General features: G+C 70.3%; 48 protein-coding genes, 4 tRNA genes, 1 other RNA gene and 2 pseudogenes (1 of these 55 cut by a window edge). 20 read left to right on the top strand and 35 right to left on the bottom strand.

Translation table 11 applies throughout. The annotated features are described in order from the left end of the window. The 3 genes from purF to ACZ52C_RS12900 all read right to left on the bottom strand — a co-directional run. Positions 1 to 880 carry the 5' portion of an amidophosphoribosyltransferase gene (gene purF / locus ACZ52C_RS12910; RefSeq protein WP_469074726.1) on the bottom strand. 647 nt of this gene lie to the left of the window's left edge, so only the first 880 of its 1527 coding nucleotides appear in the window; it begins with the start codon at positions 878 to 880; the stop codon falls past the left edge of the window. An 84-nt stretch (positions 881 to 964) separates the two neighbouring features. Beyond that, positions 965 to 1819 carry an META domain-containing protein gene (locus tag ACZ52C_RS12905; RefSeq protein ID WP_469074725.1) on the bottom strand — a complete coding sequence of 285 codons (855 nt, stop codon included), beginning with the start codon at positions 1817 to 1819 and terminating at the stop codon, positions 965 to 967. Between the two features lie 18 nt (positions 1820 to 1837). Then, complete coding sequence (locus tag ACZ52C_RS12900; RefSeq protein ID WP_469074724.1) at positions 1838 to 2635, bottom strand: maleylpyruvate isomerase family mycothiol-dependent enzyme; 798 nt, start codon at positions 2633 to 2635, stop codon at positions 1838 to 1840. Positions 2636 to 2767: 132 nt separating this feature from the next. On the opposite strand from ACZ52C_RS12900, the gene ACZ52C_RS12895 reads away from it, so the two are divergent. After that, positions 2768 to 3343 (top strand): Uma2 family endonuclease, encoded by a 576-nt coding sequence (locus ACZ52C_RS12895; protein WP_469074723.1) that lies wholly within the window; start codon positions 2768 to 2770, stop codon positions 3341 to 3343. Between the two features lie 63 nt (positions 3344 to 3406). On the opposite strand, the gene purL is transcribed toward ACZ52C_RS12895, so the two are convergent. Genes purL through purS form a run of 3 tightly spaced genes read right to left on the bottom strand, consistent with a single transcriptional unit; the run spans position 3407 to position 6602 of the window. Next, the gene (gene purL / locus ACZ52C_RS12890; protein ID WP_469074722.1) at positions 3407 to 5665 is read right to left on the bottom strand and encodes a phosphoribosylformylglycinamidine synthase subunit PurL; all 2259 of its coding nucleotides are present in this window, start codon (positions 5663 to 5665) and stop codon (positions 3407 to 3409) included. After that, entirely contained in the window at positions 5662 to 6342 is a 681-nt protein-coding gene (purQ, locus tag ACZ52C_RS12885) for a phosphoribosylformylglycinamidine synthase subunit PurQ (protein ID WP_469074721.1), read from the bottom strand. The genes purL and purQ overlap by 4 nt, the downstream gene beginning before the upstream one ends. Beyond that, positions 6339 to 6602, bottom strand: coding sequence for a phosphoribosylformylglycinamidine synthase subunit PurS (gene purS / locus ACZ52C_RS12880; protein WP_033526749.1), 264 nt, complete (start codon positions 6600 to 6602; stop codon positions 6339 to 6341). The genes purQ and purS overlap by 4 nt, the downstream gene beginning before the upstream one ends. A gap of 341 nt (positions 6603 to 6943) precedes the next feature. Between purS and ACZ52C_RS12875 the strand changes: the two genes are divergently transcribed. The 8 genes and pseudogenes from ACZ52C_RS12875 (at position 6944) to ACZ52C_RS12840 (ending at position 11992) form a co-directional block, all read left to right on the top strand. Continuing rightward, positions 6944 to 7261, top strand: coding sequence for a histone-like nucleoid-structuring protein Lsr2 (locus ACZ52C_RS12875; RefSeq protein ID WP_045562551.1), 318 nt, complete (start codon positions 6944 to 6946; stop codon positions 7259 to 7261). A 158-nt stretch (positions 7262 to 7419) separates the two neighbouring features. Further along, positions 7420 to 7491, top strand: a tRNA-Gly gene (locus tag ACZ52C_RS12870). Positions 7492 to 7571: 80 nt separating this feature from the next. Further along, positions 7572 to 7644: transfer RNA gene (locus ACZ52C_RS12865), tRNA-Gly, on the top strand. A gap of 200 nt (positions 7645 to 7844) precedes the next feature. Beyond that, positions 7845 to 8822 (top strand): annotated as a pseudogene (locus ACZ52C_RS12860) (ABC transporter ATP-binding protein); the annotation flags it as partial. Positions 8823 to 9043: 221 nt separating this feature from the next. Continuing rightward, positions 9044 to 9886 carry an ABC transporter permease gene (locus ACZ52C_RS12855; protein ID WP_469074720.1) on the top strand — a complete coding sequence of 281 codons (843 nt, stop codon included), beginning with the start codon at positions 9044 to 9046 and terminating at the stop codon, positions 9884 to 9886. A gap of 13 nt (positions 9887 to 9899) precedes the next feature. Next, positions 9900 to 11267 carry a sensor histidine kinase gene (locus ACZ52C_RS12850; RefSeq protein ID WP_469074719.1) on the top strand — a complete coding sequence of 456 codons (1368 nt, stop codon included), beginning with the start codon at positions 9900 to 9902 and terminating at the stop codon, positions 11265 to 11267. Continuing rightward, entirely contained in the window at positions 11264 to 11896 is a 633-nt protein-coding gene (locus ACZ52C_RS12845; protein ID WP_469074718.1) for a response regulator, read from the top strand. Before ACZ52C_RS12850 ends, ACZ52C_RS12845 begins: the two co-directional genes overlap by 4 nt. A gap of 23 nt (positions 11897 to 11919) precedes the next feature. Continuing rightward, positions 11920 to 11992, top strand: a tRNA-Gly gene (locus ACZ52C_RS12840). A gap of 64 nt (positions 11993 to 12056) precedes the next feature. Here the strand turns inward: ACZ52C_RS12840 and ACZ52C_RS12835 are convergent. From ACZ52C_RS12835 to ffs, 6 genes are all read right to left on the bottom strand, one after another. Continuing rightward, positions 12057 to 12956, bottom strand: coding sequence for a phosphoribosylaminoimidazolesuccinocarboxamide synthase (locus tag ACZ52C_RS12835; protein ID WP_469074717.1), 900 nt, complete (start codon positions 12954 to 12956; stop codon positions 12057 to 12059). Positions 12957 to 13064: 108 nt separating this feature from the next. After that, positions 13065 to 14588: a N,N-dimethylformamidase beta subunit family domain-containing protein gene (locus ACZ52C_RS12830; protein WP_469074716.1), complete on the bottom strand. Its 1524-nt coding sequence runs from the start codon at positions 14586 to 14588 to the stop codon at positions 13065 to 13067. Positions 14589 to 14964: 376 nt separating this feature from the next. Continuing rightward, positions 14965 to 17157 (bottom strand): hypothetical protein, encoded by a 2193-nt coding sequence (locus tag ACZ52C_RS12825; RefSeq protein ID WP_469074811.1) that lies wholly within the window; start codon positions 17155 to 17157, stop codon positions 14965 to 14967. A gap of 576 nt (positions 17158 to 17733) precedes the next feature. After that, positions 17734 to 18987 (bottom strand): phosphoribosylamine--glycine ligase, encoded by a 1254-nt coding sequence (purD, locus tag ACZ52C_RS12820; RefSeq protein ID WP_469074715.1) that lies wholly within the window; start codon positions 18985 to 18987, stop codon positions 17734 to 17736. A 199-nt stretch (positions 18988 to 19186) separates the two neighbouring features. Next, entirely contained in the window at positions 19187 to 21715 is a 2529-nt protein-coding gene (locus ACZ52C_RS12815; protein ID WP_469074714.1) for a DNA polymerase III subunit gamma and tau, read from the bottom strand. Between the two features lie 45 nt (positions 21716 to 21760). After that, positions 21761 to 21857: signal recognition particle sRNA small type (ffs, locus tag ACZ52C_RS12810), an RNA gene on the bottom strand. Positions 21858 to 21987: 130 nt separating this feature from the next. On the opposite strand from ffs, the gene ACZ52C_RS12805 reads away from it, so the two are divergent. Then, positions 21988 to 22075, top strand: a tRNA-Ser gene (locus ACZ52C_RS12805). A gap of 79 nt (positions 22076 to 22154) precedes the next feature. Here ACZ52C_RS12805 and ACZ52C_RS12800 read toward each other — a convergent pair. The 14 genes from ACZ52C_RS12800 to ACZ52C_RS12735 form a co-directional block, all read right to left on the bottom strand. Further along, positions 22155 to 23414 carry a tyrosine-type recombinase/integrase gene (locus ACZ52C_RS12800; protein WP_469074713.1) on the bottom strand — a complete coding sequence of 420 codons (1260 nt, stop codon included), beginning with the start codon at positions 23412 to 23414 and terminating at the stop codon, positions 22155 to 22157. 8 nt (positions 23415 to 23422) lie between these two features. Then, a complete protein-coding gene (locus ACZ52C_RS12795; protein WP_469074712.1) occupies positions 23423 to 23689 on the bottom strand; it encodes a helix-turn-helix domain-containing protein in 267 nt (88 codons plus the stop codon). 179 nt (positions 23690 to 23868) lie between these two features. Beyond that, the gene (locus ACZ52C_RS12790) at positions 23869 to 25062 is read right to left on the bottom strand and encodes a DUF3631 domain-containing protein (protein WP_469074711.1); all 1194 of its coding nucleotides are present in this window, start codon (positions 25060 to 25062) and stop codon (positions 23869 to 23871) included. 196 nt (positions 25063 to 25258) lie between these two features. Continuing rightward, positions 25259 to 26197, bottom strand: a complete 939-nt coding sequence (locus ACZ52C_RS12785) for a bifunctional DNA primase/polymerase (RefSeq protein WP_469074710.1) — start codon at positions 26195 to 26197, stop codon at positions 25259 to 25261. After that, positions 26194 to 27093: a deazapurine DNA modification protein DpdA family protein gene (locus ACZ52C_RS12780; protein WP_469074709.1), complete on the bottom strand. Its 900-nt coding sequence runs from the start codon at positions 27091 to 27093 to the stop codon at positions 26194 to 26196. The genes ACZ52C_RS12785 and ACZ52C_RS12780 overlap by 4 nt, the downstream gene beginning before the upstream one ends. Before the next feature lie 89 nt (positions 27094 to 27182). After that, on the bottom strand, positions 27183 to 27638 hold the full coding sequence (gene ssb, locus ACZ52C_RS12775; RefSeq protein WP_469074708.1) for a single-stranded DNA-binding protein: 456 nt from the start codon (positions 27636 to 27638) through the stop codon (positions 27183 to 27185). 25 nt (positions 27639 to 27663) lie between these two features. Then, positions 27664 to 28095 carry a hypothetical protein gene (locus tag ACZ52C_RS12770; protein ID WP_469074707.1) on the bottom strand — a complete coding sequence of 144 codons (432 nt, stop codon included), beginning with the start codon at positions 28093 to 28095 and terminating at the stop codon, positions 27664 to 27666. A 288-nt stretch (positions 28096 to 28383) separates the two neighbouring features. Then, entirely contained in the window at positions 28384 to 30432 is a 2049-nt protein-coding gene (gene traB, locus ACZ52C_RS12765; protein ID WP_469074706.1) for a plasmid transfer protein TraB, read from the bottom strand. Between the two features lie 21 nt (positions 30433 to 30453). Further along, positions 30454 to 31044, bottom strand: a complete 591-nt coding sequence (gene traA / locus ACZ52C_RS12760) for a plasmid transfer protein TraA (protein ID WP_469074705.1) — start codon at positions 31042 to 31044, stop codon at positions 30454 to 30456. Next, positions 31044 to 31559 carry a hypothetical protein gene (locus ACZ52C_RS12755; protein WP_469074704.1) on the bottom strand — a complete coding sequence of 172 codons (516 nt, stop codon included), beginning with the start codon at positions 31557 to 31559 and terminating at the stop codon, positions 31044 to 31046. Before ACZ52C_RS12755 ends, traA begins: the two co-directional genes overlap by 1 nt. 28 nt (positions 31560 to 31587) lie before the next feature. Beyond that, on the bottom strand, positions 31588 to 31971 hold the full coding sequence (locus ACZ52C_RS12750) for an RRQRL motif-containing zinc-binding protein (protein ID WP_469074703.1): 384 nt from the start codon (positions 31969 to 31971) through the stop codon (positions 31588 to 31590). A 16-nt stretch (positions 31972 to 31987) separates the two neighbouring features. After that, on the bottom strand, positions 31988 to 32878 hold the full coding sequence (locus tag ACZ52C_RS12745) for a DUF2637 domain-containing protein (protein ID WP_469074702.1): 891 nt from the start codon (positions 32876 to 32878) through the stop codon (positions 31988 to 31990). Beyond that, entirely contained in the window at positions 32875 to 33207 is a 333-nt protein-coding gene (locus tag ACZ52C_RS12740; protein ID WP_469074701.1) for a hypothetical protein, read from the bottom strand. The genes ACZ52C_RS12745 and ACZ52C_RS12740 overlap by 4 nt, the downstream gene beginning before the upstream one ends. After that, entirely contained in the window at positions 33204 to 33467 is a 264-nt protein-coding gene (locus ACZ52C_RS12735; RefSeq protein ID WP_469074700.1) for a DUF6284 family protein, read from the bottom strand. The genes ACZ52C_RS12740 and ACZ52C_RS12735 overlap by 4 nt, the downstream gene beginning before the upstream one ends. A gap of 618 nt (positions 33468 to 34085) precedes the next feature. Between ACZ52C_RS12735 and ACZ52C_RS12730 the strand changes: the two genes are divergently transcribed. Together ACZ52C_RS12730 and ACZ52C_RS12725 are read left to right on the top strand one after the other, a co-directional pair. Beyond that, positions 34086 to 34844, top strand: a complete 759-nt coding sequence (locus ACZ52C_RS12730) for a GntR family transcriptional regulator (protein WP_469074699.1) — start codon at positions 34086 to 34088, stop codon at positions 34842 to 34844. Beyond that, positions 34841 to 35518 carry a P-loop nucleotide/nucleoside kinase family protein gene (locus ACZ52C_RS12725; RefSeq protein WP_469074698.1) on the top strand — a complete coding sequence of 226 codons (678 nt, stop codon included), beginning with the start codon at positions 34841 to 34843 and terminating at the stop codon, positions 35516 to 35518. Before ACZ52C_RS12730 ends, ACZ52C_RS12725 begins: the two co-directional genes overlap by 4 nt. 638 nt (positions 35519 to 36156) lie before the next feature. Here ACZ52C_RS12725 and ACZ52C_RS12720 read toward each other — a convergent pair. From ACZ52C_RS12720 to ACZ52C_RS12710, 3 genes are all read right to left on the bottom strand, one after another. Continuing rightward, entirely contained in the window at positions 36157 to 37245 is a 1089-nt protein-coding gene (locus ACZ52C_RS12720; RefSeq protein WP_469074697.1) for a hypothetical protein, read from the bottom strand. A 154-nt stretch (positions 37246 to 37399) separates the two neighbouring features. After that, positions 37400 to 37921, bottom strand: coding sequence for a DUF4365 domain-containing protein (locus ACZ52C_RS12715; protein WP_469074696.1), 522 nt, complete (start codon positions 37919 to 37921; stop codon positions 37400 to 37402). A 544-nt stretch (positions 37922 to 38465) separates the two neighbouring features. After that, positions 38466 to 39542, bottom strand: a complete 1077-nt coding sequence (locus ACZ52C_RS12710) for an MrcB family domain-containing protein (RefSeq protein WP_469074695.1) — start codon at positions 39540 to 39542, stop codon at positions 38466 to 38468. Positions 39543 to 41218: 1676 nt separating this feature from the next. Between ACZ52C_RS12710 and ACZ52C_RS12705 the strand changes: the two genes are divergently transcribed. After that, positions 41219 to 41335: an IS1096 element passenger TnpR family protein gene (locus tag ACZ52C_RS12705; protein ID WP_469074810.1), complete on the top strand. Its 117-nt coding sequence runs from the start codon at positions 41219 to 41221 to the stop codon at positions 41333 to 41335. Positions 41336 to 41550: 215 nt separating this feature from the next. Here ACZ52C_RS12705 and ACZ52C_RS12700 read toward each other — a convergent pair whose 3' ends face one another. Both ACZ52C_RS12700 and ACZ52C_RS12695 read right to left on the bottom strand, forming a co-directional pair. Further along, entirely contained in the window at positions 41551 to 41961 is a 411-nt protein-coding gene (locus tag ACZ52C_RS12700; protein WP_033526688.1) for a roadblock/LC7 domain-containing protein, read from the bottom strand. Continuing rightward, positions 41958 to 43931: a sensor histidine kinase gene (locus ACZ52C_RS12695; protein WP_469074694.1), complete on the bottom strand. Its 1974-nt coding sequence runs from the start codon at positions 43929 to 43931 to the stop codon at positions 41958 to 41960. Before ACZ52C_RS12695 ends, ACZ52C_RS12700 begins: the two co-directional genes overlap by 4 nt. A 413-nt stretch (positions 43932 to 44344) precedes the next feature. On the opposite strand from ACZ52C_RS12695, the gene ACZ52C_RS12690 reads away from it, so the two are divergent. The 4 genes from ACZ52C_RS12690 to ACZ52C_RS12675 all read left to right on the top strand — a co-directional run bounded on the left by ACZ52C_RS12690 (position 44345) and on the right by ACZ52C_RS12675 (position 50585). Further along, positions 44345 to 44614 carry a CopG family transcriptional regulator gene (locus ACZ52C_RS12690; RefSeq protein ID WP_469074809.1) on the top strand — a complete coding sequence of 90 codons (270 nt, stop codon included), beginning with the start codon at positions 44345 to 44347 and terminating at the stop codon, positions 44612 to 44614. Between the two features lie 148 nt (positions 44615 to 44762). After that, positions 44763 to 45035 (top strand): hypothetical protein, encoded by a 273-nt coding sequence (locus tag ACZ52C_RS12685; protein WP_469074693.1) that lies wholly within the window; start codon positions 44763 to 44765, stop codon positions 45033 to 45035. A gap of 642 nt (positions 45036 to 45677) precedes the next feature. Continuing rightward, positions 45678 to 49550, top strand: a complete 3873-nt coding sequence (locus ACZ52C_RS12680; RefSeq protein ID WP_469074692.1) for an nSTAND1 domain-containing NTPase — start codon at positions 45678 to 45680, stop codon at positions 49548 to 49550. 177 nt (positions 49551 to 49727) lie between these two features. Continuing rightward, the gene (locus ACZ52C_RS12675) at positions 49728 to 50585 is read left to right on the top strand and encodes a hypothetical protein (protein WP_469074691.1); all 858 of its coding nucleotides are present in this window, start codon (positions 49728 to 49730) and stop codon (positions 50583 to 50585) included. Between the two features lie 63 nt (positions 50586 to 50648). On the opposite strand, the gene gap is transcribed toward ACZ52C_RS12675, so the two are convergent. The 3 genes from gap to ACZ52C_RS12660 form a co-directional block, all read right to left on the bottom strand. Continuing rightward, positions 50649 to 51659 (bottom strand): type I glyceraldehyde-3-phosphate dehydrogenase, encoded by a 1011-nt coding sequence (gene gap / locus ACZ52C_RS12670; protein ID WP_469074690.1) that lies wholly within the window; start codon positions 51657 to 51659, stop codon positions 50649 to 50651. 104 nt (positions 51660 to 51763) lie between these two features. Next, positions 51764 to 52723, bottom strand: a complete 960-nt coding sequence (locus ACZ52C_RS12665; protein ID WP_469074689.1) for a GlxA family transcriptional regulator — start codon at positions 52721 to 52723, stop codon at positions 51764 to 51766. Between the two features lie 55 nt (positions 52724 to 52778). Beyond that, the gene (locus ACZ52C_RS12660) at positions 52779 to 53222 is read right to left on the bottom strand and encodes a hypothetical protein (RefSeq protein WP_469074688.1); all 444 of its coding nucleotides are present in this window, start codon (positions 53220 to 53222) and stop codon (positions 52779 to 52781) included. Positions 53223 to 53519: 297 nt separating this feature from the next. On the opposite strand from ACZ52C_RS12660, the gene ACZ52C_RS12655 reads away from it, so the two are divergent. Both ACZ52C_RS12655 and ACZ52C_RS12650 read left to right on the top strand, forming a co-directional pair. Further along, the gene (locus tag ACZ52C_RS12655; protein WP_469074687.1) at positions 53520 to 54005 is read left to right on the top strand and encodes a cation:proton antiporter regulatory subunit; all 486 of its coding nucleotides are present in this window, start codon (positions 53520 to 53522) and stop codon (positions 54003 to 54005) included. 97 nt (positions 54006 to 54102) lie between these two features. Next, on the top strand, positions 54103 to 55341 hold the full coding sequence (locus tag ACZ52C_RS12650) for a cation:proton antiporter (protein WP_469074808.1): 1239 nt from the start codon (positions 54103 to 54105) through the stop codon (positions 55339 to 55341). Here the strand turns inward: ACZ52C_RS12650 and ACZ52C_RS12645 are convergent. Beyond that, positions 55283 to 55765: pseudogene (locus ACZ52C_RS12645) on the bottom strand (IS701 family transposase); the annotation flags it as partial. The gene ACZ52C_RS12650 and the pseudogene ACZ52C_RS12645 sit on opposite strands and share 59 nt — an antisense overlap. 1089 nt (positions 55766 to 56854) lie before the next feature. Between ACZ52C_RS12645 and ACZ52C_RS12640 the strand changes: the two are divergent. Continuing rightward, a partial coding sequence (locus tag ACZ52C_RS12640; RefSeq protein WP_469074686.1) for a pentapeptide repeat-containing protein occupies positions 56855 to 57671 on the top strand: 817 nt, incomplete at its 3' end.

Raw genomic sequence — 57671 nt, 5'->3', positions numbered from 1 at the left:
TCTCGACCCGGGAGAGGTACACGTTCCGACCGGCGATGTCGGTGTCCGGACGGGCCAGGTACACATACTCGAAGACACAGCCCTTGGGCTTCGCGTCCGCGAATCGCGAGGTACGGAGACCGTTCTCGTCGATGGCGACGAACTCGCCCGGCTCGATCTCGCGGACGTAGCTCGCGCCGCAGATGTCGAGGGCGGCGGACTCGGAGGCGACCACCCAGCCGCGCTCCAGCCGACCGAGGACCAGCGGACGGATGCCCTGCGGGTCACGGGCGGCGTAGAGGGTGTGCTCGTCCATGAAGACGAGGGAGAAGGCACCGCGCACCTTCGGGAGGACCGTGTGGGCGGCCTCCTCGATGGTCAGCGGCTTGCCGTCCTCGTCGACCTGGGCCGCGAGGAGCGCGGTGAGCAGGTCGGTGTCGTTGGTGGCGGCCACGCGCTGGCTGCGGCCCTCCTGCTTGGGCAGGTCGGCGACCATCTCGGCGAGCTGGGCGGTGTTGACCAGGTTGCCGTTGTGGCCGAGCGCGATGGAGCCGTGCGCGGTGGCACGGAACGTCGGCTGGGCGTTCTCCCACACGGAGGCGCCGGTGGTCGAGTAGCGGGCGTGACCGACCGCGATATGACCCTGGAGGGAACCGAGCGAGGTCTCGTCGAAGACCTGGGACACGAGGCCCATGTCCTTGAAGACGAGGATCTGGGAGCCGTTGCTGACCGCGATACCCGCGGATTCCTGGCCCCGATGCTGGAGGGCGTAGAGCCCGAAGTACGTGAGCTTGGCGACCTCTTCACCCGGGGCCCAGACACCGAAAACGCCGCAGGCGTCCTGGGGGCCTTTCTCGCCGGGGAGAAGGTCGTGGTTGAGTCGTCCGTCACCACGTGGCACGCCACCGAGTGTAGGCGAGATCGCGCACCGGTCCGAATCCGGTGATCTCGCCCGCCCCGGTTCCCGACTGCGGGCCGCCGCACGTCACTTGTCGGCGACGGCTCCGACACCCGCGTTGTTTTCGCTGGTCAGCGTGATACTGCGGTGATCGATCCGATACTTCACCGTGCCCTTGAAGAGCTCCAGGAGACCGCGCTCGGCGGCCATGAGTGAGTCGGAGCACATCTTGCGGGTGGTCCGCGGATTGCCGAGGGTGATCTCGTCCTCGCTCACCGTGGCCTTCGCGGAGATGTCGTTGCAGCCGACGCTTCCGCTCAGGGTGCCCGCCTCCTTGTCGAGGGTGAACCAGGCCTTGCCCCGGGCGGCCTCGGGGAGCGAGGTGGCCACGTCCTGGTCCATGAGGGAGTCGATCCGCCACCTGGTGCCGTACAGCTCCGCGGGCTTCTCCTCGGACAGCTCGACGCTGTCGCCGTCGCCGGTGGTGAGGGTGAGCTTGCCGTCGCCGGTCGTCTCGGCCGTGAACTTCTCGGCGTCCAGGGTGCGGGCGAAGCTCTTCTCGAACTTCATCGGGGCGTCGCCACAGGCCATCTCGGTGGACCGGGCGGTCTCGAAGTCGATGCCGTCGCCCTTGAAGGCGGCGGTGGAGCCGAAGGTGTTGCAGCCGTAGTTGCCGTCGACGTCACCGTTGTCGGCGATCTTCAGATAGGCGCTGTCGGGGGCCCGTTCGGTCTTCCCGCCCACGGTCAGGCTGTCGACCTTCCAGCGGACGCCGGTGACCGAGGACTTCGTGGCGGCCGAGCCGACGTTGCCGCTGCCGGAGTCGCCGGCCGACTCGGTGCCGCAGGCCGCGAGCAGCGGGAGCGGGAGCAGTGCCAGGGCGGTGAGGGTCAGTCGCTTGTCCATGGCGGTGGGACGGGTGGGGTGCGTGGGTGGTTCCACCGGGTTTCGTGGCCGGGATCAGCGCATCAGGGGCAGCAGCCCGCTCAGGTCCGCCCGCTCGCCGCTCGCGCTGACCTCGGCCGCGTCCAGGGCGGCCGCCCACTCCGCACGGCCGGTCGCCAGCCGGATCCAGGTCAGCGGATCGGTCTCGACCACGTTCGGCGGGGTGCCCCGGGTGTGCCGGGGCCCCTCCACGCACTGCACGACGGCGTACGGCGGGATCCGCACCTCCGTCGAGCCGCCGGGCGCCCGGGCGGCGAGGGTGTCGGCGAGGACCCGGACGCAGGTGGCGAGGGCGGTCCGGTCGACGGGGACGTCGAGGCCGGGGACCGCGGCGTTCAGGTCGTCGGTGTGGACGACCAGCTCGATCGTGCGGGTGACCAGGTAGTCGTCGAGCAGCATGCCGCCGGCCCGGGTGTCGATGACCCGGCCCGGCGGGGCTGCTTCGAGCGCGTCGGTGATCCGCCGCTCCACGTCCGCGTAGAGCGGGGCGAGGTCGGGGTGGGCCTCGGCCAGGTGGTGGCTGCCCTCGGCGATGGCGGACGCGTGGACGGCGGTCGCGGAGGCGTAGTCGAGGGGGTTCAGCTCGGCCTTCGCCGGCTCCGGCCGCTCCAGGGCCCGGCTGACGCTCTCCACGGCCATCGTGAGGTGCGCGGCCAGGTCCCGCACGGTCCACTCCCCGAGCCGGGTCGGCAGCGCGAGCCGCTCCTCGGTGAGGGCGCCCACCGCCTCCCGTACGTGCCCGAACTGGGCCAGGACGGCCTTGCGGGTCTTGGCGGGGTCGTAGGCGCGGGGGCGTTTCCTGGCGGGGGGCATGGGGTGAGCGTAGGGGAGGGCGGGGCGGGCGGGAGGGGTCACCCGGAAGGATGATCGAGGGCGGGGTGCGCCTCGCTCCGGCGGCCCCCGGCGATACTGGCCTTTCGCCTGGAGGGAGGCGGTCCGACGGCCATGGCGGAGCGCACGTCCCAGATGTCGGTGGAGGACTTCGAAACGATCGCCGCTGCCGCCCCCGAGACCGTCACGCTGGAGTTCGTCGGCGGACGGATCGGGGTCAAGAAGGCGACGGACGGGAACCACGGCACCATCGTGGCCTGGCTGGCCCGATGCTGTATGCGGTCGAGACCCGACCTGGACCTGTGCCAGGACCGGGGACTCCGCGTGGAGACGTCCCGGCGCGGCAGAGCGAAGCCGGACGCGGTGCTCGCGCCCGAGGCGCACTTCGCGGGGCACGGAGAGTGGGCCGATCCGCACGGGGTCCTCATGGTCGTCGAGGTCACCTCGTACGACTCGGGCACCGACCGGCGGGACCGGCACGAGAAGCCGGCTGCGTACGGGCAGTGCGGGATCCCTCTGTATCTGCTGATCGACCGGGACTCGTGCACCGTCACGGTGCACAGCGGACCGGACCGGCAGGTCGGCGGTTACCGCGACGTACGCACCGCGAAGTTCGGCGAGAAGGTCCGCATCCCCGGCCCGATGGACATCGAACTGGACACGGAGATCCTCAAGACGTACGTCCGCTGATCCGAGAACCGAGAAGCCCCGCCCGGACGTGTCGATCCGGGCGGGGCTCCGTCGTACGGGGGACTACGCCAGCAGCGCCGGGATCGTGCCCTCGTGGGCCGTGCGCAGCTCCTCCAGGGGGAGGGCGAACTCGCCCTGGATCTCGACCGAATCACCGTCCACGACGCCGATGCGCGTGACCGGGAGGCCGCGGGCGCCGCACATGTCGTTGAAGCGGACCTCCTCGGAGCGGGGGACCGCCACGACGGCGCGGCCGGCCGACTCCGAGAGGAGGAAGGTGAACGCGTCCAGACCGTCCGGGACGATCAGTCGCGCGCCCTTGCCGCCGAGCAGCGCCGACTCCACGACCGCCTGGATCAGGCCGCCGTCGGAGAGGTCGTGCGCGGAGTCGATCATGCCGTCGCGGGAGGCGGAGATCAGGATCTCGGCCAGCAGGCGCTCGCGCTCCAGGTCGACCTGCGGGGGCAGACCGCCGAGGTGGTCGTGGACGACCTGGGACCAGGCCGAGCCGCCGAACTCCTCACGGGTGTCGCCGAGCAGGTAGAGCAGCTGGCCCTCCTCCTGGAAGGCGACCGGCGTGCGCCGGGCCACGTCGTCGATGACGCCCAGGACCGCGACGACCGGGGTGGGGTGGATGGCCACCTCGCCCGTCTGGTTGTAGAGGGAGACGTTGCCACCGGTCACCGGGGTGCCCAGCTGCTGGCAGGCGTCCGCCAGACCGCGTACGGCCTCCGCGAACTGCCACATGACCGCCGGGTCCTCCGGCGAGCCGAAGTTCAGGCAGTCGGAGACGGCGAGCGGCTTGGCGCCGGTGGTGGCGACGTTGCGGTACGCCTCCGCCAGGGCCAGCTGGGCGCCGTGGTACGGGTCGAGCTTGGCGTAGCGGCCGTTGCCGTCGGTCGCGATGGCGACGCCCAGGCCGCTCTCCTCGTCGACGCGGATCATGCCGGAGTCCTCCGGCTGGGCGAGGACCGTGTTGCCCTGCACGAAGTGGTCGTACTGCGAGGTGATCCAGGACTTCGAGGCCTGGTTGGGGGACGCCACCAGCTTCAGGACCTGGTCCCTCAGCTCCTCGGACGTCTCCGGGCGCGGGAGCTTGTTCGCGTCGTCCGCCTGGAGCTCGTCCTGCCAGGACGGGCGGGCGTACGGGCGCTCGTAGACCGGGCCGTCGTGCGCGACCGTGCGCGGGTCGACGTCGACGATCTTGCCGCCGTGCCAGAAGATCTCCAGCCGGTCGCCGTCGGTGACCTCACCGATCACCGTGGCGATGACGTCCCACTTGTCGCAGATCTCCAGGAAGCGGTCGACCTTCTCCGGCTCCACGACCGCGCACATGCGTTCCTGCGACTCGCTCATGAGGATTTCCTCGGGCGAGAGGGTCGAGTCGCGCAGGGGGACGTCGTCCAGTGTCACGCGCATACCGCCGGAGCCGTTCGAGGCCAGCTCGGACGTGGCGCAGGACAGGCCGGCCGCGCCGAGGTCCTGGATGCCGACGACCAGCTTCTCCTTGAACGCCTCCAGGGTGCACTCGATGAGGAGCTTCTCCTGGAAGGGGTCGCCGACCTGCACGGCGGGACGCTTGGAGGGCTTGGCGTCGTCGAAGGTCTCGGAGGCCAGGATGGAGGCGCCGCCGATGCCGTCGCCGCCCGTGCGGGCCCCGTAGAGGATGACCTTGTTGCCGGCGCCGGAGGCCTTCGCGAGGTGGATGTCCTCGTGCCGCATGACACCGATGGCACCGGCGTTGACCAGCGGGTTGCCCTGGTAGCAGGCGTCGAAGACGACCTCGCCGCCGATGTTGGGCAGGCCCAGGCAGTTGCCGTAGCCGCCGATGCCCGCGACCACGCCCGGCAGGACGCGCTTGGTGTCGGGGTGGTCCGCGGCGCCGAAGCGCAGCGGGTCCACGACGGCGACCGGGCGGGCGCCCATCGCGATGATGTCGCGGACGATGCCGCCGACACCGGTGGCCGCGCCCTGGTACGGCTCGACGTACGACGGGTGGTTGTGCGACTCGACCTTGAAGGTGACCGCGTAGCCCTGGCCGACGTCGACGACGCCCGCGTTCTCACCGATGCCGACGAGGAGGGCGTCGGACTGCGGGGCCTTCTCGCCGAACTGGCGGAGGTGCACCTTCGACGACTTGTACGAACAGTGCTCGGACCACATGACGGAGTACATGGCCAGCTCGGCGCCGGTGGGGCGACGGCCGAGGATCTCGACGACCCTCTCGTACTCGTCCTTCTTCAGGCCCAGTTCGGCCCAGGGCAGCTCGACGTCGGGGGTCGCGGCCGCGTGCTCGACCGTGTCCAGAGGCGTCCGGCTCATACGTTGACCAGCTTCTTGAGGATCGAGGTGAAGAAGGGGAGGCCGTCGGTGCGGCCGGTGCCGATCAGCGGCTCCACGGCGTGCTCCGGGTGCGGCATGAGGCCCACCACGTTGCCCGCCTCGTTGGCGACGCCGGCGATGTCCCGCTGGGAGCCGTTGGGGTTGAAGTCGAGGTACCGGAAGGCGACACGGCCCTCGGCCTCCAGCTTGTCCAGCGTGTACGCGTCGGCGACGTACTGCCCGTCGTTGTTCTTCAGCGGGATGTGGATCTCCTGGCCGGCCGTGTAGTCGGTGGTCCAGGAGGTCTCGGCGTTCTCCACCCGCAGCTTTTGGTCGCGGCAGATGAAGTGCAGGTGGTCGTTGCGCAGCATCGTGCCGGGCAGGAGGTGGGCCTCGGTGAGGATCTGGAAGCCGTTGCAGATGCCGAGGACCGGCAGTCCGGCCTTCGCCTGCTCGATGAGCGTCTCCATCACCGGCGAGAAGCGCGCGATGGCCCCGGCGCGCAGATAGTCACCGTAGGAAAACCCGCCGCACAGCACCACGGCGTCGACCTGGTGGAGGTCCTTGTCCTTGTGCCAGAGAGCGACGGGTTCGGCACCGGCGAGCCTGATCGCACGCTGCGTGTCCCGGTCGTCGAGACTGCCGGGAAAAGTGACGACGCCAATACGTGCGGTCACTTTCCGACCTCCGCGACTTCCTCCACCTTGACGGTGAAGTCCTCGATCACGGTGTTGGCGAGGAAGGATTCCGCCAGTTCATGGATGCGGGCGAGCGCGGCGTCGTCCACCGGTCCGTCAACTTCCAGTTCGAATCGCTTTCCCTGACGTACGTCGGAGACGCCCTCGAAACCGAGGCGCGGCAGCGCGCGCTGCACCGCCTGGCCCTGGGGGTCGAGGATCTCCGGCTTGAGCATGACGTCGACTACGACGCGTGCCACTGGCACTCCCGGTGTGTGGTGCTGAGCAGGTTCCTTCAGACTACCCGTACAAAATTTCTACGCGGGTAGATTCGTAGGAAACTACAGTGATTCCGGGTGACGACGGTCACGATCAGGTAGCGGACGATCACCGTCACGAAAACTTCCGGGAAAGATCCAGGATCCCTATTGCGCGAGGGACACGCGGGCGGATTAAGTCTGTGTTCACATTGCAATGCCGGGCACTGTACAAATGAATTGGCAATAGCCGATACTTTGCCCAATTAACAGCCGGCCAGCCGACATCTCCCTGACGTCAGGGCACGTCAACGGAGAGATGTCGCACGAAGGGACCGATATTCGTGGCGCAGCGTGTCGTGGTCACTCTCTCCGACGACATCGACGGCTCGGAAGCGGCGGAGACGATCGCCTTCGGACTCGACGGCAAGTCGTACGAGATCGACCTGAACGAAGCCAATGCCAAGAAACTGCGTAAGGCGCTCGCGCCCTACGTCGACGCCGGCCGCAAGCGGTCGAGGTCGGGCAAGGCGTACAAGCAGACCCAGGTCGCCCCGGACCCGGCGGCCGTCCGCGCCTGGGCCCAGGCCAACAAGCTGGAGGTCCCCGCGCGCGGCCGGATCCCCAAGCGGGTCTACGAGGCATTCGCCGAGGCACAGTAGGCGGACCGCGTCGGCCGTCCTCAGGGCCCGTCAGCGGGCCCCGGGGGCGGCTGACTTGGACCTCCGGGACAACCGACTTGCGTTGCCCCCCGGCGGATCAGCTAGAGTCTGGAGCACGCCGAGGGGCAAGGCCGAAAGGCCCGGCTCACCGGAGTCACGCGGGTGTAGTTCAGTAGTAGAACATCCCCCTTCCAGGGGGAAGGCGCAGTGTGCAATTCCTGTCACCCGCTCTGGATCACTTACCGGACCACTGTTGTGGATCAGGTAAAGTAGTCCTCGCGCCGATCGGTGGGAGCCGGTCGGAGGCAATGCGGACGTAGCTCAGTTGGTAGAGCGCAACCTTGCCAAGGTTGAGGTCGCGAGTTCGAGCCTCGTCGTCCGCTCTGGAAAGCAAGACCCCGGTCCAGTGGACCGGGGTCTTCTTCGTGTCCCCGCAGCGCGTTGCCCCAGCGCGTCACTGCGGCCGTGATCGTCCGTTCTCGCCCCGCCCCTCAGCCGTTCTCGTCGCCCGTCTGACATTTGTCATGCCGGGTGATGACACCGCGCACTGCCTCACGCCCCGTACCGCCGGGACGCTGGGGACATGAAAACGAACGGGCACGAGGACGTGAACACTCATGATCACGAGAACGTGATCGAGGTCACCGACCTGCGGCGCGTGTACGGGGGCGGTTTCGAGGCCGTGCGGGGGGTCACCTTCTCCGTCGGCCGGGGAGAACTCTTCGCACTGCTCGGCACCAACGGCGCGGGGAAGACCTCGACGGTCGAACTGCTCGAAGGCCTCGCACCGCCGTCCGGCGGCCGGGTGCGGGTCCTCGGGCACGACCCCTACGGGGAGCGCGCGGCCGTACGCCCCCGCATCGGCGTGATGCTCCAGGAGGGCGGCTTCCCCTCCGAGCTGACCGTCGCGGAGACGGTACGGATGTGGGCCGGCTGCACCAGCGGGGCCCGTCCGGTCGGCGAGGCGCTGGACATCGTCGGGCTCGGGCGGCGGGCCGACGTACGGGTCAAGCAGTTGTCCGGGGGCGAGAAGCGGCGCCTGGACCTGGCGCTCGCGCTCCTCGGCCGCCCCGAGGTGCTGTTCCTGGACGAGCCGACGACCGGGCTCGACGCGGAGGGGCGCCAGGACACCTGGGAGCTCGTCCGGGAGCTGCGCGACGCGGGGACGACCGTGCTGCTCACCACGCACTACCTGGAGGAGGCGGAGGACCTGGCCGACCGGCTCGCCATCCTCCACGAGGGCACCGTCGCCGCGACCGGGACCCCGGCCGAGGTCACCGCCTCCCAGCCGTCCCGCATCTCCTTCGAACTGCCCGCCGGGTACTTCCTCGGTGACCTGCCGCCGCTCGGCGAACTCGGCGTCACCGGGCACGAGGAGAACGACCGCGTGGTGGTGCTGCGCACGAACGAACTGCAGCGGGCGGCCACCGGGCTGCTGATCTGGGCCGAGCGGGCCCGGGTCGAACTGCGCCGGCTGGAGGTGCGGTCCGCCTCGCTGGAGGAGGCGTTCCTGCGCATCGCGCGGGAGACGGCACAGGCGGCGCAGGCCGCCGAGGGGGCGCGCGCCGGTACGGAATCCGGCACGGGAACGGGGGCCGGCGGCCGGGGGCCGGGAGGGGGCTCCGGGCCGGGAGGGGGCGCGGGTCCAGGAGTCGGGAACGGCCGGGGCGCCGGGGCGGGGGCCGGATCCCGTACGGGCTCGGGGCTCCGCTCGGGCACCGGGTTCCTCTCCGGCACCGGGTTCCTTTCGGGCACGGGATCACGCAAGGGCGGGAAGACGACATGAGCGCGACCACAGGCACCACGGGCACCACGGGTACGGCGGCGGGCGCGGAGCCCGTCGTCACCGTCACGGTCGGGACGACGATCCTCAGGGGCCGGATGACCGCGCTCGCCCGCGCCGAGCTGACGCTGCTGGGACGCAGCCGGGCCACGCTGGTCACGGCACTCTTCGTGCCGCTGCTGCTGCCGCTCAGCGTGCGGTCGGCGACGGACCAGATGGACCTGGCGGAGGCCGGGCTGAACGTCGGGACGGTCATCCTCCCCGCCGCCGTCGGCTTCTCCCTGCTCTTCGCGATCTACACCGCCCTCACCAACGTCTACGTCGTACGCCGCGAGGAACTCGTCCTCAAGCGGCTGCGGACCGGTGAACTGCGTGACCCGGAGATCCTGATCGGGGCGTCACTGCCGGCCGTCGGCATCGGCGCCGCGCAGTGCCTGTTGCTCGCGATCGGCTGCACGGTCCTGCTCGACATCGGAGCACCGCCCGCACCCCACCTGGCCGTTCTGGGTGTCCTGCTCGGCATCGTGCTGTGCGTGGCGCTGGCGGCGGTCACCGCGAGCCTGAGCCGTACCGCCGAGAGCGCGCAGGTCACCAGCCTGCCGCTGATGTTCGTCTCCCTGCTGGGATCGGGCATCACCGTGCCGCTCGAAGTCCTGCCCGACCGCGTGGCGTCCCTCTGCGAACTGCTGCCGCTCAGCCCCGTCATCACGCTGGTGCGCGGCGGCTGGACCGGCGACCTGTCCGTGTACGACGCCCTCGGCGCCGTCGCCACCGCGCTGGCCTGGACCGTGCTCGCCGTGTTTGCTGTACAGCGGTGGTTCCGCTGGGAGCCGCGCCGATGAGGGGAGTTGAGCCATGCGGGGGCCGGGGGCCTGGTGGCGGGGGAAGAGCACCGCGGGCAAGGTGGAGACGTACACGCGGTGGTCGTTCCACTCGTTTCCGTTGATCGAGGTCGGCGGGTTCGGGATACCCCTCTTCGGCCAGGTGCCGATGCGGCACGCCAGTTGGTTCTTCGTCCTGCTGTGCGTGCACGGAGTGCTCTCGTCCTTCACGGTCTCCCGGGCGCTCGACGGGGCGCGCGGGCGCCGTGCGCAGCCCGTACGCCTGCTCTGGGCCTTCGGGGTCCTCTCCGCGCTGGTCGGCTTCGTCGCGATGCTGCTCGCCCGCAGCGCGAACCTCGACGAGGAGGCGCGCACGGCGCTGGGCGCGGCGTTCGGGGGCGTGATGGTCTTCGGCATCGGCACCCTCGCGCTCGGCGTGCACAGCCGTCGGCGTCTGTCGGCCCTGATCGTGGCCTTCTCCGTCGGCGGCGGGGCCTGTGCCTTCGGCGTGGGGGCCAACGGTGCCTCCACGCTGGCCACGATGGTGGCGGTGTTCCTCGGCACCACCCTCATCTCCTTCACGTCCTACTTCTCCGTCTGGCTGCTGAAGGCCGTCTACGAGCTGGAGGACGCCCGGGAGACCCGCGCCCGCCTCGCCGTCGCCGAGGAGCGGCTGCGCTTCGGGCGAGATCTGCACGATGTGATCGGCCGCAACCTCGCGGTCATCGCGCTGAAGAGCGAGCTGGCGGTCCAGCTGGCCCGCCGGGAACGGCCCGAGGCGGTCGAGCAGATGATCGAGGTCCAGCGGATCGCGCATGAGTCGCAGCGCGAGGTGCGGGAGGTCGTACGGGGCTACCGGGAGGCCGACCTCGGGGTCGAACTCTCCGGTGCGCAGGGCGTGTTGACGGCGGCGGGCATCGACTGCTCGGTCGACGGGGCGGACACTGCCGGGCTGCCCGGCGAGGTGCAGTCGGCGCTCGCCTGGGTGGTGCGGGAAGCGACGACGAACGTACTGCGGCACGGGAACGCCGATCAGTGCGCTGTGGTGCTGCGGGTGAGAGAGGGGCAGGTGGTGCTGACCGTGGAGAACGACGGGATCCGCGCGGCCGACGGGGAGACGGGCGACACCGGGCGTTCGGTCGGTGCCGGGTCCGGGCTCGCCGGGCTGCGGGAGCGGCTGGCGGTCGTGGACGGGACGCTGGAGGCGGGGCAGGTGGGCGGCGAGATGTTCCGGGTGGTGGCCCGGGTGCCACTGAGGTCCACGGGCTCGGGAAGTTCGGTGGGCTCGGTGGGCTCGGTGGGCTCGGTGAAGGGGAAGGCGAGGGGGGCCGGGGCGGCGTCGCGGGGCGCCGGGGCCGGTGTCGGTGTCGGGTCGGCTGTCGTACGGGAGAGCGCTTCATGAGCGACGTACGGGAGGCGGGGCGGCGGGTACGGCTGTTGCTCGCCGACGACGAGCATCTGATCCGGGGGGCGCTGGCCGCGTTGCTGGCGCTGGAGGACGACCTGGTGGTGGTCGCACAGGCGGCGAGCGGGCCGGAGGCGCTGGCGATGGCGCGGGCGCACGAACCGGATGTCGCGGTGCTGGATCTGCAGATGCCGGGCGCGGACGGTGTGAGGGTCGCCACATCACTGCGGGCCGAACTGCCGGGCTGCCGCGTGCTGATCGTGACCGGTCATGGCCGGCCGGGACATCTGAAGCGGGCGCTTGAAGCGGGTGTGCGCGGGTTCGTCCCCAAGACCGTCAGCGCGCAGCGGCTCGCGGAGATCATCCGGACCGTACACGCGGGGAACCGTTATGTGGACCCGGAGTTGGCGGCCGACGCGATCTCCTCCGGGGACTCGCCGCTGACCGCGCGGGAGGCCGAGGTGCTCGAATTCGCCGCCGACGGGGCGCCCGTCGCGGAGATCGCCGAGCGGGCCGCGCTGTCCCAGGGGACTGTCCGGAACTATCTGTCCTCGGCCGTCTCCAAGCTCGGCGTGGAGAACCGGCACGCGGCGGTGCGGCTCGCCCGGGAGCGAGGTTGGGTATAGTAGGCCTCGCGCCACGGCGCAGCGCGGACGTAGCTCAGTTGGTAGAGCGCAACCTTGCCAAGGTTGAGGTCGCCAGTTCGAACCTGGTCGTCCGCTCGTGAGATAGGTCGAAAGAAGACCCCGGTCCACTGGGCCGGGGTCTTCTTCGTGTCCCGTGGCTCTACGACCAGCTCGTGCCCGTCAGCCGCTCGTACGCCTCCACGTACTTGGCGCGGGTCGCGGCGACGATCTCCTCGGGCAGCGGCGGCGGGGGCTGCTCGCTCTTGCGGTCCCAGCCGGAGGCCCCGGAGGTCAGCCAGTCGCGGACGAACTGCTTGTCGTAGGACGGCTGGGCGTGGCCCGGCTCCCAGAGGTCGGCCGGCCAGAAGCGGGATGAGTCCGGGGTGAGGACCTCGTCGGCGAGGACGAGGGAGTCGCCCTCGTAGCCGAACTCGAACTTGGTGTCGGCCAGGATGATCCCCCGGTCACGGGCGATGTCCCGGGCCCGGCTGTACACGGCGAGGGTCGTCTGGCGCAGCTGGGCGGCGGTCTCCGCGCCGACCTGGCGGGCGACCTCCTCGTACGAGACGTTCTCGTCGTGCTCGCCGACGGCGGCCTTGGTGGCCGGGGTGAAGATGGGCGCCGGCAGCTCCGAGCCGTCGACCAGGCCCTCGGGGAGGGCGAGACCGCAGACCGTACGGGAGTCGTTGTACTCCAGCAGGCCCGAGCCGGTGAGGTAGCCGCGGGCGACGGCCTCGACCGGGACCATGGTGAGCGACTTGCAGACGAGGGTGCGGCCCGCCCAGTCGGCGGGGGCGCCCGGCGGGAGTTCGGTGCTCAGGACGTGGTTGGGGACCAGGTCGGCGAGCTGGTCGAACCACCAGAGCGACAGCTGCGTGAGGACGCGTCCCTTGTCGGGGATCTCCGTCGGCAGCACCCAGTCGAACGCGGACGTGCGATCGCTGGCGACCATCACGAGGTCGCCCGCCTCGTTCTGGTACAGCTCGCGCACCTTGCCGGTGTGCAGATGCACCAGGCCCGGAACCTGGATCGGCTCGGGCTTTTCTACGAATCCGGACACGGTTCCTCCCCGTGGTGATGTCCAAGTGGCTCGATTCTCCCGTACGGGGGCGACCGGTCTGCCCAGGGGTTGCCCCGACGAGGGTCGGCGCGGGACTCGGTACGGGACTCAGTCACGTTTGCAGATGCGGTCCAGGAGGTTGGCGGTGGCTCGCTGGACGCGGGTGTCGACGTGGCCCGGTCGGTCCAGGGCCGGGGACCACGCGAACGTTCCGGATGCGAAGACCCAGGCGCCGGAGGGGGCCCGGTACAGGGAGGTCTCCTGGTGCCGGACGACGTCATGGGCGTCCCGGTACGGGGAGTGGGCGAGGAGGATGCGGCCCTGGTGCTCGGGGAGCGGTGTGCGCGGGAAGTAGCGGTCGGCCTCGCCGGCGACCATGCCGTCCAGCTCGTCGTTCTCGTGGGCGCCGGTCGCGTCCCAGAGCCAGTGGTCGGCGTTGCGCACGACCAGGGGGTGGGGGTCGGGGACCCGGCCTTCGTACTGGATGCCCATCAACTGCTGCTCGGGGCGGTCGATTTCGCGCCACAGTGCGGGTTTGCCGGGGCCCCGGCGTTTTCGGCAGGTGAGGAGGCGGTCGGCGGCTCCGGACGGGGACGGGCCCAGCTCCACCTGCCAGTACATGGTGTTGGAGGAGAGGAAGACGAGCGAGGTGCCGCCGTCCCGGGCGAGCTCGGCCGTGCGGCGCATCTGCGGCGACCAGTACTCGTCGTGGCCCGGGAAGACCAGGCCCCGGTAGCGGGTCGGGTCGACGCGGCCGGAGTGCAGGTCGCGGGCGTCGGCGTAGGCGAGGTCGTAGCCGTAGCGCTCGGCCCAGCGGATGAAGTCGTAGGCGTGGCCGACGTGCAGGGGGAGGCCGGCGCCGGCGTACGGGCGGTCGAAGGAGACGGTCGTCGCCGCGTCGGACTCGCCGAGCAGCCGGCCGTTCTCGTCCCAGGCGTGGTAGAGGCTGGCGCCGGTGCGGCCGTCCTCCGGATACAGGTTGTACGCCTGCCAGGTGATGTCCGGGAGCAGGAGCAGCAGGTCGGCCTGGCGGTCGTCGCGGATGGTGAACGGCACGTGGGAGCGGTAGCCGTCGGCGGTGGTCAGGACCGCCACGTACGCGCCGACGTTCCAGTAGGCCGGGATCTGCAGGCGCCAGGAGAGCCACCAGTGGTGGCAGGAGACGGTGCGGTCGGCGGTGAGGGGCGGGGGCTGGACGATGCCGGAGAGGCGGGGGCTGGTGGTGATCTTGGCCGCGCCGTCGCCGCTGTAGTGGCCGATGCGGTAGATGTCGACGCCGAACTCCTGGGGCGGGTCGACGGTGATGTGGAAGTCGATGGATTCGCCGGGGGCGGCGGCGCCGGTCGCGGTGAAGCCCTTGATCTGGCGGCGCACGTCGTCGGCGGAGCGAGGGCCGCCCGGCGCGGGGCGGGGGGCCGGCACGCGGGCTCGCGTGCCGGTGCGACCGCCTTTGGCCGGCGGGTCGGGCTCCGGCGGGCCCGGCTCCACGTACCACGGGACCACCTGGCCCGTGTCGTCGAAGTACGTCACATTGCCCCGTAGCCAGGGAACGGGGCCCTGGCCGAAGGGGTCCGTCACGGCGTGGGCGAGTGCGCCCGACTCCCAACGGCGGATGGTGTGCTCCGAGCCCATGAAGGGTCCCCTCCCTCGTCCCCCGCGAGCTTCCGCAAGCCCTTGCTATGTACGCGATCGGTCCCAGCACATCACATTACGCACGCGCTCCGTCACCGTTCGTTGCTAATTGGCGAGAGTGGAACAGCTGGCTCCGGGTGGGGAGTTGGGTGGGGTGGAGGGGTGAGGTGTGATCCCGCAGGTGGGGCGGGTGGGTTCCTGGGGTTGGGCGGGTGAGGGGCCCCGTGGGTGGGAACTTTGGGGCGTTAGTTCTGGGTCGGGTGGGGGGTTGTTGGGCGGGGGCCGACGGGGGTTGGCGCGGGCTGGGTGGGGGGTGCGTCAGCGGCCGTGGGTGGGGGTGAGTTGTGGCGGCCGTGGGTGGGGGCGGGGCCGTGCTTCAGACCAGGCGGACCGGTTTCTCCGGGCGGACGCCGAGGCGGCGGAGCCAGTCGCGGAGGGGGGTGGGGTCGCCGTCCTCCACGAGGGTCAGGACCCTGGGGGCGAGGTCGGCCGCTCGCTCGCCGCCGACGAGGAGGGAGGGGCCGTCCAGCCAGTCCAGACCCGGGGCCGCGCCCGCTGTGTCCATCGCCGCGCAGCAGACCATCGCCGTGACGTGCTCCGCCAGCAGCTCACGGCCCGTGCGGGGCGGCTGCATCGGGAACAGGGGCAGCAGCCCGGCGTCCCACAGCGCCCGATCCGGCCCCTGCGCCTCGACTCCGTCGGCCGCGGTGGACACGGCAGCCGGTGCCGCGGCCTCCTCCCGCGCCAACTCGGCGGTCAGCGCGGCGGCCAGGCCTGCGGACCGGGCGTTGGCGAGACCGGGTTCGTCGTCGTCCTCGCCGTCGCTCTCGCCCTCGCCGTAGCTGTCGCCATAGCCGTCGCCGGGATGGGATATGTGGTGTCGGTCCGGTTCCTGGGTGGGGTCGTGTTCGTATCGGCGGTCGGTGCGGGGCCCTTCGGCTGCCCGGTCGCCGTCGGCGGTGCGCCCGGTGGCAGTGGTCGGGGCGGGCTTCTCTTCGTCGGGTGCCGTGGTGTGCGGCTCGTGGTCGGCGGTGCTGCCGCGGTGCCGGTCGTGCCCGGCGGCTTCGGTCGGGGCCGGAGTCGTCAGGGTCGTCATTGTCGTCAGATGGTTCAGGACCCGGGAGAGGGTGGGGCCGCCGGGGGCCGGGCCGGTGGGGTCCGGCGTCGGGTCGCTCGGTGTGTGGCGGGCGCCCAACGTGTCGAGGACGCGGTGGAGGCGAGCCGCGTCGGTGCGCCACTTGCGGTCGACGACCTCGTCCGGGTACTCGTGCCAGTCGACCGGGGACCAGTCGGCGCCGGACTCGGCCGGGCCGCCGTGGAAGAGGCGGGCGGCGAGGAGGGACGCGGCCTCGTCGACCGTGCCGGGCTCTTCGAGGAGGTCGCAGGCGGGGCGCTCGCCGAGCCGGGAGGCGAAGCCCTCGGCCAGGCGGTCGCGCCGGGACAGCTCGGTCAGCGCGGCGACGACACCCGCGTCCAGGCGGGACGGCCAGCGGCCCATCCGCCAGGCGGGAAGCGCGACCCGGGTGAGGAGGCGGTCCCAGCCCGCGTAGGCCAGGCCGACCTGCTCCTGGGCGACGATCCGCAGACCGTAGTCCACAGCCTGTGCACGCTCGGCCGCCGCGGCGGCGACCCCGCGCTCCATCTCGGCCGCGTGCCCGCGGCAGCCGCGCAGGAGCAGCCGGGTGACCCAGCCGACCCCGGCCAGCACCGAACGGACGAGCGGGCCGTGTGTCGGCGAGGAGGAGACAGCCACGGCCGCGTCCAGCCCGCGGACGAAACGGCGGGCCGCGGCTATGTCCGGGTGTGCCGACGGTCCCGTACCCGCGACGACCGGTGCCAGCACCGCTCGTAGCTCCCCGACCCGCATCCACCACAGGAAGGGCGAACCGATGACGAGCACCGGGGCGGTGGGCGGGCGGTGCCGACGGGAAGAGGAGAAGCCGGGCTCCACGCCCGAGGGTGCGCCTGATCGCAGGCCCGACCTCAGATCGGACGGCAGGCCCGACCCCGGACCCGAGTGAGCGCCGGAGGTGCCAGAGGCGCCGGGGGACGAACCGCGGGCGTCCGTCATCTCGTCGGCCCGGTCGGTGCCCGCGACGCCGGTGCCGCTGTCCGCCGACCCGGACCCCGCGGTCTCCGAACGGGGGCCGGGCGAGCCGTGGGACGGGTGGGTGCGGTCCTCCAGCCAGCTGTCGCAGTCCGGGGTGAGCGCTATCGCGGAAGGGGGCGGGACGTCGAGACGGTCCGCCAGATCCCTGACCAGGCGGTAGAGATCGGGAGCCGCCTGCTCGGTGATCGAGACCGTGGGGCTCACGGCGGGCCGGGCGCGGGCGACGACGAGCGCGATGCCGACGGCGGCGAGGAGCACGACGACGGCGATGCCGGACATGATCCAGCCCGCCATGGACCAGCCCGGGCCGGTCAGATGACCGGTCGCCCCGCCGGCCAGCAGGACGACGGCGACCGCCGCGGGGAGCAATGCCACGGCCAGCGCCCTGCTGCGGACCCGCAGCACGGCGAGGGCCCGGGAACGCGCGGCCTGCGCGCCCGCCTCCTCACCACCTGCCATACCGGTCACGACCCGACGTCACCCCCTGCTGTCCCGTGTGGCGCACACCGCGACGACCTCGACGACTTCTCGTCGAAGTGGTCGCCGCCGAATGCCCTGACGTTGCTCACTCCCCCACTGTGGCACCCACCACTGACATCGCAATGCCGGTGGGCCAAGTGCCGGAATGCTTGCGCCGCACCCTAGTTGGGGGTCCGGCCGTCGTCAGCCGGATGGACCATCGCTCACTCGATGGAATGGCTTTGGGGAGAGGTGGATGACGCTGGGCAAGGATGGGGCCCCGGATTCCGATGGATTGTCCAGGGGTTTCCTGGGGGTCTCCGAGGGATTCCGGGGCCTGGGGTTCGTACCCGTTGATGAGGCTTCGTATGCGGATGTCGCGAACGGGGCGGTTGTGTTCGGTTGCGTGGGGATGGGTGTGCGGGTCGCGGTGTCGCGCGACCCTCAGCCGGCCGGGCCTGAACCGGTCGGGCCTGAGTCGGCCGGGCCTGAACCGGTCGGGCCTGAGTCGGCCGGGCCTGAACCGGTCGGGCCTGAGTCGGCCGGGCCTGAACCGGTCGGGCCTGAGCCGGCCGGTCAGGCCTCGGACGCCGCCTTCGCCGCGATGTCCGAACGGTGTTGGGAGCCGTCCAGGCCGATGCGGGCCACGGCGGTGTAGGCGCGGTCGCGGGCCTGGGTGAGGTCCTTGCCGGTGGCCGTGACGGAGAGGACGCGGCCGCCGGCGCTGACGATGTCGTCGCCGGCGCGCTTGGTCCCGGCGTGCAGGACGTACGCGTGCGGGGCGTCCACCGTGGCGACCTCGTCGAGGCCGGTGATGGGGTCGCCGGTGCGTGGTGTGCCGGGGTAGTTGTGCGAGGCCACGACCACGGTGACGGCCGCGTCGCCGCTCCAGCGCAGGGGTTCGAGGTCGCCGAGGGTGCCGTTGGCGGCGGCGAGCAGGACACCGGCCAGCGGGGTCTGGAGGCGGGCGAGGACGACCTGGGTCTCCGGGTCGCCGAACCGGGCGTTGAACTCGATCACCCGTACGCCTCGACCGGTGATCGCCAGCCCCGCGTAGAGCAGGCCGGAGAACGGCGTGCCGCGGCGCCGCATCTCGTCGACGGTCGGCTGGAGCACGGTCTCCAGGACCTCGTCGACCAGCTTCGGATCGGCCCATGGGAGCGGGGAGTACGCGCCCATGCCGCCGGTGTTGGGGCCCTCGTCGCCGTCGAGCGCGCGCTTGAAGTCCTGCGCGGGCTGGAGGGGGACGACGGTCACGCCGTCGGTGATCGCGAAGAGGGAGACCTCGGGGCCGTCCAGGAACTCCTCGATGACGACCCGGCCGCAGGCGAGCGCGTGCTCGCGGGCCTGGGCGAGGTCCGCCGTCACGACGACGCCCTTGCCGGCCGCGAGGCCGTCGTCCTTCACGACGTACGGGGCGCCGAAGGCGTCCAGAGCCTCGTCGATCTCCTCGGCCGTGGTGCAGACGTACGACCGCGCGGTGGGTACGCCGGCGCCGGCCATGACTTCCTTGGCGAAGGCCTTGGAGCCTTCCAGCTGCGCGGCCTCGCCGGACGGACCGAACACCGGGATGCCCGCCTCACGCACGGCGTCGGCGACACCCGCGACCAGCGGGGCCTCCGGCCCGACGACCACGAGGTCGGCCTCCAGCCGCGTGGCCAGGGCGGCCACGGCGGCGCCGTCCAGTGCGTCGACCGAGTGCGACTCGGCCACCTCCGCGGTGCCCGCGTTGCCGGGGGCGCAGTGGAGTGCGGTGACATCGGGGTCGAGGGACAGCGAACGGCACAGCGCGTGCTCACGAGCACCGGTACCAATGACGAGGACCTTCACGGGGTCAGCCTAGCCGGAGGGAGCGGGGGGCTTTGTGGGGGCTTCCGAAGGATGGGACGGCGGGAGTTTGTCGGATCGTATGAACGGGGGGATGCCCCACGCCCCACGTTGCCGTCCCGGCGCAGCACGTCCCGGCGCGTCCTCGCCCACCGGCGCGCCCCGCACCGGCGCGTCCTCGCCCACCGGCGCGCGCCCCTCGCTACTCGTTCACGATCTCCTCGACCACTGTCGCGCCCAGCTCGCGCACGATCAGTTCGTGGCCGGAGAGGGCTGACTCGTCGAGGTCGGGGTCGTCGTCCTCGGGGATGTCGTCCTCGGGGGAGACCGGCGGGGGCTCGGGGGCCGGGGATGGTGCGGGGGCGGTGGGCCGGGCGGCCGGCGTCGACTGGTGGGGCGCGGCCGTGCCCGGGGAGGTGGGGGCCGGGGCCTGGGGCGGGCCGGGGCGGGAGGCCTGGGCCGGGGAGCCGCCATAGCCACCGGCGCTCGTGCCGCCGCCGTAGCCGCCGCCTCCGTAACCACCTGCGGACGGGGCGGGAGAGCCGTAGCCGCCGGGGGTCGCCGCGGCGGCCGAGCCGCCCGAGGCGTCGATGACGGCCTCGATCTTCCAGTGGACGTTGAACTGCTCGGCCAGGGCCGCCCGCAGGACGTCCTCGCTGCCGCTGCTCGCGAAGTTGTCGCGGGCGCCCGCGTTGACGAAGCCGATCTGCAGGGTGGTGCCGTCGAAACCGGCGACGTGCGCGTTCTGGCTGAGCAGGATCCAGGTGAAGCGGCGGCGGTTCTTCACCGTCTCCAGGATGTTGGGCCAGAGCATGCGGGGGTCGGGCCCGCCGGGGGCGGGGTGGTGGGCGGCGGTCGGGGCCTGGGCCGCCGCGGGAGGACCGGGCTGGGCGTACGCCGGGGGCGCGGCCGAGGGTGCGGGGGCGGCCGGGCCGGGGGTGGGCGCGGAACCGCCGCCGGCGGGCGCGGCCGTCGGCCATCCGCCGGGTCGGCGTCCACCGCCCGCGGGGGCCGGGGTGGGCCAGGAGCCGGGAGCGGCGCCGCCGGGGGCGCCCGGCGTGGTGGGCTGGGGAGAGTGCGCGGAACCCGCGCCCGGCTGGGCGTGCGCGGGGGCGGTCGGGGGCGACCCTGCCGGCGCACCGCTCGCGGCGGCGGCCGGGGCGGCGGGCGCACCCTCATGAGGGGCGGCCGGTGCCCCCGTGGGGCCACCCCCACCCGGACCGGCCGGTCCGCCGACGGTGCCCCCGGAGCCGTACACGTCCGAACCCGGACCCGAACCCGGACTCGACGTCGCAGCCGGACCCTGACCCTGACCCGGCATCGGGCCCGCGGCCGGCGCTGCGCCCCCGGAACCGCCGGGGCCGGGGCCGGAGCCCGCCCCCGCCCCCCGAACCGCGGCCCGAGCCGCCGCGGGCCCGCCGCCCGGCGGAACCTGCGCGGCGGCGGGAACCTGCGCCGCGTGCGGAGCGTGGGGGGCCTGCGGAGCCATGCCCATGGGCGGGGCCGCTCCCCCGTGCGCCTCGGGCCCAGGCACGTATCCCATGGCCGGGGCGGCGGCGCCTGCGGAGAAGTTGGCCCCGCGCTCCAGGCGGTCCAGACGGGCCATGACGGACCGCTCGTCCCCGTAGGTGGCGGGGAGGAGCACGCGGGCGCAGATCAGTTCGAGCTGGAGGCGGGGCGAGTTGGCGCCGCGCATCTCGGTGAGGCCCTCGTTGACGAGGTCGGCGGCGCGGCTGAGCTCGGCGGCGCCGAAGACGCCGGCCTGGGCCCGCATCCGCTCCAGGACCTCGGCGGGGGCGTCGATGAGGCCCTTGTCGATGGCGTCCGGCACGGCGGCGAGGATCACGAGGTCCCGCAGCCGCTCCAGCAGGTCGGCGACGAACCGCCGCGGGTCGTTGCCGCCCTCGATGACGTGGTCGACGACCTCGAAGGCCGCGGCTCCGTCGCCGGCGGCGAAGGCCTCGACGACCGAGTCGAGCAGCGAGCCGTCCGTGTAGCCGAGCAGCGAGGTGGCCATGGCGTACGTCACGCCCTCGTCCGTGGCGCCCGCGAGCAGCTGGTCCATCACGGACATCGAGTCACGCACGGAGCCGGCCCCGGCGCGCACGACCAGCGGGAGGACACCCTCCTCGACCGGGATCTTCTCCTTGCCGCAGACCTCGCCGAGGTACTCGCGGAGCGTGCCGGGCGGGACGAGCCGGAAGGGATAGTGGTGCGTCCGCGAGCGGATGGTCCCGATGACCTTCTCGGGCTCGGTGGTCGCGAAGATGAACTTGAGGTGCTCCGGCGGCTCCTCGACGACCTTCAGCAGGGCGTTGAAACCGGCCGACGTGACCATGTGGGCCTCGTCGATGATGTAGATCTTGTACCGGCTGCTCGCGGGTCCGAAGAAGGCCTTCTCCCGCAGCTCACGGGCGTCGTCCACGCCACCGTGCGAGGCGGCGTCGATCTCGATCACGTCGATCGACCCCGGTCCGTTGCGGGCCAGGTCCTGGCAGGACTGGCACTCGCCGCAGGGTGTGGGGGTGGGGCCCTGCTCGCAGTTCAGACACCGGGCCAGGATGCGCGCGCTGGTCGTCTTGCCACACCCGCGCGGCCCGCTGAACAGGTACGCGTGATTGACCCGGTTGTTCCGCAACGCCTGCTGCAACGGGTCGGTGACATGCTCCTGCCCGATGACCTCGGCGAACGACTCCGGGCGATAACGGCGGTACAGCGCGAGAGACGACACGCATACGAGGTTATAGGCGCCCACTGACAACCCGGCGCCCGAGACGACGAAGACCCCTCACGCACCCGCCAGAGCCAACCTACCCTTGCTGCCTTCCGGCCCTGGGGGAGTTCAGTCAGATAGCGCCGCGTGAGGGGCTGACCCCAGCCTACCCGATCCCTGGGGCCCGCCGACCCGCCTCCCCGCCCCTCGACGCCACCCCACGCCCACCTTGATCACCCGCCGTCGAACGAGTTCGCAAGCACCCTCCGCCGTCATGTAATGTTCCTGGCGGAGGATTCGCCTAGAGGCCTAGGGCGCACGCTTGGAAAGCGTGTTGGGGGCAACCCCTCACGAGTTCGAATCTCGTATCCTCCGCCAGTGCCTCACCGGGCACGATGTCGAAGGGCCCCACCGTTCGCGGTGGGGCCCTTCGACGGTTGCAGTCTCATCTACAGTCTCAACGCGATTCTGCGGAGCCTTCCGGGCCGCCCTCGTCGGCAGCCTTGGCCACCTCCCAGATGAGACCGCCGACCCGCTGCGCCACGTCGGCCAGGATCCCGCCCGTCACGTGCTGGTAGCGGGCCGCCATCGCTGTGGACGACCACCCCATGATCTGCATCACGACCCGTTCCGGAACTCCGAGGATGAGCAGGACCGTGGCCGCGGTGTGCCGAGCATCGTGCAGTCGGCCGTCCCGCACCTTGGCATCGGTGAGCAGCTGCTTCCATGCGTCGTAGTCCGTGCTGGGTACCAGCGGCTCACCCACAGGAGACGTGAAGACGAAACCGGTCTCGCGCCACTCCTGTGCGGCGAGTCGGCGTTCCCGGTCCTGCTCCTTACGGTGCAGTTTCAGCAGCCGGACCAATTCGCCGGGTACACCGATCACCCGGCGGCCGGCCCGCGATTTGGTGTTGGCCGTGTCCTCGTTCTTCCGAAGTCGCTGCTTGCAGTACCCAGGCTTTCGCCCGCAGTCGCCCCCGCAGCCATGCAGGTACTTCGGCCGCAGCCTGTTCTTCCTGACGCGGAGAATGCCGTTCTGAAGGTCGACATCCGACCAGCGCAGGCCGAGGGCTTCGCCTTGCCGCAGCCCCAGGGCAAGAGCGATGGACCATCGGGCGCTGTTGCGCAGCTTCGCCGCCTCGGAGAGGAGACGCTGCACTTCCTCGATGTCGTACGGCTCCACTTCCTCTTCCTCGATCCTCGGAGGCACTGCGAGCGTCGCAACGTTCCGGGTCACATGGCCGCGGCGAAGCGCGTGGTTCAGAGCCGTGCGCATCGTGCGGTGCGCCTGGTGAGCCGTGGCAGCCTTGCTCCCATTGACCTGCATCTTTGTGTAGAAGCGTTCCAGGTGCTCAGGCTCCAACTTGTCCAGCCGGTGAGCACCTACACCGGGAATCAAGTGCACCCGAACGGCTACCTCGTATCCGGCATATGTGTTCTCCCGCACTGACGGCTTGGCGATCTCCTCCACCCAGTGGAGGAGCCACGCCTTGACCGTCCACGGCCGGCCAGGCTTGCGAACCTTCCCCTCATCGCGCTGCTTCTCCAGCGCGCGGACCTTCTTGATGACCTCCGCTTCACTGACCTTGCTGCTGACGTGGCGCCGGTCGGGCTTGCCGTCATCGCAGACGCCGACCGTGACGCGGCCGTGCCAGTAACCGTCTTTGCCGAAGTAGATGGACGATGCGCCGTCGGGGCGCTTGGTGCGCTTGGCCATGGGACTCCTTACGCGACTGCGTTCGTGGATCGCGACTGCATGCGCTGAGCGAGGTAGTCGGTGAGCGCCTGGACGGGAATTCGACGGGACCGCCCGATCGGCACGGTCTGCACGGCGCCATCTCGAATGAGGGCGTACATCGTGGTTCGGCCGATGCTCAGACGGCGAGCGGCTTCCTCCACCCTCACGGCGAGGAGGGTGGGGTCGAAGTCCCCTTCGGGGAGATCGGCCTCGGTACGGACTACGGAGAGGTTGCGCGTCTGATCGCTTGTCACGGTCTCGGCTCCTCGCGTCAGGGGCTTCCGCCCCTCTTCCTGTCAGGTCCGCTACCTCCGCTACCTCCGCTACCGACCTGGTCAGGGGCATGATCGAGGTAGCGGATGGGGGTAGCGGTAGCGGATGGTTGCCGCTACCGGCCCCGGGCGGTGCCGGGGGCCGGTAGCGGGAGTAGCGCTCAGGTAGCGGATGTGAAGAGGGCGTCCGCTACCTTTTCGGGGCCGCTGACCTGCGAGGTAGCGGAGGTAGCGGAGGTAGCGGCTCCTGAGGGTGGAGGGCAGTAGCGCTGCCACGCGTCGTGGAGGTCTGCCGCGTAATAGCCCTTGAGGACCGACCCCCCGGCCTTGATGTTGCGGGCCTTGATCGGGGTGTTCTCGCCGGTCATGTACTCCCCGAGCAGCTTGGCGAGCGTCCGGGAGTCGAGCGGCCGGCCGCTCATGTCGGCCCACGGTGCTTCGTCGAGCGAGCACAGCCGGTCCAGCACAGCGATGGTAGGCAGCCGGTCGATGCCGTTGAGGACGTGGTCACGCAGGTCCGTCAGGAGACGGATGCCGATGGAGCCCTTGTCGTCGGCCTTCGCCAGGGTGACCAGCTCCACACACGCGGCCCGCGCTCGCTCGGGCCACTCCCCTCCGGCGGCGTCCGCGACTGCCAGCAGGGGTTCCCACACGTCCGCAGGCCGGTCGGTGACCTCTTCCGGCATCTGCGGGAATGCCCCGTCCACGCGTTCGCGGATGCTGTCGGCCCACACGGCGAGTTGCTTGCGCAGTTCGTTGCCCTCGGCTTCGTGGATGCGCTGCCGGTAGGGCTCCACACGCTCGTTCCTGGCGCGGCGGCGCATGCGGATGATGACGGAGCGGGTCAGGATCGTGTCCGGCAGCGAGCCGAGTCCGGCGACGGCGACCGCACAGAATGACGGGAATTCCTGTACTTGCTGGTTGGAGCCGTCTCCCACACACCGGTACATGACGCCGATGCGGCGGTAACCGGCGTTCAGGAAGCCGCGGAGCTGTTCGTTCTCTCCAGCCTTGGGCCCGAATACGGTGTCGATCTCGTCGAAGAGGATCGTGGGCCGTGCTTCGAGTCCAGAGACCGCGCGGAAGAGCGCGGAGGCGGAGGCGTTGACGGCCACCATGGGCTGCGGGACGAGGGTTTCCACGATCTCCAGTGCCCGCGTCTTGCCGCTCGCGGGCTCCGGGGAGAGGAACGCGAGCCGAGGGGTGGAGTCGAAGCAGTCGAGCAGGTGGGTGTGGGCGTTCCACAGAGTCACAGCCACGAAGGCGGATTCGGTGGGGAAGACGTTGAAGCGGCGGTGGAAGGCTTCGATCTCGTCAAGCAGTCGGGAGCCGTCGGTGGGCTGAGTGTCGGTCATGCGGCGGCCCTCTCTTCCTGGGATGTCCGGAGCCGGCGGGTGTCGCGGTGGGCGGCGGGGGCGTGGGAAAGGGCTGAAAGGACGGCCTTGCGGCCGTCGCACTTCGTGCCACGGCCGGAGTCGGTGTCGGGCGCCGGTGGGCGCGGGCGGCGGGATGCTTCGGCGAGAGGCTTTTCAGGGGAGGGGCGGCGGGGGTTCACGCGGCCTCCCTGGGCCGGGCGGTGCGGATCGACCACTCCAGGGCGCTGCGGATGGTGGCCCGGCACTCGGTCGCGGTGAGTCCGGCCGCCTCCCCCGCCCCCTGAAAAGCCTCCTCGACCCGGTCTCGGGTGATCTCGCCCCAAGCGACGAAGCGGCCCAGGGCGCGGGCACCCGCCAGCAGCCGGGTGTTACGCCCGCCCTCCTTCGTCTGCCGGACGGCGGTCGTCTCGCGTTCGAGGGCCACTTGGGCCCGGCGGGTTCCCTGTCCGGGGATCAGGAGTGGGGCGGACACCGTGGCGGGCCTGGACGGCTCGACCAGCAGCGCGGCGACCCAGGATGGCAGCGGGGCGACGGGGCTGTTGTCGGTGACTTCGTAGGCGCCCTGGGGGGTGGTGCTGCCGGGGGCGACGACGTAGCCGCCCCACGCGCGGGTGTCGATGTGTGGCCCGAGCCGGTTGACGCTGTTCTTCAACCGGTCGTCGGGTGGGGCGGTGAAGTACAGGTGACAGCCCCCGCTCGGGGTCCGCACCCGGTAGGTGGCCGGGAGGGTCTCGCCGGCGCGCTCGCAGAGCGCCTGCAATGAAGCGGCGCCGTCAGGCGCTCCTTCTTCCTCTTCCGGCTTGCACACGTCCAGGTCAATCACGAGCAGACTGGCCGGCCCGGTGGCGATGCCGACGTTGTAGGGCCGTTGCGCCCATGCGGCCTGGATGAGGTCGGGGGCGAGGGTGGCGCGTTGCTCGGGGGTGCGGTGGCCGCTCAGACAGCGCCCGGTGCCGGGGCAGGAACGCTCGGGGTGTCCGGCAGGGCGTTTGGTGCCGGGGTGCAGGGGGATGACGGGCCAGCCGCGCTCTGCGGAGCACAGCGCGGAGGCGAGCAGATGCAGGCAGCCCAGGTCCACGGCGGGGATGTCGACGACGCTGATGAGCTCACTCATACCTCGTCCCCGTCCTGCGCGGGGCGGTTGCCGGTCGACACGGTGCGGAGCACGCGCTCGCGCCAGCGCATGGCGTAGTCGAAGCAGTTGGCGCAGTTCTTGTGCGTGTGGCCGGGCATCGGCGGACGCTTGCGGGCGTGGTAGCTCCAGGCTGCGGAGTCAGCCGACGCGAGCAGGTGGCCGACGCGTTCCAGGCCGAGGGTCTTGAAGCCGAAGCCGTGCAGTTTGAACCCGTGGGCGGCCATGGCGGTGACGATCGCGGCGCCCTGACGAGTGGACTGCAACCGGCACACCGAGCCCAGCCCGACCACCGGTTCGGCCCGCAGGTCGACGCCGGCACTCTCGTAGAGTTCCGCGCACCGCTCGTAGGCCGGCACGTTGTCGCCCTGGAGGACGGGGGCGATGCGCAGGTCCGGGGCGAGGGAGCGCAGTTCGAGGAAGTTGGCCACGGTGCGGCGCTGGTGTTCGGCGACGGTGAGGTGCGTGCCGACGAACACGTTGGGTCCGGCCTTGCCGCCGTGGATGATCAGGTCCTCGCACATCCAGTCCTGCGGGGCGGCCCAGTCGTAGGGGCCCACGTGCTCCCAGATGCGCCGCAGGTCGTTCACGTACTGGCGGGGTGTGCGGGTCCAGCGGCCGTTGCGCTGGAGTTCGGAGAACCCGCCGGAGTCGACGGCGTACGGGCCGAGGGCCGGATAGAGCTTGGCCGCGTTCACGAAGTGCTCGGACTTCAGGAACAGCGGCTTGTCGGTGAGCCTGACCCAATGCTTCTTGTGAGTGGTCAGGTAGAACCGCATCCCCGCCGGCGACGCGGCCGGGAGCTCCCGGCCGGCGCGGGCCAGGGCGTGAGAGTGGGGCTGGGGATGTCCTCGCCCGATGCGGGTGGCTTGCGTCATGCTGGAGACCTCCACAGGTCAGATGGCTGGCAGGTGGACAAGGGCGGCCCCGGTTTCATTGGCGTGAGAGGGGGCCGCCCTTGGCGCAGCTAGAACGGGGGTTCGTCGGTGGACTGCGAGCCGGCCGGGGTGCCGGTCTTGGCCCAGGGGTCGTCACCGGACGGAGCGGACTGCGGGGCCCGCCGGGCGTTGATCTGGACGGTGGTGAAGCGGACGGACGCGCCGATGTCGTCGATCTCGACGGCGAGCATGGAGCGCTTGTCGCCCTCGGTGGTCGTCCAGTCGTGCTGCCGCATCCGGCCGGACGCGACCACGCGGGAGCCCTTGGTAAGGCTTTCGGCGACGTGCTCGGCGAGCTGTCGCCAGGCGGCGCAGCGGTAGAAGGCGGTGGTGCCGTCCTTCCACTGGTTGCTGGTGCGGTCGAAGCTGCGCGGGGTCACGGCGATGGTGAACTTGGCGAGCGCGGCGCCGCCCTCGGTGAACTTCAGCTCGGGGTCGTCGGTCAGGTTGCCGACGAGGGTGATGGGGACCTCTCCGAACGACATGAACTCTCCTGTGGGTGTGGGCTGTTCAGCCGTGGAACTTGTTCCGCTTGATCACGGCCTTGCGGATGTTGACCGTGGTCCCGCCCCCGCCGCCGCCCGTGCTGAACACCTGCACGGCGATCCAGCCGCCGAAGATGACGGCGGCGAGGGTGATGAGCTGGGTGACGAACGCGGTCAGCACGGTGATGAACGTCGTGAGCATCAGCAGTCCGCCGCAGACGGCGGCGAATCCGATCCCTCCGAGCGCGACGTTCACCGCCGCCCGCGATACGGCCGGCTTGGTCGCGACCGGGTCGGGCTTGGCGGGCTCGATGGCGTAGCCGGTGATGATCCGGCCGTCCGGGAGCACGATGCTCGTGACCGCCGGGACCGTGCCCGGCTGCACCGGCAGCAAGGGCGTGGTGATCGGTTGGGGGTGGTGGATTTCGACGGCTCCGGGCCGTTCGGGCTCTGTCACGGGGGCTCCCCTCCGGGAGGCCGGCGGGCCCGTGCCGGGGTGGTGGTGCGGGCCCGTGCGGGTGGGTGTCAGGGGTGCGGGGCGTGACGCGTCAGGCGGGTGTCAGACGCGTCTGACGGCCCTCGCGCGCACGTATGACCCGTGCGTTGGGCCGGTCAGTGCGTCAGGGGTGTCAGACGTGTCTGACGCGTCAGGTCGGTGTCAGCCCAGTTCAGGCGGTGCACTTCCGGGCGTCGGTGTGGACAGTTGCGCGGAAGTGCACAGCGGTGGGACATGCCGAGATCTTGCTCAAGCGGCTTGCATCTGAACGATGCGGTAGCGGCCGGTCTCGCTGGTCTCGGCGAGACGGCCGGCCATGACGAACTGCGCGACCTGTCCGGAGACCCAGGAGCGGGAGCGGCCGTGGCGGTCGCAGTGCTCCATGAAGTCGGCCGGGCCGATCACGGTGCGGCCCTCGTCCTCGAACTCGTCGAGGAGTTCTTCCATCGCCTGCCGTGCCTGGGCGGGGGTGAGCTGAGCGCGCGGGGCTTCCGGTGCGGTCGGCTCGCGGAAGTGCATGACGCGGGTGACGGGGGGCAGTTCCGCTTCCGGGTCGACGAACTCGCCCTCGTCGTCGTCGTAGTCGTCCCGGTCGTCGTGCTGTTCGTACGCGTCGGGGCCGTAGTCGTCCTCGTCCTCGTCCTCGTCGGGTGCGGGCATGGCTTCCTCCAGCTCCGGCATGCCGCCGGGCAGCGGGTGACGGGTGCGGTGGGTGAACGCCCGGTCGACCGCGCGGGCCGCCGCTCCCGCGGTCACGATGTCGATGCCGGCGCGGGTCTGTGCGAAGTTGAGGACGACCCACGCGAGGTAGTCGCTGCCGGAGAGGTAGTCCCGCAGCGGCGTGGCCCAAAGACTCTCCGGGACGCCGTTGGCGACCAGGTAGGAGTAACCGGGCTTCTTGTCCTTCCACACGTGCGGCGCCGCGCCGGCGTCCAGTACCTCGTCATCGAGGGCGAACAGTGCGTCCTTCTCCTTGCCGACGCCGTGGCACCAGGAGGAGCCGAGGGAGGAGCGGGTGTCGGTGGAGACCTGGTTGCCGGAGGCGCGCTGCATGGAGACGACCAGTGAGACCCCGGCGGAGCGGGCTTCCTGCGCGATGCCGGTGAACACGTCGTCGTCGGTCTCGCGGATCGTCTTGGCTGCTTCCTCGAACCAGGCGACCAGGTAGGGCATGCCGGGCGAGCCGTCCGCCTGCACCTCGGCACAGGCGGGCTCCCACTGCTTGTAGCCGTACTTGGCCAGCCACGCCGTGCGCGCCGGGATCACCGCGGGCAGTGCCTCGGTCATGGCCTTCGTGGACGCCATGTCGAGGGCGGCCCAGTCGATGGCGGGCAGCAGCGGGCCAAGGGTCTGATCGGCCTTGGCGGGGTCGGAGGCCCACACGATCACGTCGCGGCGGGTGCAGACCTCCGCGAGCGCGGTGAGTCCTCCTTCGGACTTGCCGGAGCCGGTCATCCCCATGACCAGGAAGTGCGCCGCGTTGCGGCCCGACTTCGGGTGGCCGGGGAAGTACAGGACGGCTTGGGTGCCGTCCTCGTACTGGCCGACCACGACCGGATCGGCGATCGAACCGCCCGGATGCGACGGCCCCGGGCACGGGGTGGTGTTCTTCAGCAGGTCCCGCGGCACCACCGTGAGCTGGACGCGGGAGGCGGACTCGGGGTCTTCCTGCACGCGGATCGCGGTCTTGGGCACATCAAGCGCGCCCGCGATGCGGGTGATGTTCTTGGAGACGTCCTCCGGGGTCAGCTCCCCGCGCGGAAGCTGGAGATCGAACGTGGCCCGGTTCGGCTTCACCTCCGAAGACACCACCTGGGTCTTGGCGAGTCCGACCTTCTCCAGGAAGCCGCCGTCACCACCGGCGCCGCCCTCGGGGGTGCGGCGCATGATCTGCCGGATGTTCCACGACAGAGCCAGCGCCGGGGCACCCATGAAGAACAGGTCTCCGAGCGGGCCCGTGCCGGGTCCGGCGATGGACGCGGCGGTGAACCAGCTGGTGGAGGCGGCCACGGTGATGGCGGAGTGGAGGCGCCGTTGCGGCGTGGTGGACCGGCCCGCCCACCACGTGGCCCCCGTGAGGGCGACGGAGGTGAGGGTGAGGCCGGCGGCGGTCCAGGGGTTGTCTCCCCAGAAGTGGTGGGCGGGCAGGGAGGCCAGGCCCGCCCCCACGCCGGCCAGCCACGGCGGCAGGTGCGGCTTCGCGCGGTGCAGCAGGTAGTCGACGATCCCGCCGCCGTCACCGCGGGAGGCCACCCGCAACTGCTCTTCGTACTGCTGCTCAGGGGTGAGCTGGGACATGAACCTGACCTCCTTACGGGTCTACTGGTTGAAGTCGAAGCGGCGACCCATCGGCCGCTGCCGAGAACGCATCGGGGCAAGCTCCGGGTCGTACTCGCGCTGGAACGCCGCATAGGTGGCGGCCAGGTTCTTGGCCGTGTCCCGCGCGTCCTCGGCCGCCTTCTTGAGCTTGCGCGACACCCGCCGGGCCCTCATCCGCGAGCCCAGCGCCCGCCCCTCGGGGTCGGGCACCTCCTTGAGCACCGCGTTCAGCACCTCCGCTGCGTTGGCCAGCTCGAACGACATCTGCAGGAACACCCCGCGGCCGTTCTCGCAGTAGTTGCGGATGTCCGCGTTGTTGAAGAACTCCGGGTCCGCGAGCGGGCTGTGACCGCCGTGACGGGCGCCGTTGCCCCGCCCGTTGAAGCCGCCGCGCCCGTTGCTCTGGCCGCCGGCCGGGCCGCCGTCGTTGATGTGGAAGTGGTACTCACGGGTGCGCGTCCGGTTCGTGGTCCGGTTGCGGCCGGCACCGTTCGGCGGGCTCTGGTAGCCGTTCGAGCCGGCAGCACCCTGAGCGTTGGGGCCCGGTCCGGGCGTATTGCCGTTGCGCGGGGGCGGGGTGAAGAACGACATCAGCGGATCTCCTCAGCAGCGTCGGAGGTACGGCGGGCGTACAGCCACACCGACTGAGCGGTGAGCGTGAGCAGCAGCCACAGCCAGCCCAGCGGACCGGCAACCGGACTGAACACGACGGCAAGAGCCGCCCACGCGATGACGGTGGTCGAGGCCAGCACCACCGCGACACGCCACTTCAGGACCGAACGGCGGGCGGTGGGGCGGAACTTGAACACCCACGCCAGCCAGCCCAGCGGCGCGACCGCGGCCCCGGCCAGCACCCAGCCCACCCACACGGCGACCAGGTGAACGACCCCGGTGACGACGAACAGCGCCACGGCGGCGGCCGTGGGGGCCAGCCCGCGGCGGAAGCGCCACAGCATCCGGCCGGCGAAGCCGAGCACTTCGCGGGTCAGGGACGGGCGTTCGGGCACGACGACCACGAACGGCTGAGCGGAACGTCGACCGCGCTGACGCGGGATACGAACGGTGTGGACACCCACCGCGCGGCGGGTGCGGGTACGGCTGGACACAGCGAACTCCTCGCAGATGTAGGGAGGTTCAGGCGGCGCGCTGTTCGTCATCGGGGTACGCGCACGGCACGCACATCCCGAGCGAGACGGGGATGACGTAGCCGGCGTCCGTGCGGCACTTGGGGCAGGTGCGGCGGGCGGCGTTGGCCTTGCCCAGCGCTGCCCACTTCGCCGGCGTCATCGGCCGGACGGGCTTGGCGGCGTCGATGCGGTAGAGGTAGGCGATCAGCGGGCCGCGCCGGTAGCGCGGTCGCAACACCTGAGCCGTGACCGGCTGACCGCCGGGCCGTAAGCCGCGGGCGCGCAGTTGGCGGAAGGTGGCGTAGCCGTCGGGGGCGCACTTCCAGGGGAAGGTGGGGATGCCGTGGCGGGCGCCGGTCGGGTCGAAGCACTTGGTGTAGCCGAGCGACATGACCTGTCCCCTTGTCTCAGCCGGCGATCGCGGTGGGGAAGTCGGCGAGGTACGGCTCACGCGCCTTGACCCGGCCCCGCGCGGTGCGGGCCGTCGACTCCGACCCCCCGAGTCCGAGCGCGGTCATGGCCTGGGTCATGCGGGCGGTGTTCGGCTGAGTGAAGTCGGTCCCGTACAGGGCCCGCACCACCTGATCGACCCGGTTGGGGTAGATCACCGGCATGCACAGGTCGACGACCGTCGACCGCTTCTCGACGGCAACCGACTCTTCGGTGACGGGCGTCGACGCGACCTCGACGCCCACCGGCAGACCGAGCGGCTCCGCCCACACGTCCGGCTCCGGGAGCTCCCGCGCCGCGGGATCCACCGGCGGCCGGTCGACGGCCACCGTGACGGGCGTCGAAGGAGCGTTGACGCCCGGCGGCGGGGTGGTGACGGCCGTCGACGCCTTGCGGGCGAGGTAGGCGTGCACCTGCCGCATCAGGGCGCCGAACGCGAGCAGCGCGGCCACCGGCGGGACCGCCGCGACGACGTAGTCGAGGGCGTTGGCGTTCTCGCCGACCCCGGCCACGTTCAGCGCGATCGAGGCACCGTCTCCGGCTGTGACCAGGCCGATTGCCCACCAGTCGACCTTGTGGGCGAGCGAGGCACGCAGGATCAGCAGCTCACCGATCACGATGAACAGATCCACCGTCGCTGGCCACGCCCACGAGCGGGCGACGGCGTCGGCCATGCCGTGCGCGGCGGCGACCTCTTGCAGGTGCTCGTAGGAGAGCCAGAACGCCACCGCCGTGAGCACCACCGTGAGAACGGCCGCGAGCGCGGTGATGGCGCGGTCCACAGTGACGGCCGTCGACGCGGGTTCGACGCCCGTCAACGGAGCGTCGACGCGGACCGGGGCACTCATGCCGCACCCGCTTCCACCAGGGCCGGGGCGTCAACGTCGCCGTAGCCGACCAGCTCCAGTTCGGCGCCCGCGTAGGCGGCGACCGTGCGCAGGACGCGCGTCCGTCCGCCGCTCTGCACGTGGTAGCTGACGTCCTCGGGAGGGACGCCCAACGCCGCGCGCCACGCCTCGAAGTCGGGCAGACCGGAGTGGAAGGACAGTTCCAACCGGTCGGGGAAGATGGGCGAGACGCTCGCGTGCGGGGCCGGCAGGTGCCCGAAGTCCGCCAGCACCAGGCGCAGCGCGCGCAGCGGCACGGACAGATCGTCCAGGGTTAGGGTCTCGCTCACGCGGCCACCGCCATTCCGGCCACGGCCTTGTTGGTCAGGTCACGGCGGGCAGCGAGCACCTTCCGGCGGGCCCGCCGCAGTCGGCGGCCGTCCAGCGCCGTGACCGGCTGGTCGAGCAGGCTGATCTGCACGTCCAGCAACTCGACTTCCGCCTCGATCAGCGGCATCTCAGCCTCGATCGCGTCCAGCTCAGCGGCCGTCGGACCGCCGTCGAACTCGTCTCGGGTAACAGCCGCCTGAACAGCACCGATGTGCTTCATGGGTCGTGGTTCCTCTCACGGTGGTACGGCCCGAACAGCGGCCCCGGTGTTCCAGCACCGGGGCCGCGCGCCGTTCGAAGTCGGAACATCCGGCTCCCCTCAGCCCCGCCCGTACGAGTCCCGCGCAGTACGCGGCCCCGGACGGGCGAGGGAGGCAACCGGCCGCAGCGCTAGCCGCTGCGATGGCAGGAAGAAGAGAGACCGGGTCGTCCGCCGGCGGACAGCGCCGCCGACGAACCGGGATGACGCTCAAGCACCGCCGTGCCGGTCGATCACCGCGGCGCCCAGGTTCTTCGTTGACTGAGCACGAAGCCCCCTTGCCTGGAAGCGGACGTGAACAGGTCTCCTTCGGGAACACGAGCTCCCGTTTCAGGCATATGGAGACGTGGCCTTTCGGCCTAAGCCCTCCCGAGTGCAAAGGGTCGGGTGCGCCCTCGGCCCGCTCTGTCCCGGGCCCCTTGACCTCGAACGGGCCCTGAATCAGGGCGCATTGAGGTCCGGCACCCGCTGTCCGGTGAACCGACCGGCGGGCACATCCCTAAGGTTCCCTAGGGTTCCCTGCGGTGTCAAGCGGTAAGCTAGGGAACCTCAGGGAAGTGACAACAGGGAGCGGGCAACATGGCAGGCCAGGCCGACAATCGGGCGCCGTACGCGAAGATTGCCGCCCACTACACAGAGCTGATTACGTCTGGTCAGCTCCAGCCGGGGACCCTCTTGCCGAGCATCAAGAACCTCTCGGAAGAGTGGAAGGTGAGTACGGCGACAGCCGAGAAAGCCTTGCGCAAGCTACGCAACGAGGGACTTGTCCGTGGCATCCACGGCATCGGCACCGAAGTTCTGGACCAGCCAGCGCCGATGTCGTCCGGGGCGCAGCGGCAGGACCGGGGACGTCGTACCGGGTCGAGCTGGGGGGCAGGCGAACGGTCCGACTCGCACCAGGCGGCTGTAGTGCCGGCGCCCGATGAAGTCGCGCAAGCGCTGGACATTCGGCCCGGCTCCGACGTGGTGCGCCGCAGCCGCGTGTACCGGGACCGGCACGGCATCGTCGCGCACAGCACGTCGTGGATTCCCGCCCGGTACGGGAAGCTGATCCCCCAGCTAGCAGAGAGCGCGCGCCTGACAGGGGGAACGTCGCTCCAACTCATTGCTCAGGCGACCGGTCACCCGATCAGCCACCGCATCGACACTGCGTCCGCGCGCCTGGTGACGCCGGAGTACGCCCGGCTCCTGGAACTGGACCCTGGCAACCTGCCGGCGGACCCGATGGTCGTGATGACAGCCAAGTTCGTGGACAGTGAGGGCAACATCGTGGAATACGGCGTGGACCTCGGCGGACCCGGCCGCACATGGCGCACAGAATCAGAGGTCTCCCCGTGACGGTCGTGGGCGACCCGCTCATGAGTGCGCTAGACCACCGCCTAGAAGCACTGTCTACGGCCCGCAGGACTGGCACAATCAAGCCCGAAGCCGAAGCGGAGGTGGCTGCCATCTCCCGAACCACGACGAGATCGATGCACCCACACCCGCCGTTCTGCGTCCTTATGGCCGGGCTCCCCGGCTCCGGCAAGACGACTCTTTCCCGCACCCTGACCGCCCGTGGGTTCATACGACTGTGCCCGGACGAGGAGATGTTCCGCCGGCACGGCGTCTACGGCGTGGACTTCCCCCGGGGTGTCTTCCCCACCCTTGAGCGGCCCGTCCTTGAAGACGTGGCAGCCGACCTGCGGGAGCAGCTCAAGGCCGGGCACGATGTCGTCGTTGACCACGGATTTTGGACCCCGGAGGACCGGGCGAAGTGGCGCGCGATTGCCACCGACGTCGGCGCGACTCCTGTACTCGTCTACCTAGCCGCCAGCCATGACGAGCTGTGGGCGAGGATCAGCAAGCGCAACGACTTCCACGCGAACGATCCCAACTCGATCTACTTCTCTGAGAGCGACCTACAACGGTACCGCAAGCGGTTCGTCCCTCCACAGGGAGATGAGCCGCACGTGTTGTACGACGGCGACCCGGCGGCCGTGATCGCAGCCTTGGAAGCCTCCCGCCTCTGACTCTGAGGGGTACAGACGCACAGGTCAGCCGGTCCGTACTCCGTCTCAGTTTCCGTCTCATTCACCCCCGTCCGATGCCGTTCACGGCCGTTCAGACGGCGGGTGGGAGTACTGGAATGAACGGGGTTGGACACCCCCGAACACTGTTTCCGCAGGTGGGAGCAGACCTCGAAAGCGAGTGTGCCCGCTCTGCCGTCGGCAAGGCGGGTGCTGCACCGCGGTAGGAACTTCCTTACCTCGTTCAAGCACCCGGCTCCGCTTGGGGCGCCGCTCCTGCCTTCGGCCCGCTCCGCCCCGGCTGTGCCGACGCCCGCCTACATGTGGATAGGGCCAGGCCAAGAGTCGAGCACCGGACGGAATCCGACATGGTCAGGGACCATGCCTCCGGAGGGGGATCGGCCGGCACCGGGATGTTGGGGGTGCCGTACCCGACCGCGGGCGCGTAGTGGTGTGCGAGGGGAGCTCCCATCCCATACGCCATCGACCCAGGCAGAGCCGAGCAGACGCGGCCGATGGCGTCTAGGTCGTTCGTACAGTGGCGCGCTCCACCTGGACGCCATGAACCACGCCCGCTCCACGGTGTGTGGGTCGACGGCGGAAGGGATGGGAGTTGGGTGGATTGTGGTTACTGGTGGTGGCTAGCCATCGGACTCAGAGAAGTCGCGCATGTCATCAGTAAAGAGAGAGGTTTGTCCTCGCATAGGAATTTGCGAAGTAGGACGCGCGTAATCAGAGATAGGACCGAGTGTGCGCAATACCGTGGCGTCGTACAACCAACTGAGGTTTCCCTCTTTTTCAAGTCGGCCACTCACTTGGAGAGCTAGATCCTCCTCATGAGCTCTCACCGCCTCATGGTATTCCTCTTCATCTGCGAGTCTGACACGCACCTTCTTGGCAGGACCAGAAGTAAGCGCCTCCACACCGAAGACACCAGGACTTCCGGCTTGCTTTTTCGCCAGAAGATGCACTCGACCGATCATCGTGGTGAGCCGAGATGATGTGTCAGAGGCGAGTTTCACCGCAGCTTGATTGAGGGGTCCAACGTCTGAACCCCGCAGTTCGAAGCGCGAATCCAACTCTGCTGGTGACGGGAAAGCTGGATCCCACTCGACACTTACATCAGCGCCATCGGAGTTTTCCGCAATACCCAAAAGCGCGTTAGTCATCTCATAAGAGATGCCGTCCACTACGCCAGATTCAAATCCGGACAAGGAGCCGCTAGAGCGGTAGTGCTCCAAAGCCTCTACGGTGGCTTGCACCGCCCTAACCACGGCCTGACTGACATCACGCACCCTCGCAAGCCCGAACTCGGGGAGCGTGATTGACGGTGTTGTCGCAGACGTTGACAGAGGCACGCCCGCATTCGGGGGAGCGTAGGCAGTGATGATGTAGCTTCCCGGAGCGCTCTGCCCCATGAGGATCTGGTCGAGGTATCGATGAGCAAACCGACCATGGCGGTTAACGAAGTGGCGGTCCGGGCCCATATAGGACTTCGCACCAGCCAGCAATGTCCTTCGAGCTGACTCGACGAGACGTTCGCCGCTCCGCCATTGAATAAAGCCGCTGGGCGCCGATGATTCTTTCCGGAACTTGAATTCGTCCGAGGCTTCAACGATCAAGCGAGGATAGATGGAGCGAATCCAGAAATCGCGATCCTGTGACAGCTGGAGAAGCGCGAGCCGCATGGTTTCAGTGAATTCTGGCGCTTCCTCATCCAGGGGGAGCATGAGGCTGGCTTCTGACCATGTATCGGTTACATTCGGCGGAAGGTATCGAGAGTAAATACCCCGCCTGCCACCTACTCTTTTCCACCCCGCTTCCTCAAGCAGGATGCCCAACTTTCCTGGGTCGACATGGGCAGGCAGCGTTACGCTCGACATTTCAGTCATTCAGCGATTCACCCCTGTCAATTCTATCCAGGATTTCCGTTAAAGAGGCGGCATCTACTCTGTTGCTGGTCGGAATACGGACCGATGGATACTTGGTCGACGAGGCGATCTGCATCCCTTCCAAGGATGCCCAATAGCAAGATCGCCTAGTCCACAAGCCATCATGCGTTACCTCGGTCCAGTCAGCCTGTCGAGTCGGCGCTGTCATAACGATCAGAATCGCCTTGGGGTACTTGCGCGGCTTGGCTAGGTGATCGAAATACTGACGCTTGGTGAACTGGTAGCTGAAGGACTCACGCGAAGGATCGGGGACGATCTTCGTTGTGCACTTGAGTTGGGCCAGCACGGCGGACTCTTCGTCCATGGGGTCATGAGGGGGCCTGATCAAGCGGACGTCGTACCCGTAGACATCGACTGGGACTACCTCTACGGCGAGGCCGGCAGTTGCTGCCACGGACTTGATGTAACCCTGTTGAAGCTGCTCCATCATCTGCGTGACGTAGCGGCTGTCCACGGCTTCGATGTGGCTAGCCCGCGGCTTCCGACCATCCGCGGGTTCGATTGCCCTCACCACCCGGCAGCGTCCCTCCCCTAAGGAAGTTCCAGGTTAGATGACGGGAGGGCTCCGTTGGGCCGGTTGCCTGATTGCCATGAGTCGAACAGTAGTGCCAAACGCTGACATCGACCATGTCGCAATGGCCGACTCTGGTCGGCGTTGCGCGTGAGGCTGCTCGGGTTGGCTGCTTCCGATGGCCGATGTGGCGGAGGCAACGGGGGCCGTTGTTTCGGGACGAAGGGGTCGTGCCACAGCTAGGGATGACCGCCGACGGAGGATCGAGGCGGACCAACCCAGTGGCAGCACGGCCAACCTCTGGCCAACCAGGCGTAGGCGGCGCCCAGTGAGAGGACGCTTGCGCAGGTCAAGCCGCATTGGTCCGGGCGGATCCGGCCGGTCTTGAAAACCACGACCCCCTGCCCGTCGGCCTCAGCCAGGGGGCTACCGTCATACCGCGACGCTGGCGGGCGCTCAAGGAGCAATTTCCGGTCCGAAAGCGGCGTCAGGCAAGTCCTGCTGTTAGCGCGGACGGAGAGCCGGCCCAGCCTTCGTCTGTGGGCCACACCGCCGCGATGCCGTGGTGCTCCAAGAGCCGGGTGTACACCTCGCCGACCGGCTCGGAGAACAGCGCCAGCTTGCGAGGTTGAGCTTCTGGCGGATACAGACAGAAGGCATACGTAGCCAGCTGCCCCAAAGCCTCGCGCACCGCCCCGGTGGCGTTGCCGCGCCTGATGAACTTGGCTTCAACGAGCCAGTGCGTGCTGTCTTTGATGACCACCATGTCGCGTGGGTGGACGTTGGTACCGACGTTGAGGTGCCGGTCACGCAGGAACCGGCCGTACTGGGCTACGAGAGTTTCGTGGCTTCGGCTCTTGCGCAGCTTGCGTGCCACGACGGTCTGCACGTATTCGGCATCACTCTTCGGTGCGAAGTGCAGCAGCAGTTCCGTCGCCTTGGTAGGGGGCTGTTCAACCACCGTGACAATGGTGTCGCGCGTGGTCTGACGTACCTCTTCGCGGACGGCCAAGGCATCCTGGTAGAGGGTGATCATGCGGGCCAGGTCCGCACGCAGGGTCTGTTCGCCAGGCAGCGAGGCGATTTCGTAGGTGATGGCCAGGAGGTTTCCGGCCTCGTAGGAGCGGGGCAAGCCTGAGCGCCCACCGAGATCGATCGTCGTGCTCAACCCTGCTTTGGCATCAGCAGAAAGGGCGTCTCGGATAGCCGCCGCTTCTGCGGCCAACCTCACACGGGCTTCACGTGCGCCTAGCGCCTTGGTGATCTCCGTGACCCCTTGATTCAAACTGAGCGCAAAGGTCTTCCTGTCCTCGGCAAGCAGGTAGACGAGGTACATACCCCGCGTTGCTGTCGTTGTCTCGTCCGGGTCGAAGACCGAAACCCAGGGGCAGACAGCCAAGTTGCCCTTACCAGGGCTCCCCACTACCAGGTAACCGCCGGGCACCAAGTGCCCGACCTCGGCGGGCGCGGCCCGGATCAAGCGGGCTACATCGCTGCTGATGCTCTGGTCGTCGCCAACCCCAAAGGTCGTGCCGATCTTGTAAAGGAAGTCACCAAGCTCCATAAGCTAGATGCTAGGGCCGAGCACTGACAACGCCGTGCTGACGTGCAGCTACAACCTTGCCTGGGCAGGGAGTTGGGCAACGGTCGAGTTGCAGTGGACAGCCTGGCGATATCAACTCCCGACATCAACGGTCACGCACACCAGTGAGAGGGCGCGCAAGCGGCCGGCTTGCGGCCAGGGAGGGCTAGATCGTGAGGGCAAGGCTAGGGAGCGCACGCGCCTACGGATCAGGCGTCGTGGGCCATGTGTGGGCCAGCAGGCCGCGAACATCGTGCAGGTGCGATATTTCCCCAGCTCATGGCAAGTGTGGGACATCCACGCGCGACGCTCTTGAAAGCCGTTGCTCCCCTGCCCATCTCTCCCGCGGCTCCCCCGCCGCTTGACGTTGTCTTCCGCAGCTTGCGCCAGGCGCCTGTACCACCGTAATCAGGCCAGCGACAGAGCCTCTGGGATCAGCTACGACTGGTACGTCGGCGGGCATGTCGTTCGTCGGAGCGGTTGGACTGGCGAACCCTGGCGAACGGTGGCTTTTAAATGTCCCGCTCCTGGCGCCCCGGTATGTTGCGAGACGTCCGATGCCGCCTCTCCTGAAACGCCTGCCCAACCGGGGCAGGTCCCAACGCTGTTGGGAACCTAGAGAGACAGGAGATTGGACGAGATGGAGCGATCGGCCAGGCGGGGAAGGTGCCGCAGGGAGCGCCCGCGTAGGGACTGGGTGCAGGTAGCGGCGCTGTTACTCACGGCGATCACAGCCATTGCGGGATGCGTCGAGCGCTTTCTCTGACGTATGACGGGTGAGCCGGGCGGCTGGCTGGACATCGAGTAGGTCCGGCCGACGCATACTCGGCCGGACCCACCCTGCCCCGCCCACGGGCCTGGCTTCGGGGTGCATCCCGGAGCCAGGCTTTGTGCGCGTGCGGGGAGTTCGTGGCGTCCGACGGCAATCGTCCTCAGGTGCGCATAGACGAGATAAGCGCAAGCCAACCACCGCCAGCAAGCATCCCTTCGCGATCACAGCCACTTTGTCGACATTTCTAGTGGCGAATGATCATGGTTCGCGGTGGCGTATTAGGGGTGGCGAAAGCATAGTGCCAGGCAGCAGGCTTGCCCGGGTGGCGAAAGGTGGCGTTTGAGTGTTCCTACGCTCTCCAGCCAGCGGACGCGTCGAAACGTGCCGAGGGAGCACCCCAGAGACTGCCGTCCAGTCTCAACGGCAGTCTCATCCGTGGAAGTTCGCACAGGTTCACGGACCTGTTGTCAGCGGGTGGCACGCAGGATCTGTACGAGCCTGAACTACCAGGAACGGCGACCAGCAGAGTTGGAAAGCGTGTTGGGGGCAACCCCTCACGAGTTCGAATCTCGTATCCTCCGCAGCCGCCTGAACAGGCGAAACGAGAACCCCGGACCGCTCAGCGGCCGGGGTTCTCGGCATTCCCTGGTCTCAGTTTTGGTCTCATTTATTTTCGACTTTTACGACATTCCGCCCAGGTGTAGTGACGTGACTCCCTCGCGGCGGCCGGTAGCCATTCCAGTTGGTCTGCACTCCGGGACCTGGCCGGGGACCCATCCGGTTCCGTATCTACCGTCCCGACGGCGAACTCGGATTCCGCGACGAGCGCACCGCCACACTGACCGCCCTGCTCAAACCGGGCGCCCACTGGGGTCACCCCGTCGCCGTGGAGCAGTTCCAGACAGCCTCAGCCGAGCTTCACTATCCGCGCTGCGTGGACGGTGCCGGGGCGTGCCCGCCCGAGGACTGCGGCGGCGGACCCGGCTGCAGCGATTCCAAGTGATCCTCGCCGACCCGGCGCATGAGGAACACCACGCCATGTTGGTGTGGCTCGGACTTCGGTCCGCCACAGAATTCGCCCCTGACCGTTTCGCGCCGGACGAGGCCACCGCGCGGCTGCTGCGCCTCACGGCACGAGGAAGACGAGTCGCCCGGCCACGCCACCGTTCGCGGCACGCGCTGGTAACGGAGGCAGGGGCGGGCGGCGATCGGGTGGGCTCATCTGGGCGCGGAGTGCAGTTCGCGTACCAACTGCGGGGTGAGCAGCTCGCCGGCACGGTCGGCTAGGACGGCCATTTCATAGCCGACGAGGCCCACATCGCACCCTTCGGCAGCGAGGACGCCGAGGCAGCTGCCGTCGCGGATACGACCGACCATGAGGAAGCCCCCCAGCATTTCGATCATGACGAGCTTCATGCCGTGGAAGCCGTGTTCCGTCGCCGCGTTCTGGGCGAGGCTGGTGATGCCGGAGACGACGGCGGCCAAGTGGTCGGCGCGGTCTCGGCCGAGGCTGTCCGAGGCGGCCATGAGCAAGCCGTCAGAGGAAACGGCGACGGCATCGGTGACGCCGTCGGCGGTGCGCACGAACTCCGAGACGAGCCAGCCGAAACTCTGGACGGCGGTGGTCACGATGACGCTCCTTGGGGGTTTCTGGCTTCGGCGCGGGCGACACCTGCTCGGAAGCCGTTGAGCAGGGAGGAGACAGTGGGCCTGGCGGGTGGGGGTGAGGTGGAGGGGTCCTCCACGGGGGCGAGCAGGCGCCCGGGGAGGACAAGGAGGGCGGACAGGCCGCCGCCAGGAGTGTCGAAGAGGTGGACTTGAGCGCCTTCGCCGAGGCGGTGGGTGAGTCGGCCGACGACGAGGTGGCCGAGGAACCGGGTGGGTGCGGCAACGAGGGCCTCCTCTCCGGAGTCGGAGAGGAGGGCGCCCGCACGTGCTTTGTCGGCTTCGGACATGCCGATGCCGTGGTCGACGACACCGAAGGAGTACGTGTCGTCCTCGATGTCGTACCAGCCGTGCACCTCGACCGGTTCGGTCGGGGGCGAGAAATTCAGTCCGTTCTCGATGAGTTCGGCGAGGAGGTGGGCGACATCTGCGACGGCGTGCCCACGCACCCGCACCGGCTCCACGGTCGCGATCAGAACTCGACGGTACTGCTCCACCTCGGCGACTGCGGACTGGACGACCTCCAGACCGTCGGCGGGTGCTGCCGTGGGCCTTGGCGGATTCTGCCCGGCCAGGACCAGCAGGCTTTCGGCGTTGCGCCGCATACGGGTGGCGAGGTGGTCGAGTTCGAAGAGCTCGGCGAGGGCGTCCGGGTCGAGTTCCTGCCGTTCCAGGCGGGTGATGAGGCTGAGTTGGCGACGTACGAGGCTCTGGTTCCGGCGGCCGAGATTGGCGAGCGATTCCGTGGTGTTGCGACGCAGGCCGGCCTGCTGGGCAGCCAGCTGGAGGGCTGTGTGTTCCACCTGCTGCAGGGACGCTGCGACCTCGGCGATCTCGGCCGCGCCGCCCAGCAGCCGTGCATCGGAGGTGTCCTGCGCGTCCTCCGGCGTCAGGAGCTGAGCAGAGTCCTGCGGGGACTGCTGGATACGGGCGACGGCTGCGGGCAGTCGGCGGCGCGCCACGTCGTGAGCGGTCTCGGCGAGTCCACGGAGCGGGCGCGTGAGCGACCGGGAGGCGACAGCGGCGAGGCCCGCGACCAGGGCGGCGATGAGCGTGCCCGTGACGAGATAGGCGGCGAGGGCGAGTTCGGCGTCGTGGCTGAGCCGGTGAGCCCGGACCCGTACGTCGTCACCGACCGACTGCTGGACGGCGTAAAGATCGTCGACGAGTACGGTCATCGCGTCCCACCAGGTGCGGGCGTCGGCGCGCAGCGGGGAGCCGTCGGCGGCGCCTTCCGCCTGTTTCTCGTAGGCGGTGGCGCGTTCGGCATCCTCGGTCGCGAAGGCTTTCTCCAGTGCCGCGCGCTGAGGTGCGGTGGCGACCTGCCGGAAGCGGGTGAGGGCGGCGACTCGGGTGGCTCGCACCTCGGTGAAGTCGATGTACTCACGGCCGTGGAAGGCGCCTTGGGCGAACACACCGTTGAGGAGCCCGCGTTCGAGGGCGACGGACTCCTTGGCGGCGGCCAGCTCGCGCAACGCGGCCAGCCCGTCACGCAGTTGGCGGTCGGCGCCGGTCGTGGTCTCCGCCACCGGATCGATGGCGTTCAGGGCGTTGACGGCGCTGGTGTAGAAGGTGAGGGTCGCGGCCTGGCCGACGGTGCCTCTGTCGGCGGCGGCTCGGATGTCGGCGAGACGCCGCAAGTGCCGCTGGACGACGTCCTCGACGGCGTTTTCAGTGCGCATTCCGCGCAGTGCCGTGTCAACGCGCTTGCGCGTGGCGGAAAGCGGTGGGCGGAACTCCTTCTCACCGCCCAACAGGCCGTTGGTCAGGCCGCGTTCGCGCTGCAGCTGGTGCACCAGGGCCTGGATGCGCAGGCTGAGGCCGACCTCGGCACGGGTCGTCCGGGCATCGCCGAGGGCCTCGGCGCGGCCGTGCACGGCGAGACCGGCCACCGCCAGCAGCAAACAGATCGGGACCGTGATGACCACCGCCACTCGGCCCCTGATGCTGCGCCAGCCAGGCATCGGCCGTCGCCCGGGATTCGTTCGGCCCCCGTGGCGGCGCACTGAACCACCCTTGCCGAATCTGCCCTTGCCGATCGCGGCAACCTTGCCGCGCAGCGGTCGTACGGGCATCCACACCCTCATGTCACGAAGCTAGTCCGCCCGCCGTAGCGGCCGGTTTCCTGCCTGTTAGACCGCGTGGGACATTCCGTTGCGCCGCTCTCACACCGCCGAGCAAGAGCTTGTGACCGTGGAATGGTCAAGCACAGGGGTGTGGTGTGGGGGGAGCGTGACGAGCGTGGCTCCTGTACAGGGCATCCCTGGCATGCGTGCGGCACTGGCCGGCCGACGATGTTGTTGCCTGAACGAAGTGAGGTGTCCTCCTCGCGACCTGCCGTAGCCCCCTGACCGCGGAAATTCGCGTCAGGCCATCGAGGCGACTCACTGGTCGTGCGGAGGCGGCCGAGCGGGTCCTGTCGGCGTACGTCGCCGAGGCGCTGCGATTCAAGCGCGACCGGGACCGGCTGCTGGAGCTGGTCGACTGTCTGCAGGAGGAACACGGCCCCGTCACTGAGGACGAGCGTGCGGCAGCTTTCCAGGAGTTGGAGGACCTCGACGCCGAACACGAGCAGCGCCGCGCCACCGGAAAGCACAACGCCGGAGAGGCTGCGTGAAGACGCGAGTGGCTGAGCACGGGCAGCCGCCTCTCCGTGTCTTCGTACTGGACCGCGAAGCCCTGTCCCTTGCGGTACGAGGCGACCGGAAGATGATCGCCTGGTTCGACCTCGCGGCCGAGGCGAAGCCGAGGTGGTGACGTCTCCGATGACGCTGTTCGAGGCGTACGACGGCAGAACCACCGAGCAGCGCTGGGACTGGGTGTTCTCCCGGCTCAAGGTCGCCGACATCGGAAAGGACGAGGCGCGCCAGGCCCGCCGCCTCCTGGCTGGTGCCAAGCTGCACGGCCACAAGTACGCGATCGACGCCGTGCTCGCCGTCATCGCGCGACAGCAGAAGGGACAGGTCACGCTCTTCGCCTCGGACGTGGACGACCTGGAGCAGCTGGTTCCGGACTCGATCGTCGTCAAGAAGGTGTGACCCGGCTCTCTGGTCTCAGTTTTGGTCTCATTCACCCCCGTCCGGCGGCGTCCGAAACTCCCACCAGCACCCGCTCCACCGCAGGTCAGAACACCCTCGACCCTCGCCGAACCCCCAGACGAACATGTGGAAAGCGTGTTGGGGGCAACCCCTCACGAGTTCGAATCTCGTATCCTCCGCCAGTGCCTCACCGGGCACGATGTCGAAGGGCACCACCGTTGGCGGTGGGGCCCTTCGTCGTTGTCCGTCTCCGTTTCCGTCTCCGTTCGCCGCCCCCGCCTTCTGGGATCGGGGGCGACCGACTTCGTGGCCGAGGGCCCGAGATGTTCGTGGGTAAGGCCATGCTCGCCCGTGTGGAGAGCTTCCTGTTCGGCTACCACGCCCACGCCCGGCGGCACGGCGGCCCCGGGCTCGACGGCTGGTAGGACGACTGGCTGGTGGCCAGGAGCAGCCGGGAAGAACGCGTCATCACGACCCTCTTCGAGGCCGTCGCGCGGTCGGGCTCGTGTTCGGCGTGGCTGTCGTCAATGCCACATCTCCGTGGAAACCGGTGACTGCGGAGCGGTCAGGAAAATATGTTTAGCCGTCTTACCAATGCCTTTTCGCCGCTCTGGGGTATCCGGACGGAAGTGAGGGGATAGCGTGGCGCGTCCCGAGAGACCGCTGGATCCCGCGGCCGGCCCCGTGCCACGCCTCGCCCATGAGCTGCGGGAGCTGCGCCGGGCCGCCGGCAGCCCCTCGTACCGGACCATGGCCGAGACGGCGGGGTTCTCGGCGGCGGCGTTGTCCAAGGCCGCGTCCGGGGCACGGCTGCCGTCGCTCGCCGCGGTCCTGGGATACGTGCGCGCCTGCGGGGGCGACCCCGGCGAGTGGGAGCTCCGCTGGAAGCGTGCCGAGGCCGAGGCCACGGGGGAGGCGCTCGACGACGCCGGGGACACGGCGCCGCCGTACCGGGGACTGTCCCGTTTCGAGCCGGACGACCGCGAGCTGTTCTTCGGCCGGGACCAGTTGGCGGAGGAGCTGCGGGAACTGGTGTGCGGCCACCGCTTCGCGGTCGTGTTCGGGCCGTCCGGGAGCGGCAAGTCCTCGCTGCTGCGGGCCGGGCTGATACCCCGGATGCGGGAGAGGATCGCCGAGCAGGACGGCCCGGCGGTGCTGCGCATCCTCACCCCGGGCCCACGGCCCGCCACCACGTACGGCCGTCTGCTCGCCCCGGCCGAGGACGAGCCGGACAGCTGGGTGGTGGTGGACCAGTTCGAGGAGGTCTTCACCCTCTGCCGGGACCGAGAGGAGCGCGGCCGGTTCATCGACCTGCTGCTCGCCGCCCGGGACCCGGGCAGCCGTGTGCGGGTGGTGATCGCCGTACGCGCCGACTTCTACGCCCGCTGCGCCGAGCATCGGGACCTGGCGGACGCCCTGAGCCGCGCGTCCCTGCTGGTCGGTCCGATGCGGGCGGAGGAACTGCGGGAGGCGGTGGTCAAACCCGCCCAGGCGGTCGGCCTGCTCGTCGAGCGGGAGCTGACCGCGCGGCTCGTCGAGGAGGTGCTCGACGAGCCCGGCGGCCTGCCGATGCTCTCGCACGCCCTGCTGGAGACATGGCGGCGGCGCCGGGGCCGGATGCTCACCCTCGCCGGGTACCGGGCAGCGGGCGGGGTGCGCGGCGCGATCGCGGCGACCGCGGAGGAGGTGTACGGGCAGCTGTCACCGGAGCAGGCCCGCACCGCCCGGCAGTTGCTGCTGCGGATGGTCGAGCCGGGCCAGGGCACCCCCGACACCCGGCGTCCGCTCACCCTGGCCGAGATGGCGCAGTGGGCCGAGCCCGAGGTACCGGCGGTCGTGGACCGGCTGACCCGCGCCCGGCTGCTGACCGCCGACGAGGACGGTGTCCAGCTCGCCCACGAGGCGCTGATCACCTGCTGGCCGCGGCTGCACGGCTGGATCGAGGAGGACCGCGAACGGCTGCGCCACCACCGCCGCCTCGCTGAGGCCACCCGCGCCTGGCTGGAGCACGACCGCGACTCCGGCGCCCTGTACCGGGGCACCCGGCTGGCGCGCGCGGAGGAGCTGTTCGCGGACGACGACAGCATGCTCACCGTGCCGGAGCGGGCATTCCTCACCGCCGGGCTGGACGGTCGCGAGGCGGAGTCCCGCGCCGCCGCCCGCGCCGCACGGCGGTCCCGGGCCCTGCTGGCCACCCTCTCGGCCGTCCTGGCCGTCGCCCTGGTGGCCGGGCTGGCCGCCTGGGCGGAGCACCACGACAACCAGCGGCGTCGCACCGACGCGGCGGCCCGCCGTGTCGCGGAGGTCGCCGAGTCCCTGAGCACCACCGACCCGCGCACCGCCCAGCTGCTCGGCGTCGCCGCCTGGCGCGTCGCCGAGTCGCCGGAGACCCGCCGCGCCCTGCTCGGCGCCCTCGCCCAGCCCGAGACGGACGCCTTCACCGACCCGACGCCCGGCGGCGACCCCACCCGCTTCCTCATCCGCTCCGGCCGCGCGCTGCTCGGCAAGGACGGCGGCACCTGGCGCTCCTGGGACGTGACCACGCACCGCCCGCTCGCTTCGGGCCGGCTGCCCGACGGGATGCTCGTCGGAGCCGGCCCCGACGGGCGGCTGCTCCTGATCATCGGGGACGACGGCACACGGCTGTGGGACAGCTCCGCCCGGCGGTGGACCGGGCCGGCCCTCCCGATCGACTCCGCGGTGGACTTCGGCGCTGACGGCCGCAGCTACGCGGTGAGCGGTCCGGACGACGACCTGGTGCGGCTGTACTCGGCCACCGAGGGCACACCGGTGTTCGAGACCCGGGGCGCCGGCCTCGCGAACGTCGCGCCGAGCACCGGCGGCCGTCTGATGGCCCTCTGCCCCTCCGGCCGCGCACCGCAGGTGTGGGACACCGCCCGCCGCCGCACGCTGCCCGGCGCCTGGGAGGACGCGGGCGCCCTCTGCGGCGACTACTCGACGCTGGTGTTCGGCGGTCCGGGCGGCGCCGCCGACCGGTTCGCCGTGGCCTCCGCCGACCGGGTCCGCGTCTGGGACGTCGCGTCCGGGCGCCGGATCGCCGACCTCCCGGGCCATGGCGTGGACGCTCTCGCCTTCAGCGCGGACGGGACGTTCCTGGCGACCGCCGACGCCGACGAGATCAGGGCGTGGCGCCTCACGTCGTCCGTCACGGGCCACCCGGCCTCGTCCGCCCCGGACGACCCCGACCCGTCCACCCCGGACGACCTCGCCCCGTCCACCCCGGAGGACCCCACCCCGGTCTTCCGCCACCCTCTGCACAACGAGCGTCTCTACGGCGGTCTCGCCTGGGACCCCGGCCGGCCGCTGCTGCGCTACCTCGAAGGCGGCACCGTCCACACGCTGGACCTCGCGGGCGCCGTCGGCACCGCGTGGCGCGAGCGCCCCCTGGACTCGGTGCTGCTCAGCCCGGACGGCCGTACGCTCGCCACCGCCGAACGCACCGGAGACACCGGCGTCCGTGTCCGGCTGCGCGACGCGCTCCCCCACGCCCTGCTCCGCTCGAACGGGGGGAGCCCCGCCGGGGCCGTGCCGCGGACGCCGCCGCCACTGCCTCTGCCCGTCTCGCGCGACCCCGAGCAGCCGGTCGTCGCGCGGGACACCACGCCGCTGCTGGCCTTCAGCCCCGACGGCGGCACGCTCGCCTACGGCGTCTCCGCGGCCGGCCGTCCGGTCGCGTCCCAGCCGTTCGTCCTCTGGGACCTGGCGCGCGGCCGCGTCCGCACCACACTGGACCTGACGACGCGGCAGTCCGACGGAGCGGTCGTCACACTCGCCCTGGGCCCCGGCGGCCACACCCTGTACGCCACGCGCACCTCCGGCGTCGGCGGCCTGGTCGACGAGGTGTGGGACACCGCACGGCACCGGCAGACCGCCGTGTACCCGGACGTGGCCGACCCCGGGCTGGCCGTCCGCCCCGACGGACGGCTCCTCGTCACCGCCGACCGCTCGATGCGCCTGTCCTCGGGCACGCCCTCCGGCACCGCCCCCGTCGTCCGCAGCCTCGTCCAGGGCGGCGAGCCCGGTGCCCTCGCCTTCGCCCCCGACGGCTCCCGGCTCGTGGCGGGCGACCTGACCGGGCGGGTCACCCTGTGGGACGGCGACCTGAAACACCGCGTGGGCACGCTGCGCAACGTCTTCCCCAGCGCGCTCGGCGACACCGCCGAGGCGGTCAGTGCCCTCGCCGTCAGTCCCGACGGCCGCACCCTGGCCGTCGGCGGCGACGCCGGCACGCTCCAGCTGTGGGACATCGCCACCCAACAACCCCTCGGCGGCCCGCTGACCACCCCCGGCGACGCCATCATGTCCCTCGCCTTCAGCCCCGACAGCACGACCGTCCTCGCGGCCGGCGCCCACGCCCCGCTCCAGCGCCACACCATCGACCCCGCCCGGGCCGTCGCCCGGATCTGCGCCCGCACCGGCGGCGCCGACCTGACACCCGCCCAGTGGCGCACCTACGTGCCCGAGGCGCCGTACCGCAAGGTGTGCGGCCATTGATTCCGGGGACGCCGGACCAGGTCACCGGGTCGCGCAGGAGTTGATTCCTCCCTCGGACGGGCTTGGGCACCAACTCGCGTCGGCAAAAGACTGCTCGCAGCCGGTCCCACGGCTACCGACCGCCCGGCCGCACACGAGTGGTCCCCCCGCATCCGACGCGCAAGGACAAGAGACATCGTGCCCACCATCAAGAAGTGCCTTCTGACAGGCGCCGCCTTCGGTATGGCGATCAGCGGCCTGACCCTCACCTCCGCCCCCGCCGCGAGCGCGACGACGGACGTCAACGGCGCTCACGACTCGCTGCTCCCCAACATGTGCCAGGACGGCTCCAACCGGGGCGGCCAGAGCGTCTGGTACTACAACGTCAACACCAAGCAGCTGCTCGACAGAGACCACGGAAGCGTGGGGAAGAGCCCGGTCTGGCAGTACATCGGAGGCAGCAAGGCGGGGAACCGCTACGCCATGAAGCCGGGCTGGCGCGAGATCAAGGGCCACTGCTTCTACCCCGCGTCGTCCTCCTGGACGTACGAGGGGAAGCAGACCGCGTACTCCGACGAGGTGGCCAACTGCTCGAAGGGCGGCAACGCCACCGAGCGGGTCGACCAGTCCTACAGCACGACGACGACCACCACGAAGACGGTGAACGGCAGCCTCAGCGTCAGCCCCAACATCAGCAAGATGTTCGGGGTCGGGCTCGGTGCCGAGTTCTCGTACTCGTGGTCCTACGCCAAGACCGTCGGCTGGGGCCGCTCCGTCAGCATCGACGTCCCGCCCGGCCGGACCGGGTGGCTCACCGCGGCGCCCATCAAGCGCGTGGTGCGCGTCAACCCGCACTTCTGGATCGACGAGTACAACTGGTACGACGGCACCAAGAAGAACGGCCACGACAAGTGGGGCATCTACGGCACCCAGCGGGACATCGTGGACCGGAACTACTACTACGACGGCACCTCAGACGTGCTCCGCAACGGGCAGCCGGTGTTCAAGTTCTACAAGCACGACCGTGCGGTCACGGCGGCTGAGTGCCGGCGCTGAGACGCCGCCGCTCACGGAGAAGGGCCCCACCGTTCGCGGTGGGGCCCTTCCTCTGTTCCTGGGTCAGGACGTGGCCAGGAGGGTGAGGGTGTCGATCACCCGGTTCGAGAAGCCCCACTCGTTGTCGTACCAGGCGACCACCTTGATGTGGCGGCCGTCGACGCGGGTGAGGGCCGAGTCGAAGATCGACGAGGCCGGGTTGCCCGTGATGTCGGCGGAGACGAGCGGGTCCTCCGAGTATTCGAGGACGCCGGCGAGCGGGCCCTCCGCCGCCGCGCGGTACGCCGCCAGCACCTCGTCGCGGGTCACGTCGCGGGCGACGGTCGTGTTGAGTTCGACGATCGAGCCGACCGGGACGGGCACCCGGATCGAGTCGCCGGACAGCCTGCCGTCCAGGTTCGGCAGGACCAGGCCGATCGCCTTCGCGGCGCCCGTCGTGGTCGGCACGATGTTGACGGCGGCGGCGCGGGCCCGGCGGGCGTCGCGGTGCGGGCCGTCCTGGAGGTTCTGCTCCTGCGTGTACGCGTGCACCGTCGTCATGAAGCCGTGCTCGATGCCGGCGAGCTCGTCGAGCACCGCGGCCAGCGGCGCGAGCGCGTTGGTCGTGCACGAGGCGTTCGAGACGATCGTGTGGACGTCCGGGTCGTACGCGTCGGTGTTGACCCCGTACGCGAGGGTGACGTCGGCGCCGTCCGACGGCGCGCTCACGAGCACCTTCCTCGCCCCCGCGTCGAGGTGGGCCCGCGCGGCCTTGGCCGAGGTGAAGCGGCCGGTGGCCTCCAGGACGATGTCGACACCGAGTTCGGCCCACGGCAGGTGCGCGGGCTCCCGCTCGGCCAGCACCGTGATCCGGCGGCCGTCGACGACGAGGGTGTTCCCCTCGACGGTCACCGGACGGCCGAGACGGCCGGCCGTGCTGTCGTAGGCGAGCAGCCGGGCGAGGGTGGCGGGCTCCGTGAGGTCGTTGACGGCGACGATGTCGAGGCCGCCGCCGAGGTCGCTGTCGCGTTCGAGCAGTGCGCGCAGCACATTGCGTCCGATGCGGCCGAATCCGTTGATCGCGATGCGAGTCATGAATGGTGTCCCTTCGATTCGCCCCCAGCGTCGCGTGCGGCGCACGGCCGGGACAGCGGCGGGATCGCCACGGTTCACAAGGATCGCGCCACGGGAGCGGCGGGCTACTCGCCCCGCGTGAAGGTGCGCCGGTACTCGCTGGGCGTGGTGCCGAGGATGCGCTGGAAGTGCATCCGCAGATTCGCGCCGGTGCCCAGACCGACGTCGGCGGCGATCTGCTCGACGCCGCGCTGCGAACGCTCCAGCAGCTCACGGGCCACGTCGATACGGGCGCGCATCACCCACTGCATCGGCGTGTACCCCGTGTCCTCGGCGAAGCGCCGCGAGAACGTGCGCGGCGAGACCGCCGCGTGCCCGGCGAGGATCTCCAGGGTGAGGGGCTCGCCGAGCCGGTGCAGCGCCCATTCGCGGGTGGCGGCGAACCGCTCGCCGAGCGGCTCCGGCACGCTGCGCGGCACGTACTGGGCCTGGCCGCCGCTGCGGTAGGGGGCCGCGACCAGGCGCCGGGCCGCGTGGTTCGACGCGGCCACGCCGAGGTCGCCGCGCAGGATGTGCAGGCACAGGTCGATGCCCGAGGCGGCGCCCGCCGACGTCAGCACGCTGCCCTCGTCGACGAACAGCACGTTCTCGTCGACCCGGACGAGCGGGTGCTTCGCCGCGAGCGCCCGTGCGTAGTGCCAGTGCGTCGTGGCGCGTCTGCCGTCGAGCAGGCCCGTCGCGGCGAGCGCGAAGGCGCCCGTCGAGATGGCGGCGAGCCGTGTGCCCCGGGCGTGGGCCTCGACCAGCGCGTCGACGACGGCCCGCGGCGGGTCGTCGCGGTCCGGGAACCGGTAGCCGGGGATGAAGACGATGTCCGCCCACGCGAGCGCGTCGAGGCCGTGGGCGACGGAGTACGACAGGCCGTCGCCGCCGGTCACGAGGCCCGGGGTCGCCCCGCACACGCGCACCTCGTACGGCATGCTCGCGCGCGTCGTGAACACCTGGGCCGGGATGCCGACGTCGAGCGGCTTCGCGCCCACGAGCACCAGGACGGCGACGCGATGCAGACGGGAGGACGGCGGCACGGGGACAGCGTACGAGGAGGCGGGGTGCGCGGGGCGGGTGTGGGGGCCGTCGTGGTCAGGGGGTGGGGGGCCGGTCCGGTGGCTCGGGGGTGGGTGGGGCGGAGGCCGTGGTGAGGCGGCGGTAGGCGGCGCGGGCCTGGAGGAGGCGGGCCAGGGTCGTGCCGGTGAGGGCGGCGGTGAGCAGGCAGACCAGCCAGAAGGTGTCGCGCGGGTTGGCCCAGGTCAGGACGCCTGCGGGTGGGATGGCGAAGCCGTTGAGGAACAGCCAGCACAGGGCCGCCGTGCCGGGGGCCGCGATGAAGCGGGCGTAGACGCCGAGCAGTGCGGAGAGCAGGGACAGGGCCACCAGGGCGAGGCCGGGGCGGTCCGTGCCCACCAGTGCGTTCAGGACGGCCACCAACGCCATCGCGCCCCCGAAGGCCGTCGCCCACACCAAGGGGGTGGCCACGGGCTGGGGGACGGGGCGGGGGCCGCTCCCCAGGGGCACCCACTGGATCACGGGCACGCTCCGGGGGCGTGGGGGCCTCGCCGGACGGGGCGCGCCGGACCGGGAGGCAGGGGTATGCCGTGTGCCGTCGGGGTGCCCGCTGTGCGGGGTGTGGGGACACCCGAGGGGATCATGGTGGTGGTTCCTTTCGGTCAGCCCGCGGCCGGGGCGGGTGGGCCGGTCCCGGGGTGAAGGGGGATTGTTCCATCGGGTGGCCGACCTGACGGCCGGAGGCCGTTTTCCGGGGTCTCGTTAGGGTGGCACCGACCGTTGTCCGATGGCATATCCGAATCAGACAGGAGGCCAGCCGTGGGTGCTCCGCGCCTCAGCAGTACGCCGCTGCCCGGTATCGGGGTCCGCTACGACCTCACGACCAGGGAGCAGCGACGGATCTCGGTGGTCGCTCATCGGGACGGTGCGCGGACGCTGAGCGCGTACCGGCAGGACGATCCGGACGCGTGCGCGCTGTCGGTCCGGCTCACCTCGGGTGAGGCGACCGCGCTCATCGACGCGCTGGCGCCGGACCACCACAGCCCGAACCTGTTGTCGACCACGGAGCTGGGGCTGGTCGCGGAGCGGATCGAGCTGGCTTCGACGTCCCACTGGAACGGGCGGGTCCTGGGCGACACCCGGATGCGGACCGAGACGGGCGCCTCCATCGTGGCCGTACTGCGGCGGGCCGAGGCGATTCCGTCGCCGACGCCGGACTTCCGGCTGGCCGGCGGTGACACGCTCATCGTGATCGGCACCCGGGAGGGTGTGGACACGGCCGCCGCGATACTCGGGCGGACGTGAGCCGGTGACGCACTTCGCCGCCCAGGTCACCGGTCAGCCCGCCGCCCACCTCTTCTTCGCCCAGTCGTCGTCCTCGGGGCACTCCTCCGCCGTCTTCCTGGTCGAGTTCGGTGCGATCATCCTCGGACTCGGGCTGCTGGGGCGGTTCGCCGGACGGTTCCGGCTGTCGCCCATCCCGCTGTATCTGCTGGCCGGACTCGCCTTCGGGGAGGGCGGGTTGCTGCCGCTCGGGACGAGCGAGGAGTTCGTCGCGATCGGCGCCGAGATCGGCGTGATCCTGCTGCTGCTCATGCTCGGCCTGGAATACACCGCCAGCGACCTCGTCTCCAACCTCAAGACCCAGTACCCCGCCGGACTCGTCGACGCCGCCCTCAACGCCCTGCCCGGTGCCGTGATGGCCCTCCTCCTCGGCTGGGGGCCCGTCGCCGCCGTCGTCCTCGCCGGCGTCACCTGGATCTCCTCCTCCGGCGTCATCGCCAAGGTCCTCGGCGACCTCGGACGACTCGGCAACCGCGAGACCCCCGTCATCCTCAGCATCCTGGTCCTCGAAGACCTCTCGATGGCCGTCTACCTGCCGATCCTCACCGCGCTCCTGGCCGGGGCCGGTCTCGCCGCGGGCAGCGCGACGCTGGCCATCGCGCTCGGCACCGCCGGGGTCGTCCTGCTGGTGGCCGTGCGCTACGGGCGGCACATCTCGCGGTTCGTCTCCAGCGACGACCCGGAGAAGCTGCTGCTCGTCGTCCTCGGCCTGACGCTCCTCGTCGCCGGGCTCGCGCAGCAGTTGCAGGTGTCGGCGGCGGTGGGCGCGTTCCTCGTCGGCATCGCGCTGTCGGGTGAGGTGGCCGAGGGGGCGCACAGTCTGCTGGCGCCGCTCCGGGACCTGTTCGCCGCCGTGTTCTTCGTCTTCTTCGGGCTGCACACCGACCCCGCCAGCATCCCGCCGGTGCTGCTGCCCGCCCTCGCCCTGGCCCTCGTCACCGCGCTGACGAAGGTCGCCACCGGGTACTGGGCCGCGCGCCGGGCCGGTATCTCCGCCAAGGGGCGCTGGCGGGCGGGCGGCACGCTCGTCGCACGCGGCGAGTTCTCCATCGTCATCGCCGGGCTCGCCGTCACCGCCGGCATCGAACCCTCCCTCGGCCCGCTGGCCACGGCGTACGTCCTCATCCTGGTGATCGTCGGCCCGCTGACCACGCGGTGGACGGAGCCGGTGGCGATGTGGACGACCGGCCGACTGCGCGGGCGGACGCCGACCGGCCCGGGGCGAGACGCCTCACCGGCACCTTCGCCAGGAGCCCACGAGGCGCTGGACGAACAGAACGCGGCCGATCGGGCCTGAGGGCGACGGGGGACGGGGGGACGGGGGAGGCGAGGCGGCAGGGCGCTGCGACAGCCGCCGACGCGTCGTCGGCGGCCAGGTGCAGCGAGACTGCGACCTGGCAGTTGGTGACCTTGCCCGCGGTGCCGGTGTACTGCCGGGCCACACACGCCGAGGCGTCCCCGTCCTTGAGGAAGCCGGTGTCATCGACGCCCAGCGCGGTCGGCTTGATCACGTGCTGCATCCGCCAGGCGAGGCGAGCGCGGACATGCGCCGCGTCCCACGGGCTGGTGGTGATGAAGTTCGCCAGGGCCTGCCGGTTGCCGTCCCCTCCCAGCCGGGCAGCCATCGGCTCCACCGACTTGCGCCGCCCGTCCAGCAGCAGGCCCCGCAGATACACCTGGCCCCACCGGCGCTGATCCGCCCGCGCGAACGGCTCGCACATCTCCGCCGCGGAGTCCTCCAGATCACACCGGACCGCGGCCAACTCCCCACCCAGCACACCCGGTCAACGACACCCGATCAAACGGACACGCCGCCGGCGAATCAACCTGACCAAGCACTACTAGGACACGGGTCCGGAAGCAGACCGAGGAGACGCCGCTACTGCATACGCACCTCGGATGAATCGCTCCCGAAGGTCGGAGCTACGCGCCAAAACGCTCCTTACGCGTTGGCGATCACTGTCGCTCCACCGCTCTCCCAGCTCGGCATGGAAGCTCTCAAGAAGAGCCCAATCAGCAAGAGATTCGGCGTGATCCCTCATCTCCGCTGGCCCCACCATGGCCACACGCAGCACGCGTTCCCTAAGGGCGGCTGATGCCTCTTTCACGGAGGCGACGAGCTCGGGGGGCACGACATCTGCCGCCTGTTCACCAGCTTGTACCAACGCGCGAGCCATCTCGTCATAAGCGTCGAGAAGGCCTTCGTAAGCCTCCAGGCGTTGTTGCCGCAACCAGTGTGCGTGATCTGTGACTGCTTGATCCAGCGCTTGTTGTCGAGCTGCGGCCGTTGTCCTCTCTGCTGCCATCTTCCCGCCCCATGCAGCGGCAACGCCGCCGAGCAATGTCCCAACCAACCCGAATCCGCCAGCAACTACGGCAGCCAGTCCCGCATTCATAAGCCGCCATCCTGGCTGAGCTTGCGCCTGCCGAGAAGGGGGCCCATCCGGGCGTGGTCGAAGAGGTCACCGCGCGCACCGCAGGTCTGTACTCACAGGCCGAGGAAAGGCTGCTGGGCATCATCGCCCGCCAGTTGGCCAACGGACTCGACGCACCCGAATGGGTCGAGTGACAGCAGTCCGCTGTGCAGGCTGTACGCCGCGCGTCTCGGGCTGTTGTTGACGAACTCGGCATAATTGTGACTGGAGAGCTGACCGCGGCCCCAGCTGCCTTCGGGTGAGTGCCTGTCACGACCTCTCTGGGCTCCAGAAATGGGGAGCTTATCCGGATGCAATGCTGCGCGCCGCGGTGCGCTGCTTGCGGTCGGCGTGGTTCCGCAACCGGCACAGCCCCTTGAGGGGTCTTGTCAGTGCATGAGAGCGCATCTACCCAAGCGTTGGACCCAGCGGCGCGGGCTACGGTTATGGCCGGTCGGCACCGTTCTTGCCCTGACCTTCACCGCCTCGATCCTTGTGGCCGCCACGGTGTTCTACACGGGGTGGGACCTGCTCGGCGCTCAAGGTCTGAAGCCCGAACGCCGCATCGACTCCAAGACGCTGTTCGACCTGGTGAAACTGTCCTTCGGCGTGGTCGCCGGGGCCGGCGCGCTGGTCGCCCTAGTCGTGGCCTACCGGCGCCAGCGTGTCGACGAGGACGGCGCCCTTCGGGAGACCACGCGCCTGCACACCGAACGCTTTACCACCGCCGTCGCCCAGCTCGGCGAGGAGTCCGCGGCCGTGCGCTTGGGCGGCGTGCATGCCCTCGCCGGCCTCGCCGACGACGCCCCCACCCGCGACCTACGCCAGACCGGCATCGACGTCCTGTGCGCCTACCTCCGCCTGCCCTACACCGCCGAGGCCGACCTCCCGACGGGCGAGGCGGTGGCCCGGCATGCCTACTTGGCCCTGCGGGAAGTGCGGCACACGATCATCCGGCTCATCCGCGACCACCTCCGTCTGGAACCCGAGCACCCACATTCCTGGCAGGGCCACGACTTCGATTTGACGGAAGTCACGTTCGACGGTGGGGACCTCTCAGGGGCGGTGTTCGCCGACGGCAGGGTCAGCTTCCGCGGGGCGAGGTTCTCCGGCGGCGGGCTCGACTTCGGCAGGGCGAGGTTCTCCGGCGGCTTCGTCGACTTCGGCGGTGCGACATTCGAAGACGGCACGGTCTCCTTCGACAGGGCGACGT

Source organism: Streptomyces sp. NPDC034049 (assembly GCF_055575575.1).
Note: the sequence above shows the minus strand (reverse complement) of the source record. Positions and strands in the feature narration are given on the sequence as shown.

Coding starts and splice junctions, on each gene's coding strand:
- ACZ52C_RS12900 (WP_469074724.1), bottom strand. CDS start 2,635: ATGCCCCCCGCCAGGAAACGCCCCCGCGCCTACGACCCCGCCAAGACC.
- ACZ52C_RS12855 (WP_469074720.1), top strand. CDS start 9,044: ATGAGCGCGACCACAGGCACCACGGGCACCACGGGTACGGCGGCGGGC.
- ACZ52C_RS12785 (WP_469074710.1), bottom strand. CDS start 26,197: ATGAGTGAGCTCATCAGCGTCGTCGACATCCCCGCCGTGGACCTGGGC.
- ACZ52C_RS12750 (WP_469074703.1), bottom strand. CDS start 31,971: ATGTCGCTCGGCTACACCAAGTGCTTCGACCCGACCGGCGCCCGCCAC.
- ACZ52C_RS12780 (WP_469074709.1), bottom strand. CDS start 27,093: ATGACGCAAGCCACCCGCATCGGGCGAGGACATCCCCAGCCCCACTCT.
- ACZ52C_RS12825 (WP_469074811.1), bottom strand. CDS start 17,157: ATGGCAGGTGGTGAGGAGGCGGGCGCGCAGGCCGCGCGTTCCCGGGCC.
- purL (WP_469074722.1), bottom strand. CDS start 5,665: ATGAGCCGGACGCCTCTGGACACGGTCGAGCACGCGGCCGCGACCCCC.
- ACZ52C_RS12790 (WP_469074711.1), bottom strand. CDS start 25,062: ATGACCGACACTCAGCCCACCGACGGCTCCCGACTGCTTGACGAGATC.
- ACZ52C_RS12895 (WP_469074723.1), top strand. CDS start 2,768: ATGGCGGAGCGCACGTCCCAGATGTCGGTGGAGGACTTCGAAACGATC.
- ACZ52C_RS12745 (WP_469074702.1), bottom strand. CDS start 32,878: ATGAGTGCCCCGGTCCGCGTCGACGCTCCGTTGACGGGCGTCGAACCC.
- ACZ52C_RS12800 (WP_469074713.1), bottom strand. CDS start 23,414: ATGGCCAAGCGCACCAAGCGCCCCGACGGCGCATCGTCCATCTACTTC.
- ACZ52C_RS12830 (WP_469074716.1), bottom strand. CDS start 14,588: ATGGGCTCGGAGCACACCATCCGCCGTTGGGAGTCGGGCGCACTCGCC.
- ACZ52C_RS12720 (WP_469074697.1), bottom strand. CDS start 37,245: ATGCTCCCCCTGGATGAGGAAGCGCCAGAATTCACTGAAACCATGCGG.
- ACZ52C_RS12735 (WP_469074700.1), bottom strand. CDS start 33,467: ATGAAGCACATCGGTGCTGTTCAGGCGGCTGTTACCCGAGACGAGTTC.
- ssb (WP_469074708.1), bottom strand. CDS start 27,638: ATGTCGTTCGGAGAGGTCCCCATCACCCTCGTCGGCAACCTGACCGAC.
- gap (WP_469074690.1), bottom strand. CDS start 51,659: ATGACTCGCATCGCGATCAACGGATTCGGCCGCATCGGACGCAATGTG.
- ACZ52C_RS12850 (WP_469074719.1), top strand. CDS start 9,900: ATGCGGGGGCCGGGGGCCTGGTGGCGGGGGAAGAGCACCGCGGGCAAG.
- ACZ52C_RS12845 (WP_469074718.1), top strand. CDS start 11,264: ATGAGCGACGTACGGGAGGCGGGGCGGCGGGTACGGCTGTTGCTCGCC.
- ACZ52C_RS12685 (WP_469074693.1), top strand. CDS start 44,763: ATGACGCTGTTCGAGGCGTACGACGGCAGAACCACCGAGCAGCGCTGG.
- traA (WP_469074705.1), bottom strand. CDS start 31,044: ATGTCGTTCTTCACCCCGCCCCCGCGCAACGGCAATACGCCCGGACCG.
- ACZ52C_RS12730 (WP_469074699.1), top strand. CDS start 34,086: ATGGCAGGCCAGGCCGACAATCGGGCGCCGTACGCGAAGATTGCCGCC.
- traB (WP_469074706.1), bottom strand. CDS start 30,432: ATGTCCCAGCTCACCCCTGAGCAGCAGTACGAAGAGCAGTTGCGGGTG.
- ACZ52C_RS12710 (WP_469074695.1), bottom strand. CDS start 39,542: ATGGAGCTTGGTGACTTCCTTTACAAGATCGGCACGACCTTTGGGGTT.